Here is a 56,433-nt window from a genome sequence, read left to right as displayed (position 1 = left end):
GTAGTACCGATTTAGTGATGACTGTCGAATAAGTGTCTTTTTTCCATCAAAGGTAAACCCAAGGTATTGGAAGGGTTTGTCACTGACTAGGCCATCTCGCTGGAGTTCGAACGTGCTAATCTCTGTTTTTGCGTCGCTAAGCGAGAGGCCGATTTTGCGAAGTTCGGTTTCTACAAATTGTATATGCTTCTGAGGATCTGAGCCCTTAGGTAGAATCACCGCCATGTCATCTGAATACCGCCGATAAAGGGCTCCACAAGCCGAAAAGTGGTCGTGCAGTTTGCTATCAAACGAAAGCATGGAAATGTTGGCGTATAATCCCGACAACGGTGTTCCTTGCGGAATACCAAATCGCGCCGAATTCCTTTTTATTAGGCTATCCCCTTTTTTCCTTATTAACGAACGAAATTGATAGGCGTCACAAATTCGACCTGCTGGACGCTTCTTTCCTGCGAGCCGTACCTCGATGTCATCGGCTTCAACCCACTCAAATTGGGTCATTCTCTTGTATATCTTGAAATCGGCAGCCGATAGGGGTGTTCTTTGTGTTACGAAATTGAGCGAATTTCGAAGGACATCGTGTCGAATATTGTCAAAAAAACCGCTAATATCCAATGCAATGGCGATGACATCGCCATTACGACGAATTTCGTCGAATAAGAGTTTGGCCTGAGTGATATTGTTGCCTACTCCCTTGCGATAAGCGAGGACGGTCGGGGAAAGTCCTTGCGACACTAAGGAGGCTTCGTACTTTTCTGAGAGCCAAGATGCGTATCGTTCTAATAAAGCCGCATCTTGATGCGAGCAGAATCTAATTTCTCGGATTTTCTCTTTAAACGAGACAGATCCCGATTTTTTGTCGCGCTTAACGCGACGCTCAACTTTCTTGAATGAAAGTAAGGGCCAAAAGGAATTGCGTAGAATTGCGTCTTCTGTCAGCCGAATTCCACTTCGATCCGCCTCACTCACAGGTCGGTCAAAATGGCGATAACTGCGTTCTTGTGAAATGAAGTCGTCCGACGACGGGTCAAAATCCTCGTCTTCGGGTGCGTACCCGGGGGCAAAGGATACCGTGCGTCCCATTTCCCCCGGGTTACTTACCTGACTTCCGGTCTAGCCGGTACGTTGCTTACCTAGTGTGGTATGATGGCATCTTAGATGCTGGTATCACCACAGCCTTGTCAGGAGTAGAAACCGAATTGACGATCAACGTCTCAACGATCATCCGCGCGGCGCGAAAGTTCGCGCTTGCGGTCCTTAACGCAGCTCCCCCAAGCAAGACGCTTAGGGCATCCCTTGCTTAGCATCTGTCGGGAATAATGCAAGTTACCTTTGGCAGTTAGTTTTTGTTAACGACATTATTCCGCCGCTAAAGGTTTCTTCTTCCCCAACAACGGCGCCAGATACCGCCCCGTAAAGCTCCGCGGTTCCTTCACCACCTCCTCGGGCGTGCCGGCGGCGACGATCTCGCCGCCCTTCACGCCGCCTTCCGGCCCGAGGTCGACGATCCAGTCGGCGGTCTTGATGACGTCGAGGTTGTGCTCGATCACCACCACAGTGTTGCCCTGCTCTACAAGCGCGTGAAGCACCTCCAGCAGCTTGCGGACGTCCTCGAAATGCAGGCCGGTGGTCGGCTCGTCGAGGATATACAGCGTGTTGCCGGTGGCGCGGCGGCTGAGTTCCTTGGCGAGCTTGACGCGCTGCGCCTCGCCGCCCGACAGCGTCGTCGCCTGTTGCCCGACCTTGACGTAGCCGAGCCCGACCTCGACCAGCATCGCCATCTTGTCGCGGATTGGCGGCACGTTGGCGAAGAAGCTCGCGGCGTCCTCGACGGTCATGTCGAGCACGTCGGCGATGCTGTGCCCCTTGTGCTTCACCTCCAGCGTCTCGCGATTGTAGCGCGCGCCGTGGCAGACGTCGCAGGTGACGTAGACGTCGGGGAGGAAGTGCATCTCGATCTTGAGCACGCCGTCGCCCTGGCACGCCTCGCACCGTCCACCCTTGACGTTGAAGCTGAAGCGCCCGGGCTTGTAGCCGCGCGCCTGCGATTCCGGCAGCCCGGCGAACCAGTCGCGGATCTGCGTGAACGCGCCGGTGTAGGTGGCGGGGTTGGAGCGCGGGGTGCGGCCGATCGGCGACTGGTCGATGTCGATGACCTTGTCGAGATGCTGGAGCCCGGTGATCTTGTCGTGCTTGCCCGCGAGGATGCGCGCGCCGTTGAGCGTGCGCGCCGCGGCGGCATAGAGCGTGTCGATCGTGAAGCTCGACTTGCCCGATCCCGACACGCCGGTGATGCAGGTGAAGGTGCCGAGCGGGATCGACGCGGTGACGCCGGTCAGATTGTTGGCGGTGGCGTTGTGGACGGTGAGCTTCTTGCCCGAGCCCTTGCGGCGCTTGTCGGGCAGCGGGACTTGTCGTGTGCCGTTGAGATAGTCGGCGGTGACCGAGGTCTTGCTCTTGAGCAATTGCTTGACGGTGCCCTGCGCGACGATCTGTCCGCCGTGGACGCCCGCGCCCGGCCCCATGTCGATCACATAATCGGCCATGCGGATCGCATCCTCGTCATGCTCGACGACGATCACGGTGTTGCCGAGATCGCGCAGCCGCCGCAGCGTGGCGAGCAGCATGTCGTTGTCGCGCTGGTGCAGGCCGATCGAGGGCTCGTCGAGGACGTAGAGCACGCCCGACAGCCCGCTGCCGATCTGGCTGGCGAGGCGGATGCGCTGGCTCTCGCCGCCCGACAGCGTGCCGCTGGTGCGGTCGAGGTTGAGATAGTCGAGCCCGACGTTGTTGAGGAAGCCGAGCCGCTCGATGATCTCCTTCAGGATTCGCTCGGCGATGGCGCGCTGCTGGTCGCCGAGGTGGTTGGGGAGATCGGTGAAGAAGGCGAGCGCGTCGACCACGCTCATGCGGGTGGCGTGGCTGATGTCCTCGCCGGCGATCTTGACCGCCAGCGCCTCGGGCTTGAGCCGCGCGCCCTTGCAGACTTCGCACGGCTGGCTCGACTGATATTTGGACAGCTCCTCCTTCATCCACGCGCTCTCGGTCTGGAGCAGGCGGCGGTTGAGGTTGCCGATCACGCCCTCGAACGGCTTCTTGACGTCGTAGCTCTTCTTGCCGTCGATGAAGGTGAGCGTGACCGCCTTGCCCTCGGTGCCGTAGAGGATCTTGTCGGCGATCTCGGGGTGCAGCTCGCTCCACGGGGTGTCGAGCGAGAAGCCGAACTCGCGCGCGAGGCTGGCCATCACCTGCATGTAATACGGCGAGGGCGGGTTGGATTTCGCCCAGGGGACGACCGCGCCCTTCTTGATCGACAGTTCGTGGTTGGGGACGACCAGGTCCTCGTCGAACACCAGTTTCTCGCCGAGCCCGTCGCAGGCCGGGCACGCGCCCTGCGGGGCGTTGAACGAGAAGAGCCGCGGTTCGATCTCGGCGATCGTGAAGCCGCTGACCGGGCAGGCGAACTTTTCGGAGAAGACGATGCGGCCCGGCGGGGCGTGGTCGCCGAGCACGACACTTTCGGGGGTGCGCGGCTCGACCGGGTCGGCGGGGTCGATGTACGCGAGCCCGTCGGCGAGCTTGAGCGCGGTCTCGAAACTGTCGGCGAGGCGGGTGGCGGCGTTCTCATTGACCGCGAGGCGATCGACCACCACCTCGATATCGTGCTTGTACTTCTTGTCGAGCGCGGGGGCCTCGTCGATCTCGTGGATCGTGCCGTCGATGCGGACGCGGGTGAAGCCCGCCTTCTGCCACTCGGCGAGTTCCTTGCGATATTCGCCCTTGCGCCCGCGCACGACGGGCGCGAGCAGGTAGAGCCGCGTGCCCTCGGGCAGCGCCATCACACGGTCGACCATCTGGCTGACGGTCTGCGCCGCGATCGGCAGGCCGGTGACGGGGGAATAGGGGATTCCGACGCGCGCCCAGAGCAGGCGCATGTAGTCGTAGATCTCGGTGACGGTGGCCACCGTCGAGCGCGGGTTGCGGCTGGTGGTCTTCTGCTCGATCGAGATCGCGGGGGACAGGCCCTCGATATGGTCGACGTCGGGCTTCTGCATCAACTCAAGGAACTGGCGGGCATAGGCCGACAGCGATTCGACGTAGCGGCGCTGCCCCTCGGCATAGATGGTGTCGAACGCGAGACTCGACTTGCCCGAGCCCGACAGGCCGGTGATCACCGTCAGCGTATCGCGCGGAATATCGACGCTCACGTCCTTGAGGTTGTGCTCGCGCGCGCCGCGGACGGAGATCGTCGTCAATGCCATAGGGGAGTTTGTTCCATATCTGTTCGGCCGCGTCCAGCCCGGCGGCGAGCGCGCGATGTGGGGCGGGTGCCGCACTGCGGCAAGACGCACGGCCAGCGCGACGGTTGCGACGCGGCTGCGGTGTCTTATATGCCTGTCACAGTGTGGAGGCGCGACGCGATGGCGAAGAAGAAGAAGGGCAAGCTGCCCAAGGAAGTGCTGGGGGTCAAAGTGCCCAAGGAACTGCGCAAGGCCGGCGAGAAGCTGATCGAGCAGGTGCAGGGCCCGGCCGGCAAGCAGGCGCTGGCCGCGGTGGTCGGCGCGGTGGCGACCGCGGCGCTGACGCGCGAGGCGGCGAAGGCGGCGGAGCGGGCTGCGCAACCCGATGCGGCAAAGCCCGAGGCGGCGCGCACCGAGCCCGGTGAGGCGTTTGCGCGCGCGGCGGAGCTGCTGGTCGGCAAGATCTTCGCGCCGCGTCCCTGACGCGCAACCATTGCGGGGATGATGGACTGAGGCGGCGATGACCCAGGACGACGACAAGCGCGCCGCCGCCGAGGCGGCGGTGGCCGAGGTGCAGCCCGACATGCTGGTCGGGCTCGGCACGGGTTCGACGGTGCGCTTCGCGATCGAGGCGCTCGGGCGGCGCGTCGCGGAGGGGCTGCGGATGACCGCGGTCGCGACGAGCGTCGACAGCGCCGAACGGGCAACTGCGCTGGGGATCGTGGTGCGCGACTTCGCGGAGGTCGCGCGCGTCGACCTGACGATCGACGGCGCGGACGAGATCGACGACCGGCTGTGGGCGATCAAGGGCGCGGGCGGGGCGATGCTGCGCGAGAAGATCGTCGCGGCGGCCTCGACGCGGATGGTGGTGATCGCCGATGCCTCGAAGCGGGTTTCTGCGATCGGCGCGGCCAAGCTGCCGATCGAGGTGCTGCCGTTCGCGCGTGGCTATGTCGCCGATCGGCTGGCGATGCTCGACGCGGCGGTGACGGTGCGCGACGGCGTGACCGACAACGGCAACCTCGTGCTCGACGCGCGGTTCATCGCCTTTCCCGACGCGCCCTCGCTGGCGGCGGCGCTGGATGCCACCCCCGGCGTGCTCGGGCACGGGTTGTTCCTCGACGAGGTGGATGCGACCTATGTCGCGGATCGCGGCATCGTTACGCGGCTGGAACGCGTCGACGTCAGCCGTTAAGGGGAACGGACTCGGCAACCGGCGTCACGCCGGTGCGTTCGACCCCGTGACTCCCGACATGAGGATTGCATGACCGACACCGCCAGCTCGACCGCCGGTATCCACGAGGACGGCAGCCCGGAGCGGCTGCAGATCGATACGATCCGCACGCTGTCGATGGATGCCGTGCAGAAGGCCAATTCGGGCCACCCCGGCACGCCGATGGCGCTCGCGCCGGTGGGCTGGACGATCTGGACGAAGTTCCTCCGCTACGACCCGGCGCATGCCGACTGGCCGAACCGCGACCGCTTCGTGCTGTCGGTCGGCCATGCCTCGATGCTGCTATATTCGCTGCTGTACCTCGCCGGGGTCGAGGAAATCGACGCCGACGGTCAAAAGAGTGGCAAGCCGGCGATGTCGCTGGACGACATCAAGCAGTTTCGTCAGCTTTCGTCCAAGACGCCGGGTCACCCCGAATATCGCCACACCACCGGCGTCGAGACGACGACCGGGCCGCTGGGCGCGGGCTGCGGCAATTCGGTGGGCATGGCGATCGCCGAGCGCTGGCTGGCGGCGCGCTACAACCGTCCGGGCTTCGCGCTGTTCGACCACGACGTCTACGTGCTGTGCGGCGACGGCGACATGATGGAGGGCGTGTCGTCGGAGGCGGCGTCGCTCGCCGGGCATCTGAAGCTCAGCAACCTATGCTGGATCTACGACAGCAACCAGATTTCGATCGAGGGCGATACCGATCTGGCGTTCGACGAGGACGTCGGCGCGCGTTTCCATGCCTATGGCTGGAACGTCATCCACGTTGATGATGCCAACGATATCAAGGCGTTGACCGAATCGCTTGACTCGTTCCGCGAGGAAACCGAAGCGCCAACGCTGATCGTCGTGAAGTCGGTGATCGGCTGGGGTTCCCCGCGCGCCGGCAGCGAGAAGGCGCATGGCGAGCCGCTGGGTGCCGAGAATATCGCCAAGACCAAGGAAGCCTATGGCTGGCCGGCCGAGGATTTCTTCGTGCCCGACGGCGTGAAGGACGCGTTCGGCAAGGCGGTGAAGGACCGCGGCGGCAAGGCGCGCGACGAATGGGTCGCCTTGTTCGACAAGTATCGCAGCGAACACGCTGATCTGGCGGCGGAACTCGACCTGTTGCTCAAGGACGAGCTGCCCGAGGGCTGGGACAGCGAGATTCCGACGTTCGACGCCGACGAAAAGGGCGTCGCGAGCCGCGACGCGGGCGGCAAGGTGCTGAACGCGATCGTCAAGAAGGTGCCGTGGCTGCTCGGCGGTTCGGCCGACCTGTCGCCGTCGACCAAGACCGACATCAAGGGCGCGCCGTCGTTCGAGGCCGACAATTACGGCGGCACGAACCTCCACTTCGGCGTGCGCGAGCATGGCATGGGGGCGGTGGTGAACGGCATGGCGCTGTCGCACCTGCGCGCCTACGGCTCCACCTTCCTCGTCTTCCTCGATTACATGCGTGCGCCGGTGCGGCTGTCGGCGATCATGGAGATCGGCGCGGTGTGGGTGTTCACGCACGACTCGATCGGCGTCGGCGAAGACGGGCCGACGCATCAGCCGATTGAGCATCTGGCGACGCTGCGCGCGATCCCGGGGATCGACACGCTGCGCCCGGGTGACGCCAATGAGGTTGCCGCGGCATGGCGCGCGGTGATGAAGGATGCCAGCACCCCGGCGGCGCTGATCCTGTCGCGGCAGGCGCTGCCGACGCTCGACCGGAGCAAATATGCGAGCGCTGACGGCGTCGAGAAGGGCGCCTATGTGCTGGCAGGTGGCGACGAGACGCCGGACGTGATCCTGATCGCGACGGGTTCGGAAGTGTCGCTGGCGGTGCAGGCTTATGAGAAGCTGGTCGCCGAGGGCGTGAAGGCGCGCGTCGTGTCGATGCCGAGCTGGTATCGCTACGAGCTGCAGGATGCGGCGTACAAGGAAAGCGTGCTGCCTAAGGCGGTGAAGGCGCGGGTCGCGATCGAGATGGCCGGGTCGCTCGGCTGGGATCGCTATGTCGGGTACGAAGGGCGGCAGATCACGATGTCGACCTTCGGTGCGTCGGCCCCGCTCGCCAAGCTGGCGGACAAGTTCGGCTTCACGGTCGACAATGTCGTGAAGGTGGCGAAGGAAGCGATGGCGTAATCGTCGCGGTGACGCCGGCCGATCACTATATCGGCTGGCGACGCCGTTCGTGGTGAGAGACATGGGCCCCTGCCTGCGCAGGGGCGACGGACGTGGAGAGAGCAGATGAGCAAGCTACAGGACCTCAGCAACGCCGGCACCGCGGTGTGGCTGGACTTCGTCGACCGCAAGTTCCTCGAGCAGGGCGGCTTGCAGAAGCTGGTCGACGAGGACGGGCTGACCGGGGTCACCTCCAACCCGACGATCTTCGAGAAAGCGATGGGCGCGGGTGACGCCTATGACTCGGGTTTCGCCGAGTTCGACAAGGCGAACCCCGGCGCGGAGCCGATGGCGCGCTATGAAGCGCAGGCGGTGAAGGACATCCAGGCGGCGTGCGACACGCTGCGCCCGGTCTATGACCGGCTCGACGCGAAGGACGGTTACGTCAGCCTCGAAGTGTCGCCGTATCTGGCGCTCAAGGGTCCCGAGACCGCCGAGGAGGCCGAGCGGCTGTGGCAGGCGGTCGACCGCCCGAACCTGATGATCAAGATTCCCGGCACTGACGACGGCGTGCGCGCGATCCGCGACACGATCGCGAAGGGGATCAACGTCAACGTCACGCTGCTGTTCGGGGTCGAGGCGTATAAGAAGGTCGCGCTCGCCTATGTCGAGGGGCTGGAAGAACGCGTGTCGAAGGACATGTCCGTCGACCGGATCGCCAGCGTCGCCAGCTTCTTCGTCAGCCGGATCGACAGCAAGATCGACGATGCGATCGATGCCGGCGTCGGTGGCGAGGAGGCCAAGGCGCTGAAGGGCAAGGTCGCGATCGCCAACGCCAAGCTGGCCTATGCCTGGTATCAGGAGTTCATCGCATCGGACCGCTGGCAGAAGCTGGCGGCCAAAGGCGCGCAGCCGCAGCGGCTGCTGTGGGCGTCGACGGGCACCAAGAACCCCGACTATCCCGATACCTTGTATGTCGACCAGCTGATCGGGCCGGAGACGGTCAACACGATGCCGCCGAAGACCATGGACGCGTTCCGCGATCACGGGACGGTCGCGCAGACCTTGACGCAGGGCGTCGACGAAGCGCGGCAGGTGATCGAGGAGCAGGCGCGGCTGGGGCTCGATCTGGACGGCGTGACGAAGACGCTGGTCGAGGAGGGCGTGGCGAGCTTCTCCAAGTCGTTCGACGATTTGTTGAAGGTGATTGGCGAGAAGCAGCCGGCAAACGCCTGATTTTGCTAACCGAAGGGGCGGGGGCTGGTGACGGCCTCCGTCTTTCTGCCACCCGTTCGCCCCACCTACATCGTTCGTGCCGAGGAGCCATCCAGCATCGCCGAGATGGCGTCTTGAGGCACGGTTGTTGCGCGTGTCCTTCGAGACGGAGCTTCGACAGGCTCAGCCGCTCCTCAGGACGAACGGATGGGTGGGCGTACGAGAGCGCTACGCCAGGAACGGCGCGGCGATCTCGGGGGTAATGCGCAGCAATCGCCCGCTTGCCCGGTCGAGCAGCGCCCAGGTGGTCACGCCCTCGACGCGCAGCTTGCCGTCGCTGCCGAAGAAGCGGAAGTGGCGGTCGAAGCGCGCGCCGCGCGGTGGGTCCGGCACCCAGGTTTCGCCCGTCACCGTCTCGCCTTCCACCACATTGCCGCGATAATCGATGACGTGGCGGGTGATCATCCAGACATAGGCCGCCTGATGTTCCGCAGGCGCGATCGCCGCCCAATGCGCGACCGACAAGTCCTGGATCCAGCGCACCCAGACGGCATTGTTGACGTGGCCGAGCTCGTCGATGTCGGCGGGCTGCGCAGTAAAGGTCCGGGTGAAGCTCATGCGTGATGCGCCTTGTACCAGCGCCAGCCGGCGAACGCGATTCCCGTGGCGATCAGCGCGCCGACCATCCACCACAGACGTCGGTCGGCGACGATCCGGCCGAGCAATTGCTCGAAGCCGTGCCCGAAGAGAAAGCCGATTCCCGTGAACAGCACCGCCCAGCACGCCGCCGACACGCCGTTGACGAGCGCGAAGCGCCGCGCCGAGACGTGGGTCGAGCCGATCGCGATCGGGCTGACGGTGCGCAGGCCATAGAGGAAGCGGAAGGCGAAGATGAACGCGGTCGGATGGCGCTCGAATGCGGCGACGGCACGCGCGAAGGCGGGCTTGGCGCGGGCGGCGGCGATCCATTTGTGGTCGCGGAAATGGCGGCCGGCGTAGAACCACGCCTGATCCGCGGTGTACGAGCCGAGCCCGGCGGCGAGCATCGCGAACGGCAGCGAGAGCAGTCCCTTGTGCGCGAGGATGCCGCCGGCCACCACCGCGGCCTCGCCCTCCAGCGCCGCGCCCGCGAAGAGCGCGGCGAGGCCATAGCGCGCGACGATCGCCTCGATCGTCATGCGGGTCGGCGGCTCGCTGCCGGATGTACGACGTCGCGGCGCACGAGGGTCACCCCTCCACCCCTAATTGCCAGAGCACGAAGGCGTGTTCCTCGGCGGCCTCGCGCAGGCTCTCGAACCGGCCCGACTTGCCGCCGTGCCCGGCGCCCATGTTGGTCTTGAGCAGCAGGACGTTGGTATCGGTTTTGGTGGCGCGCAGCTTGGCGGCCCATTTGGCGGGCTCCCAATAGGTCACGCGCGGATCGTTGAGGCCGCCCGAGATAAGCATCGGGGGATAATCTTGCGCCGTTACATTGTCGTAGGGCGAGTAGCTGCGGATCAGCTCGAACGCCGCCACGTCCTCGATCGGGTTGCCCCATTCGGGCCATTCGCCCGGCGTGAGCGGCAGCGTCTCGTCGAGCATCGTGTTGAGCACGTCGACGAACGGCACGTCGGCGATCACCGCGCCCCATAGCTGCGGATCGGAGTTGACCACCGCGCCCATCAGCTCGCCGCCAGCCGAGCGCCCGGCGATCGCGATCCGGCCTGCGCTGGTCCAGCCTTGTTCGACCAGCCCCTTCGCAACGTCGACGAAGTCATTGAATGTGTTGGTGCGCTTCTCGAGCTTGCCGTCGTGATACCATTGCTGGCCAAGGTCGTCGCCACCGCGGATGTGCGCGATCGCATAAGCGAAGCCGCGGTCGAGCAGGCTGAGGATGCCGGTCGAGAAGCCCGGCGCGATCGCGTGGCCGTAGGCGCCATAAGCGTAGAGGAACAACGGCCGCGTGCCGTCGCGGGGGAAATCGCGCGGATAGACGATCGACACCGGCACGGCGGTGCCGTCACGCACGGTGATCTTCAGCCGCTGCGTGTCGTATTTGGCTGCGTCATAGCCGCTCGGGATCTCCTGGACCTTCAGGGTCGTGAGCTGGCTGGTCGCCGTATCGTAATCGTAAACGGTGCCTGGCGTTACCATCGACTCGTAGCCGAGCCGCAGAACCGTTTGTGCGTATTCGGGATTGTCGCCGAGCCCGGCAGCGTAGCTTGCTTCCGGAAAGGGAATGCGGCGTGGGGCGGCGGCGGGATCGTAAGCGTGGATCTCGATCTGATCGAGCCCGTCCTCGCGCCCCTCGACGATGAAGAAGTCGCGGAAACATTCGACCCCGGTCATGTAGAAATGTGGCGAAGGCGCGATCCGCTCGGTCCATTCGCCGGGTGCGGTGATCGGCGCGGTCACCAGCCGCCACATCGGATCGGTGTCGTTGGTGTGGATGAACAGGGTGTCGCCGTGCGTGTCGACGTCATATTCACGTCCCGGCAGCCGCTGTGCGATCAGGATCGGTTCGGCGAACGGGTCGCTGGCGGGGAGCAGCCGGATCTCGCTGGTGACATGATCGCCGGTGCCGATGACGATCCACTTGCGGTCGCTGGTCTCGCCGACCGCGACGCGATAGCCCTCGTCATCCTCGTGATACAGCTCGACGTCTTCGGCCGGGTCGGTGCCGAGGCGGTGGACGCGCGCGTTGTCGGTGCGCCATTCCTTGTTGGCGAGCCCGTAAAGGAAGCCGCTGTCGTCGGCAGTCCAGACGATCTCGGACAACATGCCGGGGATCGTATCGGGAAGCAGTTCGCCGGTGGTCAGGTCCTTGACGTGGATCGTGAACCGCTCCGAGCCATTGTCGTCAATGGCATAGGCAAGCTTGCTCGCATCGTTCGAGACGGAGAAGGCGCCGAGGCGGAAATATTCCTTTCCCTCCGCCAGTGCAGGTTCGTCGAGCAGCAGCTCGTCAGGGCCGCCCGCGACCGGCCTGCGCCACCATTTGCGATACTGGCCGCCGGTCTCGAAGGCGGTCCAGTAGAGGTGGTCGCCGTCCTTCTGCGGAACGCTGCTTTCGTCCTCCTTGATGCGTGCCTTCATCTCTTCGTAGAGGCGGTCGACCAAGGGGCGGTGCGGCGCCATCTGCGCCTCGAAATAGGCGTTCTCTTCCTCGAGATAGGCGAGAACGTCCTTGTCGGTGACGTCGGGGTAGTTCGGGTCCTTCAGCCAGGCCCAGGGATCGTCGATCGTGATGCCGTGCATCGTGAAGCGGTGCGGGCGGGTGGCGGCGACGGGGGGCGTGGGTTCGGTCATAGGCGCTTCCTAACGCGCGATATCGCCAAACGTCACCCTCTTGTCCGCGCGCGCGGCTCGGCGCACAGCGCGCGGCATGAGCGTCGTCACCCGTTTTGCGCCATCGCCGACCGGGCGTCTGCATATGGGCCATGCCTTTTCGGCGATCCTGGCGCATGATTTCGCACGCGAGCGGGGCGGGCGGTTCCTGCTACGGATCGAGGATATCGACGGAACGCGCAGCCGGCCCGAGCATGTCGCGGCGATCGTCGCGGACCTGCGCTGGCTGGGGCTGACGTGGGACGGGGAGATCGTGTTCCAGTCGGCGCGGCTGGACGTCTATGCCGCCGCGCTTGCACGGTTGCGTGAGATGCGCCTGTTATATCGTTGTTATTGCACGCGTGCGGAGATCGCGGAGGCGCTGAGCGCGCCGCATGGGGCGGTGGCGGTCTACCCCGGAACGTGTCGCCATGTGGCGGAGCGGGATGCGCCGCATTGCTGGCGGTTGGATATGGCGGCGGCGATGGCGCGCTGCGGCGACCTGTCGTGGACCGATCATGGGGAGACGGTGGCGAACGCGGCGCTGGCGCAGGGCGATATCGTGCTGGCGCGCAAGGATGCGCCGGCGAGCTATCATCTGGCGGTGACGGTCGACGATGCCGCGCAGGGCGTGACCGACGTGGTGCGCGGGCGCGATCTTTTCGAGGCGACGCATGTGCACCGGGTGTTGCAGGCGTTATTGGGGTTGCCGGTGCCGCGGTGGTGGCATCACGCGTTGCTGGTGGGGGAGGATGGCGCGCGGTTGGCCAAGCGGCATGGCGCGCCGACGCTGGCGGTGATGCGCGAGGCGGGGGTGGACGGGCGCGAGGTGGCAGCGAAGTTGCGCGCGGGGGTGATCGGGTAGAGCGGCGTCGCCGCTGCCGCGGCAGGAGCCTATGGCTGCGGCGGCTTAGTGAACGGTGTGACACATGGGTGGGTCGATGTATGTCGGCCTTTTCCATCCACTCTACAGACATGGCCCTGCCTTCGCTTGGGCAACGGTGGCTTCGGGTCTTGCCGCGGCGGACCGGCTTCGCCTATGGGCACCGGCATCCGCATGGACCCGGTGCAACTCCGGGTGGCTATCCCGGCCGCCGATCCGCCGGGCAACCTTCACGTATCGTTCGAACTCAGCGTCCGTAGTGGGCGCCGATGCGTGTTGTGGTTTCAACAGGCTCATGACCAACATCTTTTCCCATTTCCGATCCGCGTGGTGCGCGGATGCGGGCGAGGCGCGTCGCGAGGTGCTCGCCGGTGTCGTCGTCGCGCTCGCGCTGATCCCCGAGGCGATCGGCTTTTCGATCATCGCCGGGGTCGATCCGCGCGTCGGGCTTTATGCCTCGATCGCGATCGCCATCATCATTTCGCTGCTCGGCGGGCGACCGGCGATGATCTCCGCCGCGACCGCCGCGGTCGCGGTCGTCGTGACGCCGCTGGTCCGCGAGCATGGTGTCGACTATCTGTTCGCCGCGACGATCGTGATGGGCGTTCTCCAGATCGTCGCCGGGCTGCTGCGGCTCGACCTGCTGATGCAGTTCGTCTCGCGCTCGGTCATCACCGGCTTCGTCAACGCGCTGGCGATCCTCATCTTCATGGCGCAATTGCCGCAGCTGACCGGCGTGAGCTGGCACAGCTATGCGTTTGTCGCGGGCGGGCTGGCGATCATCTACCTGCTGCCGCGCGTGACCAGGGCGGTGCCGTCGCCGCTGGTTGCCATCGTGGTGTTGACGGTGCTGGCGGTCGCGCTCGACCTGCCGGTGCGCACCGTCGGCGACATGGGGCGGCTGCCAGAGGGGCTGCCGTCGCTCGTGCTGCCGCAGGTACCGCTGACGCTGGAAACGCTGCGGATCGTCCTACCCTATTCGCTGACGATGGCGGCGGTCGGGCTGCTCGAATCGATGCTGACCGCGCAGATCGTCGACGACATGACCGACACCGAGAGCGACAAGCGTCGCGAGTGCATGGGGCAGGGCGGCGCGAACATCGCCGCCGCGCTGGTCGGCGGGATGGGCGGCTGCGCGATGATCGGGCAGTCGGTGATCAACGTCACCTCGGGCGGACGCAAGCGGCTGTCGACCTTGATCGCAGGCGCGTTCCTGCTGTTCCTGCTGGCGGTTCTCGGGCCGGTGGTCGGGCGCGTGCCAATGCCGGCGCTGGTCGCGGTGATGGTGATGGTGTCGATCGGCACCTTCAGCTGGAACGCGATCCCGAATTTGCGCCGACACCCGCCGACCTCGTCGATCGTGATGCTCGTCACCGTCGCGATCGTCGTCGCGACCCGCGATCTGGCGCAGGGTGTGGCGGCGGGGGTGCTGCTCTCAGGGATCTTTTTTGCGGGGAAAGTGCGGCGGATGTTCGCGGTCGAGCGCATCGCGGGCGATCCGGTCCGCTACCGGGTGCGCGGCGAGATCTTCTTTGCTTCGGTCGACCTGTTCACGCGCGCCTTTGCGGCGGAGGGCGGGCAGTCGGTGGTGATCGACGTGTCCGCCGCACATTTCTGGGACATCTCGGCGGTCGCGGCGCTCGACAAGATCGTCGCGCGGCTGCGGCGTGAGGGGGCGAGCGTGGAGATCGTCGGCTATAATCAGGCGAGCGCCGACCTGGTCGATCGCTTCGCGCTGCACGACAAGACCGGGTTCGAGCTGGGCGCCGTACCGCATTGACCGCAAAGAAAAGGGGCATCGGTCACCCGGACCGATGACCCTTTCGCCATCCGGCAGAATGGGTGGCTTAGGACGCCTTGGGCAGACGGATCGTCGGCCCGATCGAATCGACGACCGCACGCGCGTTGAAGGCGCGAACGTTGCCGCGATCCGGAGTGCCCTTGAACATCACGATCTCGGCCGATGCCTCGTAGCGGTCGACGGTGCGGATGTCCTGACCGCCGCCCCAGCCGCCCCACGGCCCGCCCCAGAACGGGTCCCAGGCGCGATAGCCGAAGCCGCGGCCGTAGAAGCCCCACCGCGGACCCCACAGACCGCCGCCGAACGCGCCGAACCCGGGGCCCCAGCCGCCGCCGAACCCGGGCGTCGAATAGGTGCGTGCCTGACGATCGGTGTCGCGATCGGCCATGACGAAGTAATCGTAGCCGTTCTGCAGCGTCAGCTCGGCCGAGCGGAACAGCAGATAGCGTTCCACGACATCGCGATCGGTTACGGTGTTGCCGGCGAACGTGACGCGGTAGCGATTGGGCTCGATTCGCAGGTCGCTGTAGCCGGTGCGGTAGAAGCCGCTGCCCGTGGCGGGCCGATACGCGGTTTCCGTGGCGCAGGCCGCGACCAGCGTCGTGCTGGCCGCCAGCGCCATCACCATCGCTGAGCGGCCGAACTTCTTCATCATGGCGTACTCTCCAACGCACCCGGGCGGTGCGACGAGCCGTCGCATAGCCGAGATGAGTGGAACGTGCGATGAACGAAATCGCTCCGCTGTCGGGAGTGCGGCGAGCTACGCTATGTCACGGCGATTGTCGCGCGGCGGGACGGTGCCGTAAGATCGTCGGGAGCATCGATCCGATGCGCATCGCGGGGGACGTTTCGATGAAGCTGATGGTGCCTGTCACGGTGATGATGCTGGCGATCCCCGCGCTGGCTTCGGCCAGGGAGCCGAAGCCCGTCGATCCGAACCAGCGCGTCTGCAAGGAAGTGGGCGTGACGGGCAGTCGATTTACCAAGAAGACGTGCCATACCCGCGCCGAATGGACGCAGATCGACAAGGCGAATGCGAACGAGGCCGACGAGGCGATGCGGACGCGCCGATCGGACTCGGGCTTGCCGCAGCAGGGTGGGTGAGGCGGGATCTTCGCCGGAAAGATTGTCGTGAGAGGGTTTCGCGTGCCGTGAGCCGCCGACCGCCGGCAAGCGGCACCATCATGATAAGATGAAAACAATCGTCAGCAGCTCGATTTTCGCATCATCGAAAGCGCGTGGCTTCAGCGAAAAGAGGTGGCTCCCTGAGTAGGATTCGAACCTACGGCCGCTCGATTAACAGTCGAGAGCTCTACCGCTGAGCTATCAGGGAACGTCGTTCAACGTCGTGGAGGGGGTCTATAAAGCCGGATTTCCAGTGCGCAAGACCCTTATTTCATCTTTCCGACTTATGCGACGAACTGCTCCATCGTGATGCGATCATCGAGCGCGTGCTCGGGATCGAACAGCAACGTCAGCTCGCGCGCGCGGTCCATTGCGATGTCGACCTGCGCGACGTTGCGCACCTCGCGCTGGTCGGCGACCGCGGAGACCGGGCGCTTGCCCGCGTCCAGCACGCGCAGCGACACGCGCGTCTTGTCGGGCAGGATCGCGCCGCGCCAGCGCCGCGGGCGAAACGCGCTGATCGGGGTGAGCGCCAGCATCTGCGAGCCGAGCGGCAGGATCGGCCCGTGTGCCGAGAGGTTGTAGGCGGTCGAGCCGGCGGGCGTGGCGACCAGGATGCCGTCGCACGACAGCTCGTCGAGCACGATGCGGTCGTTGATCCGCACCTCCAGCTTGGCGGTCTGCCTTGTCTCGCGCAGCAGCGACACCTCGTTGATCGCGGGCAGGGTGTGGAGGCTGCCGTCGAAGCCGGTCGCGGTCGCGGTCAGCGGCGTCACCTTGAACGCGCGCGCGCGCTCGATCCGGCCGTCGAGATCGTGGCGGCGCCACTCGTTCATCAAGAAGCCGACGGTGCCGAGATTCATCCCGAACACCGGGACGATCGCGCGCCGCCGTTCCAGCAGCAGGTGCAGCGTCTGGAGCATGAAGCCGTCGCCGCCGAGCGCCACGACCAGATCGGCCTCCTCCAGCGGGCACCAGTCCCACGCATCGGCGAGTTCGGCGCGCGCGGCCTGCGCGGGGGCGGTGGGCGAGGCGACCAGCGCCCGCCGGGGATAGGTCGTCATCCGCCGGTGACGCTCATATGCCGTGCGACCGCCGGGCCTTCGTCGCGGCCGATGCGAAAATCGTGGCGGCGCGGCTTGGTGGTCAGCGCATCCTCGATCGCGGCGTCGAGTGCGGCGACGCCGCCGTCGCGCAGCGCCGCGCGCAGGTCGCGATGATCGTCGTGGCCGAGGCAGGTGTACAGCCGGCCCTCGGTGGTCAGCCGCACGCGGTTGCACCCGTCGCAGAAATTCTGCGTGAGGGGCGAGATCAGCCCCAGCCGCGTCGCGCCGCCGTCGACGCGCCAATAGCGCGCCGGACCGCCGGTCTGTGCCGCGTCGCGCTCCAGCGCGAAGTGCGTGTCCAGCCGCTCCTTCACCACGGTCAGCGGCAGGAAGCGGTCGGTGCGATCCTCATCGACCGCGCCGAGCGGCATCGTCTCGATCAGCGTGAGGTCGTGCCCCTCGGCGACGCACCAGCCGAGCATCGTCGCAATCTCGTCCTCGTTCACGCCCTTCAGCGCGACCATGTTGATCTTGATCGCCAGTCCGGCGTCGCGCGCGGCGGCGATGCCGTCCAGAACCTGCGCCACGTCGCCGTGGCGGGTGATGTGACGGAAGCGTTCGGGATCGCGGCTGTCGAGGCTAACGTTCAGTCGCCGCAGCCCGGCGTCGCGGAGCGCCGCGGCATGGTCGCGCAGCCGCGTGCCGTTGGTGGTCATCGTCAGCTCGTCGAGCGCCCCGCCGACGTGCCGGCCGAGCCGCTGCACCAGTTGCAGCACGTCGCGCCGCACCAGCGGCTCGCCGCCCGACAGCCGCACCTTGCGCACCCCGCGGGCGACGAAGCGCTCGGCGATGATCGCCAATTCCTCGAGCGTCGCAATTTTTTCGCGCGGCAGGAACGTCATGTGTTCCGCCATGCAATAGCGACAGCGCAGGTCGCAGCGATCGGTCACCGACACGCGCAAGTATCGGATGGTGCGGCCGAAGCCGTCGATGAGCGGCGCGGCCGTGCTGCTGGTTTCGATCATTGCCGTCACAACGCGCGAAGCTATTGAGTCGTTCACTGCCCGGCAAGATCGGATTGCCGCGTCGCGCGCCACCGCTTACGAGCGGCAATATGGAGCGTCAGACACGAACCATGCAACGCGCCGCCGGGCGCCGCCGGGGTGAGCGGACCGCCAGCGAGCAACAGGTGCAGCTTGCCTCGTCGGCGGATCACGGCGTCACCGCGATCACCGCCGCGCCGACCAGTTTCGAGATCGTCAACGCCGCATACGGGCGGACGACGGGCGACCAGCTGGTGGAGGCGATCGACGAGCGGCTGAGCGAGGCGCTGGCGGATTATCGCAGCGCCGCGGTTCGCAGCGGGGCGACTTTCACGATCGTCGTTGCGGGCGACGCACAGGTCGGCGATGCCGCGGTCGATGCGGTCGAGCGCGCGCTGGAGCAGCCGTTTACGATCGGCAACGAGACGATTCATCTGGGCGCGCGGATCGGCGTGGCGCGGCAGGTGGATCACGAAGAGCTCGACCATCTGCTGCGCCGCGCGGCCGAGGCGCTGGCGCATGCCCGCGCCAGCGAAGGCGTGACGACGCGCGTGGCGACCGAGGGCAGCGGGGTGCCGATCGCCGCGCTCGCCGCCGACCTGCACCGCGCGATGGAGCGACAGGAGATCGATGTCCGCTTCCAGCCGCAGGTGCATCTGATCGAGGGGCGGATCGTCGGCGTCGAGGCGCTGGCGCGCTGGCATCATCCCCGGCTGGGCGAGCTGGGCGCGGAAACGCTGCTCGCCGCCGCCGATCGTGCCGGGCTGGGGGTGGCGCTGTCCGATCACGTCCAGGCGCTGGCGCTGCGCCGCGCCGCCGACTGGCCCGATGCGCTGTCGGGATTGCGGATCGCGGTGAACGTCACCGCCACCGATCTGTCGCGCACGCCGTTCGTCAGCCGTTTCCTGGCGCGCGTGCACGAGGCGGGGATCGCGCCGGGGCGCGTCACCGCCGAGGTGACCGAGGGCGCGATGATCGACAACCTTCGCGCCGCGGGCGTCGCGCTGGCGGCGTTGCGCGCCGCCGGCTGCCGCGTGGCGCTCGACGATTTCGGCACCGGCTATTCCAGCCTGTCCTATGTCGCGACGCTGCCGCTCGATTACATCAAGATCGACCGCAGCCTGACCACCGCGGCGGTCAGCGACGCCAGGAACCGGGTGGTGTTGCAGGGCGTGCTGGGCATCGCCGAGGGTCTGGGGCTGGAGACGATCGCCGAGGGGGTGGAAACCGAGGCGCAGCGGCAATTGCTCGCGGCGCGCGGCTGCACCTTCTATCAGGGGTTCCTGTGTGCCGGGCCGCTGGACGATGCCGCGCTGGTCGATCTGGTGCGGTCGGGGCAGGTGAAGGGGGGCAAGAAGAAATGACGATCGTTCCGGCGCTGATCGCGGTGGCGGCCGCCACCGCCACCCCGCAGGCGGCGATCGACACCGCGATGGCGGACAGCGCCGCGGGCTGGAACGCCGGCGACCTGGCGCGCTCCACCGCCATCTACGCCCCCGACGCAGTGTACGTGGCGGGCGACAAGGTGGTGCGCGGCAAGCCGGCGATCGCCGAACGCTATGCCAAGAGCTTCGCCAATGGCGGCAATACGCGCGGACGGCTGAGCTTCCAGCCGCTGGCGTGGCGCACGTTGAGCGCGGTCCATGTGCTGCACGTCGCGCGCTGGACGCTGACGCCGGCGAGCGGCGCGCCGCAGACCGGGCTGACGACCCTGTTGTTCGAGCGCCGCAAGGACGGCTGGAAGATCATTTCCGACCACAGCAGCTAAGCGGTATCCCGGCAGGGCCCGCCATTGCTCCGCCAAGCGCGCAACGACGCGCCTCAGCCCGCCGCCTTCGCCAACCCCTTCGACAATTGCAGCGCGCCGTGCAGCCGCGCCTTCGGATCCGCCCAGACGCGGGTCAGCGCCAGCTTGCTGTCGGGGCGCAGCTTCGCGATCCCGCCCAGCTTGTCGACATAGGCGAGCAGCCCCGCGACGTTCGGCGGCTTGTCGTCGTGGAACGCGACCAGCGCGCCCTTCGGCCCGACGTCGAGCTTGGACACGCACGCCTTCTTGGCGTTGAGCTTGATCTCCATGATCTTGACGAGATTGTCGGTCGCCTCGGGCAAGGGGCCGAAACGGTCAATCATCTCGGCGGCGAAGGCATCGAGCCCCTGTACCTCGTCGACCTCGTTGAGGCGGCGGTAGAGGCCCATCCGCAGATCGAGGTCGGGGACGTACTCCTCGGGGATCAGGATCGGCGCGTCGACGCTGATCTGGGGTGAGAAGTCGCGCTGGCGCTCGCGCAGCCCGCCGGCCTTGGCCTCAAGGATCGCCTCCTCCAGCATCGACTGGTAGAGTTCGTAGCCGACTTCCTTGATATGCCCCGATTGCTCGTCGCCGAGCAGATTGCCTGCGCCGCGAATGTCGAGGTCGTGGCTGGCAAGCTGGAACCCCGCGCCCAGCGTATCGAGATCGCTCAGCACCTTGAGGCGCTTTTCCGCCGCCTCGGTCATCTGCCGCTCGGGCGGGGCGACCATATAGGCGTAGGCGCGCGTCTTCGACCGCCCGACCCGCCCGCGGAGCTGATAAAGCTGCGCGAGGCCGAAGCGGTCGGCGCGGTTGACGATCATCGTGTTGGCGGATGGAATGTCGATCCCGCTCTCGATGATCGACGTCGACACCAGCACCTCGAACTTCTTGTCGTAGAACGCCGACATGCGCTCCTCGACCTCGGTCGGCGCCATCTGGCCGTGCGCGATGACGTAGCGGATCTCAGGCACCTCGCGGCGGAGGTACTCCTCGATATCGGGCAGGTCGGCGATGCGCGGGGTGACGAGGAAGCTTTGCCCGCCGCGATAATGTTCGCGCAGCAACGCCTCGCGCAGCACCACCGGATCCCACGGCATCACATAGGTGCGCACCGCGAGGCGATCGACCGGCGGCGTCTGGATCACCGACAGTTCGCGCAGGCCGCCCATCGCCATCTGCAACGTGCGCGGGATCGGCGTCGCGGTGAGCGTCAGCATGTGCACGTCGGCACGCAGCGTCTTCAGCCGCTCCTTGTGCGTCACGCCGAAGCGCTGTTCCTCGTCGACGATCACGAGGCCCAGCCGCTTAAAGTCGACGTTCTTGGCGAGCAAAGCGTGGGTGCCGATGACGATGTCGATCGTGCCGGCCGCGATGCCGTCCTTCACCTTCTTCGCCTCGCTGGCGGTCACCAGTCGTGAGAGGCGACCAATTTCGACCGGAAAGCCGTCGAAGCGGGCACAGAAATTCTGGTAATGCTGGCGGGCAAGCAGCGTCGTCGGGCAGACGACCGCGACCTGCATCCCGGCCATCGCCGCGACGAAGGCGGCGCGCAGCGCGACCTCGGTCTTGCCGAACCCGACGTCGCCGACGATCAGCCGGTCCATTGGCTTGCCGGCGGCCAGATCGTCAAGGACGTCGCTGATTGCGCGGTCCTGATCGTCGGTTTCCTCATACGGGAAACGATCGACGAACGCCGGATAGCCGCTCGCGTCCGGTTCGGCGACCTCGCCCGGGCGCAACGCGCGCTCGGCGGCGACCGCGATCAAGGTGCCGGCGATCTCGCGGATCCGCTCCTTCATCTTCGACTTGCGGCGCTGCCACGCCTCGCCGCCGAGCCGGTCGAGGCTCGCGCCTTCCTCCGACGAGCCGTAGCGCGAGAGGACCTCGAGATTCTCGACCGGAATGTAGAGCTTGTCGCCGCCGGCATATTCGAGCGCGACGCAATCGTGCGGTGCCTTGGCGACCGGCACCTGCGTCAGCCCGACGTAGCGGCCGATGCCGTGATCGGTGTGGACGACCAGATCGCCCGGCGAGAGCGTCGCCAGTTCGGCAAGGAACGCGTCGGCGGACTTGCGGCGCTTGGCGCGGCGGATCAGGCGATCGCCGAGCATGTCCTGCTCGGTGAGCACCGCGACGTCGGGGGCGGTGAAGCCGTGATCGAGCGGGAGAACGATCAGGCTTACTCCCCTCCCTGCAAGGGAGGGGTTGGGGGAGGGTGGCGTGTTCGTGGTGCGGCTGGATTTGGTGTCGGGGCGCGGTGTCTCCGGGCCTCCACCCACCCCCGGCCCCTCCCTTGCAGGGAGGGGAGCGGCCTGGCCCAGCGCCTCCTGCCACGTATCGACCAATCGCGCATCCGTCAGCCCATGATCCTCCAGCAACGCCTTCAGCCGGTCGCGTGCGCCGACCGAATAGCTGGCGAGGATCGGCTTGCGCCTGTCCTTCTTCAGCCGCGCGACGTGCGCGACGACCGCTTCGTAGACATTGGCCTGATTGGCGCGCTCGGGTCCGAAGTCGCGCGGGCCGTCGACCTGGAAGTCGAGCACCGTCGACGATTCCGGTTCGTGGAACGGCGTGACCAGATGCGCGGGCATCCCGGCGACTTCGGCGCGCCATTCCTCCTCGTCGAGATAGAGCGTCTTGGCGGGCAGCGCGCGATAGCTGCCCGGCTCGGCGGCCTCGGCGCGTTTCCGGTTCTCGTAATAATCGGCGATCGCGTCGAGCCGCCCCTCGACCGCTGCCGGGGTGCCGGCGTCGCGGACGACCACGGCGTCATCGCCGAGGTGATCCCAGAGCGTCGCGAGCTTTTCCTCGAACAGCGGCAGCCAATGCTCCATGCCCGCCAGCCGCCGGCCTTCGCTGACCGCCTGATACAGCGGATCGCCGGTCGCGGTCGCGCCGAATTTCTCGCGATAGCGGGTGCGGAAACGCTTGACGCTGTCGTCGTCGAGCAGCGCCTCGGACGCGGGGAGCAGCACGAAGCCGTCGAGCCGTCCGGTGGTGCGCTGGTCGCCGGGGTCGAAGGTGCGGACGCTCTCGATCTCGTCGCCGAAGAAATCAAGGCGCAGCGCCTGTTCCTCGCCGCTCGGGAACAGATCGACGATACCGCCGCGCACCGCATATTCGCCGGCATCGTGGACGGTATCGGTGCGGACATAGCCGTTGGCCTGCAACAAGGCGCCGAGCGCGTCCCGGTCGATCCGCGCGCCGGGCTTGAGTTCGGCGACCAGCTGGCGGATGCGGAACGGGGTCAGCGTGCGCTGTGTCAGCGCGTTGACGGTGGTGAGCACGAGTTGCGGCGCGGCCGGCTTCTGCTGCAACCGGTGCAGCGCGCCGATCCGCTCCGCCATGACGCGCAACGTCGGCGAGGCGCGGTCGTAGGGGAGGCAATCCCAGGCCGGGATCTGCACGACCTCCAGCTCGGGCGCGAAGAACGGCGCGGTCGCGGCGATGCTGCGCATCTGCGCCTCGTCGGCGGCGACGAACACCGCGCGGCGCGGCGCGGCGCGCGCAAGGTCGGCAAGCAGCGAGGGGAGGAAGCCGCCGGGCACGCCCGAGAGGGTGAGGGGGACGGTGGCTTTGAGGATTTTCGAGAGGTCGGGCATTCTATCTCCCCCCTCCCTTTCAAGGGAGGGGCAGGGGGTGGGTGTCGTCTGGTTGGTACGGTAGGGGCGAGGTTAAGGCGGCCGTATCGTCATGCCTCGACCCACCCCAACCCCTCCCTTGAAAGGGAGGGGCTAGGTAGCGTCACATCCCGGTATCGAGCACCGTGACGAAATCGATCCGCCGCATCGTCTGCATCATCTCGCCCTCCCATTCGGGTGGGCAGGGCAGCGAGCCGATCGCCCAGCCCATGATGTCGACGTCCTGCTCCTCCAGCAGCCGCTCGAACCAGTCGAGCTGTTCCGCATTCCATGTCGCGCCATGCGCGTCGAAGAAGCCGCCGATCATCAGATCGGCCTCGCGCGTGCCGCGGTGCCAGGCGCGGAAGCGCAGGCGTTTCAGGCGGATGTCGTGATCCATCACAGGTCCAATGCAAAACGACCGGCGGGCGCTGGCGGCGGCCGTCGGGGCAGGGTATCGCCTCCAAATAGCCATGCGACCCGATATCCTCAATCCGTTGTTCGCCGAGGTGGAGGCGTTGAAGGGCGTCGGGCCCGCGCTCGCCAAGCCGCTCGACCGGTTGGCGATCGCGCGCGTGGTCGACCTGTTGTTCCACCTCCCCTCGGGCTGGGTCGATCGCTGGCCGCGCGACGAGCTGATGCAGAGCGACGTCGGGCGGACGATCGCGATCACGCTGACCCCGACCGATTATCGCACCAGCAGCAGCCCGCGCGCGCCGACGCGGGTCGTGGCGCGCGACACGCACGGCAACACGGTGGTGCTGGTGTTCTTCGGCGGCGGCTCCGGGCGGGTGCGCAAGTTGCTGCCGCTCAACGAGCCACGTCGCGTGTCGGGGCGGCTCGATCAATACGGGCAGGATTTGCAGATCGTCCACCCGGAGGTGGGCGGCGAGGACGATGAGTTCCGCGAGCGTGAGGCGATCTATCCGCTGACCGAAGGCATGACCTCGCGCCGCCTCGGCGCGCTGGTCGAGCAGGCGCTGGCGCGTGCCCCCGACCTGCCCGAATGGATCGAGCCGAGCCTGAAGGCGCAACGCGACTGGCCCGCGTGGCGCGCGGCGATGACGCGGCTCCATGCCGATCCCGCCGATGCAGTGGCGCGCGCGCGGCTCGCCTATGACGAGGTGTTCGCCAACCAGCTCGCGCTGTCGATCGTGCGCGCGGATACGCGCAAGCGGCGCGGGCGCGCGTTGCAGGGCGACGGGCGGCTGCGCGATCTGTTGCGGCTGCCGTATCAGCTCACCGGCGCACAGGCGCGCAGCGTCCGCGAGATCGAGGGTGACCTAGCGCAGAGCGCGCCGATGCTGCGGCTGCTGCAAGGCGATGTCGGCTCGGGCAAGACCTTGGTCGCGGCGATGGCCTTGCTGATCGCGGTCGAGGCCGGCGCGCAGGCGGCGATGCTCGCCCCGACCGAGATCCTCGCGCGCCAGCATTATGAGACGCTGCGGCGGACGCTCGCCGGGCTGCCGGTCGAGATCGCGGTGCTGACCGGGCGCGACAAGGGCCGCGCGCGCGAGGCGACGCTGATGGGGCTGGCGGACGGGTCGATCCACATTCTGGTCGGTACCCACGCGATCTTCCAGGAGGCGGTCAGCTACCGCGACCTTGGGCTGGTAGTGGTCGACGAGCAGCATCGCTTCGGGGTGGCCGAGCGGATGCTGTTGCAGGCCAAGGGCCGCACCCCGCCACACCTGCTGGCGATGACCGCGACACCGATCCCGCGCACGCTGACGCTCGCGCTGCACGGCGAGATGGACCAGAGCCGGCTCGACGAGATGCCGCCCGGTCGCGAGCCGATCGAGACGCGGGTGTTGTCCGAGGAACGTGTCGACGAAGTCGTCAACGCGCTCGGCCGGCATCTGTCGGAGGGGAAGCAGGCCTATTGGGTCTGCCCGCTGGTCGAGGAAAGCGAGACGAGCGACCTGCAAGCCGCCGAGGCGCGCGCCGCGGCGCTCGCCAGCCGCTTCGGGGATCGTGTCGGACTGGTGCACGGGCGGATGAAGGGCGTCGAGAAGGACGCGGTGATGGCGCGCTTCTCGGCGGGCGAGATCGGCGTGCTGGTCGCCACGACGGTGATCGAGGTCGGGGTCGATGTGCCCAATGCCACGCTGATCGTAATCGAACATGCCGATCGCTTCGGGCTGGCGCAGTTGCACCAGTTGCGTGGCCGCGTGGGGCGCGGCGGCGGGCGATCGGTGTGCCTGCTGCTACGCGGCGGGTCGCTGAGCGAGACGGCGCGCGCGCGGCTGGCGTTGATGCGCGAGACCAACGACGGCTTTCGGATCGCTGAAGAGGATTTGCGGCTGCGCGGCGCGGGCGAGCTGCTGGGAACCCGGCAGTCGGGCGAGGCGATGTTCCGGCTCGCGACGCCGGAGCTGCTGTCGGAGTTGCTGCCCGCGGCGACCGACGATGCGCGGTTGCTGATCGACCGCGATGGCGGGCTGCACGGCGAGCGTGGGCAGGCCGCGCGAATTGCGCTGTACCTGTTCGAGCGCGATGCCGGCGTGGCGTTGCTGCGGTCGGGGTGATGGGACGATTTTGCGGTTTGTTCGTCGACCACCGGTCGCCCTTAGCTTGTCGAAGGGCGTGTGATTGGGCACGTGCTTCGACAAGCTCAGCACGCACGGGGTGAACGATTTGGCAGCCGTCATTGCGAGCGGAGCGAAGCAATCCAGTGTTCCGCGCGCTGCCCTGGATTGCTTCGCTGCGCTCGCAATGACGATGATGGGGAGTATAGCATCTTGGCCGGCCTGATACCGATCATCATCGTCGTGCTCGCGGGGCTGGGCCTCGCGATCCAGCCGCCGACCAATGCCGCATTGGCGCGGGCGTCGGGGTCGGTCTGGCTGGCGGCGCTGGTGTCGTTCACGGTCGGCACCGCGGCGCTGCTCGTCGTCTGGGCGTTCGATCGCACGCCGCTGTCGGCGCTGAAGGGGGCGCCGTGGTGGTCTTGGCTGGGTGGCCTCTACGGCGCGGCGTTCGTCGCGGCGCTCGCTTTCGCCGCGCCGCGGCTGGGGATTGCGGCGGCGCTCAGCATCGCGATCGCGAGCCAGTTGATCGCAGCGCTGACGCTCGACCATTTCGGCCTGCTGCACCTGCCGCAGCAACCCGTGACGGTGACCAAGCTCGCGGGCATCGCGCTGGTGCTGATCGGGGTGGTGGTGTTCCGCAAAGGGTGACCGCGCCGTTTCGTTCGTCTTTGCGAGCGTGGCGACGCAATGACGGTTAGCGCATCGCTGCCAGGACGAACTGGTACAAGGCCGGTGGTACTTCCTGCGCCAGCTTGAAGCCGATCCGTCCGCCGAGCGCCCAGCGCACCTCGGCGGTGAAGCTGCCCGCCACGGGGAGCGTGACCGTCACCACATCACCGACCTCGAAAGCCTCGTCGCTGCGTGCCATGAAGCCGTTCGGAGAGACGTTGACGATCGTCACCAGCCGCGGGTCGCCGCCGGCGACGGTCAGCCGGGTGCGATGCAGCGTCTCGTCGCGCGGTTCGACGCGGTCTTCATACGCTATCGTCGCCGATCGTACGGCCATGTCGTCCTCCTACGCTAACCCCGCCTTATCGCCCGGCTGGGGTTAACGTGGAGTGAGCAAAGACGTTAAGCGGGGTTCACCATCCCATGATGCTTCTTGCCCGCGGAAATGCGCACCGGCGCGTCTCCGATTGTCACCACTGCGGCTTCGTCGGCCACCTTCTCGCCGTCGATCCGCGCGCCGCCGCCCTTGATGAGCCGCCGCGCCTCTCCCTTCGACGCGGCGAAGCCGAGCGCGACCAGCACGTCGACCAGCGGGGTTGCACCCGAAGCGGTCATCGACGGCAGCCCCGCGCCGCTCGCGCCTTCCTCGAAGGTCTTGCGCGCGGTTTCGGCGGCATCCTCCGCGGCGGCGCGGCCGCGGCACATCGCGGTCGCCTCGTTGGCGAGCACCTTCTTGGCCTCGTTGATCTCGGCGCCGTCCAGCGCCTCCAGCCGCGCGATCTCGTCGAGCGGCAGGTCGGTGAACAGCCGCAGGAAGCGCCCGACGTCACGGTCGTCAGTGTTGCGCCAGAATTGCCAGTAATCGAAATGCGGTAGCTGGTCCTCGTGCAGCCACACCGCGCCCGCCACGGTCTTGCCCATCTTCTCGCCCGAGGCGGTGGTGAGCAGCGGGGTGGTGACGCCGAACACCTCGGTCCCGTCCATCCGCCGCGCCAGTTCGACGCCGTTGACGATATTCCCCCATTGGTCGCTGCCGCCCATCTGCAGCCGCACGCCCTCGCGCCGCGCCAGCTCGCGGAAGTCGTAGCCTTGCAGGATCATGTAGTTGAATTCGAGGAACGACAAGGATTGCTCGCGCTCGAGCCGCAGCTTGACCGAATCGAAGCTCAGCATCCGGTTGACGCTGAAATGCTGCCCGACTTCGCGCAGGAACGGAATGTATTCGAGCTTGTCGAGCCATTCGGCATTGTCGAGCATCACCGCATCGCTTGGGCCGTCGCCGAAGGTCAGGAAGCGGTCGAAGATGCGCTTGATGCCCGCGACATTGGCGGCGATCACCTCGTCGCTGTTCAGCTTGCGCGCCTCGTCCTTGAAGCTCGGGTCGCCGATCTTGCCGGTGCCGCCGCCCATCAGCACGACCGGCTTGTGCCCGGCCTGTTGCAGCCGGCGCAGCAGCATGATCTGCACCAGGCTGCCGACGTGCAGCGACGGCGCGGTCGGGTCGAAGCCGATATAGCCGGGCACGACCTGCCTGGCGGCCAGCGCGTCGAGCGCGGCGGCGTCGGTCATCTGGTGGATGTAACCGCGCGCGGTCAGCGTGCGGAGCAGGTCGGACTGATATTCGGTCATGATGTGCGCGTCGTTACACACAGGTCAGCGGCGCGGCAATTGCGTGACCGGATCGACCGGCGTGCGCCCGCGGCGCAGCTCGAAATGCAGCTCGGGCTGGTCGGCGAAGCCGGTCGCGCCGCTCAGCGCGATCACCTGCCCGCGCGTCACCGCCTGTCCGCGCCGCACCAGCAATTTGCCGGCATGGCCATAGATGGAGGTCCAATTGTCGCCGTGTTTGACGATGACGAGCCCGCCCAGCGCGGCAATCCCGTCGCCGGCATAGGCGACCGTCCCCGCCGCCGCGGCCTTCACCTCGGTGCCGGAGGGCACCGCAATCTCGATCCCGTCGAAACGCTCGCCGCTGCGCCCGGTGCCGAAGCGGCGGACGATCCGGCCGGTCAGCGGCCAGACGAAGCGGCCCGGCGAGGCGCTGGGCGGCGCGACGGGGACGGTGGCGGCGGGCACCTTGGTCGTGCCCTTGACGGGACGCACCGGCGCGCGTCCGCTCGCGACCGCCGGTTCGCCGCCGGTCAGGATCGTGTCGACGTCGAGCGTGAAGGCCGCCGCGCGTTCGGCCGCGGAGGCGGACTGCGCGGGGATCAGCACGCGCTGCCCGGTCACCAGCACGAACGGCTCGCGCAGGTCGTTGGCGGCGACCACCTGGCTCCACGGCACGCCATACGCGCGCGCGATGCCGATGCCGGTCTGCCCCGGATCGACGCGGTGATAGCGTCCGCCAGGAATCACCAGCCGCTGTCCGGCGCGCAGGGCGTAGGGCGGCGTCAGGTTGTTGCGGCGTGCGATGGCGGCGATCGACGCGCCGGTCCGCTCGGCGATCGCGCTTAACGTGTCGCCAGGGCGGACCACGACATCCTGTGTGCGGACCAGCCGCGCGTCGGGCGTGACGGGTGCCGCTTCCCATGCCGGGCGTGGTGCGGCGAGTTGCTCAACGGGGGAACGGCGGGGCGGGCGGGAGGGACGGACCGGGTGCGGCGCCTCGACCGTCGGCTCCTGCTCGGGTTCAGGAAGCGGCTCGGCAGGCAGATCGGCGGCGGGCACCGGCGCCGCGGATGGCGGAGCGAAGCGGGGATCGGCGGCGGGAATGCACCCCGCCAGCATCAGCAGCAGCGCCGCCGACCTCGCCGCTCGCCGCGTCAAGCCGCGCTACACCCCGGCGAAGGCGTCGCCGAGCGCCGCGAGTGAGCCGTGCAGCGTCAGGTCGAGCTGGAGCGGCGTCACCGTGATCCACCCCTGCGTGATCGTCGTCAGGTCGCTGCCGTCGTCGTCGGCGGGCACGGCCCGCCCCATCGACAGCCAGTGATAATCGAACCCGCGCGGATCGGTGCGGCGATCGAAGCGAACGCGCCCGTAGTCGCGCAGGCCCTGCGGCACGACGCGCACGCCCTTTACCGCGCCCGCCTCGGGCTCGGGGAAGTTGATGTTCACCACCGATCGCGGCGCCCAGTCGTAGTCGAGCAGCGGCCGCAGCACGCGCGCGCCCCATTCCTCGGCGGCAGTGAACGACACATCGTCGCCGGGTTCGCGTCGGCCGTAGCGCTGGCTGAGCGCGACCGAGCGGACGCCGGCCAGCGCGCCCTCCATCGCCGCCGAAACCGTGCCCGAATACATCACGTCCTCGGCGATGTTGCCGCCGCGGTTGACGCCGGACAGGATCAGGTCGGGCGGCGTATCGCGCAGCAGCTCGGCCAGCGCGTACATCACCGCATCGGTGGGCGTGCCTCCGACCGCGAAACGCTTTTCTCCGAACTGCTTGACGCGGAGCGGCCGGGTCAGCGTCAGCGAGCGCCCGGTGCCGGACTGTTCGGACGCCGGGGCGCAGACCCACACGTCGTCGGAAAGCTGCGCGGCGATCCGCTCCAGCACCGCCAGCCCCGGCGCGTGATAGCCGTCGTCGTTGGAGAGCAGGATCCGCATCAGTGCGCCCCCAGCACGTCGAGATTGTCGAGGTACGGCCGCAGCACCTCGGGTACCGTCACCGTGCCGTCCTCGCGCTGGTAATTCTCCAGCACCGCCACCAGCGTCCGCCCGACCGCCAGCCCCGAGCCGTTGAGCGTGTGAACGAACCGCGTCGTCTTCCCGCCCTCCGGCCGGTAACGTGCGTTCATCCGCCGCGCCTGAAAGTCGGTGCAGGTCGAGCAGCTCGAAATCTCGCGATAGCGCTGCTGCCCGGGCAGCCACACCTCAAGGTCATAGGTGCGCGCCGCGGTGAACCCCATGTCGCCCGTGCACAATTTCATCCGGCGATAGGCGAGCCCCAGCGCGTCGAGCATCCCTTCCGCGCACGCGGTCATCCGCTCATGCTCGTCCTCGCTCGCCTCGGGCGCGACGATCGACACCATCTCGACCTTGTCGAACTGGTGCTGGCGGATATAGCCGCGCGTGTCGCGCCCCGCCGCGCCCGCCTCGGAGCGGAAGCACGGCGTCAGCGCCGCGAAGCGCAGCGGCAGCACGTCGTGCGCGAGGATTTTCTCGCGCACGATATTGGTCAGCGACACCTCGGCGGTCGGGATCAGCCAGCGGCCGTCGGTAGTGCGGAACAGATCCTCGGCGAACTTGGGCAATTGCCCGGTCCCGAACACCGCCTCGTCGCGCACCATAAGCGGCGGGGCGACTTCCTCATAGCCGTGCGCGCGCGTCAGCCGGTCGAGCATGAACTGCCCCAGCGCGCGTTGCAGCCGCGCTGCATCGCCGCGCACCAGGGTGAAGCGCGCGCCCGCAATCGCCGCACCGGTCTCGAAGTCGAGCCCCAGCGCCGGGCCGATCGCGTCATGCTCGCGCGGGGCGAAGGCGAAATCGGGGCGCTGCCCGCGTTCGTGGACGAGCTGGTTGTCGTCCTCGTCCACACCCTCGGGCACGTCGGCGGCAGGCACGTTGGGCAGGGCAGCGAGCGCGGCGTCGAGCGCATTGCCCGTCTCCGCCTCTTCGGCCTCAAGCTGCGGCAGCCGTTCCTTGAGCGTCGCCACCTCCGCCATCAGTGCGGCGGCGGTTTCGTCGTCCTTCTTCGCCTTCGCCGCGCCGATCGCCTTCGACGCCTCGTTGCGGCGCGCCTGCGCGGTCTGCGCCTCGGTCGCGGCCTCGCGGCGGCGGCGGTCGAGCGACACCAACGTCTCGGCGCTGGCGGGCAGGCCACGCTTGGCCATCGCGGCATCGAAAGCGGCGGGATCGTCGCGGATCAGGCGGATGTCGTGCATGGCCGCGCTATGACCCCGCGCCCGCCGCGAGGCAACCCGCGCCGCACGCGCGGCGTTCTTCGCCTGTGACGCAACGGGCAGAAGGAGAAACGTCCATGCAGGTCCCCCACAATTCGGTCGTCCTGGTCGCCGATGGCCGCAAGCTGCTGTTCCTGCGCAACGAAGGCGATACCGACTATCCGAACCTGCAGGTCGAGCATGCCGAGGAGCGCGCGAACCCCGCCACGCGCGATCAGGCGACCGATGCCGCCGGCGGCGCCTCGTCGACGCAGAGCGGGGCAGGAGCACCCAATGCCGCGCAGGGCGGCTCCGGTCATGCCCAGGGCGGCGGCGCGCAATTTGCGCCCTCGCGCGGCAGCTTCGAGCAGACCGACTTCCACCAGCTTGAGGAGGATCGCTTCGCCGCCGAAGCCGCCGACCTGCTGAAGCGCCGCGCGCTGTCGAACGACTTCGAATCGCTGATCGTAATCGCGCCGCCGCGCACGCTGGGCGAGCTACGCAAACATTACCACAAGGAGGTGAGCGCGCGGCTGACCGGCGAGTTGGACAAGGACCTGACCGGCCATCCGATCCCGGATATCGAAAAGGCGCTGCTCTCGGCCTGATCGTCATCGTCGGCGGGCGCCTCCCGCCCGCCGACGGTAAGTGTTCAGCGTTGCGACATATCGTATCGATTACGACCATCCTGTTCGCTTGTGGAGGACCGGTCAGACGATTATAGGCGCGCCCAAAGGGGCGTGCAGTGATGCTGACGACATCCTTCACGTGGGCGGGAGAAGGTCATGGCGACAGTGATGAGTCAGGTCGAAGACGCGTTTGACGAGCCGGAGGCGCTCTCCAGCCCGATGCCGGACGGTTACCGCCCCACCGCGGACGAACCGTTCATGAACCCGCGCCAACAGGCGTATTTCCGCCACAAGCTGCTCGCGTGGAAGGATGCGATCCGTCGCGAGGCGCAGGGTACGCTGTCGCAGCTACAGGTCGACTCGCTGCGCGAGGCCGATCTCAACGATCGCGCATCAAGCGAGGCGGACTGGTCGCTGGAACTGCGCACCCGAGATCGGCAGCGCAAGCTGATCTCCAAGATCGACGCCGCGCTGCGCCGCATCGACGATGGCGAATATGGCTATTGCGAGGTCACCGGCGAGCCGATCAGCCTGGGCCGGTTGGAAGCCCGTCCGATCGCGACGATGACGGTCGAGGCGCAGGAGCGGCATGAGCGCGCGGAGAAGGTGTCACGCGACGATTGACGCCGATCTTAACCTTTCATCAATGATTTTGACGCAACCGTCCGGCTCAAACGAGCGGGCGGGTTACATGGGGCAGTCGAGATACAGCTTGGTTGACGACCATAAGGCGGCAGGCCAGCCCGACGAGCGTGGGCGTGGCGAGATTCATCTGTCGGCACGGATGCGTGTCCATGCCGAGGATGCGGGGTTCCTCGTGCGCATCCGCAACGTTTCGGCGGGCGGGCTGATGGCCGAACTGCCGCATCCGCTGCCGCCCGACTGCGCGGTGGAGATCAAGCTGAGCGGGCTCGGCTGGGTCGCCGGGCGTGTCGTCTGGCAGACCGAGGGCCGGACGGGGATCGCGTTCGACCATCCGATCGATGTCGCGGTCGTTCAGGATGCCAGCGGTACCGCGCATTAGGGTCGCGCGCTTCGTGCCCCGCTGTACACGGCCGCCGTCCCGGATGTGATCTGGGACGCGCCTGTTTTTATCGTGACAGGATCGCTTTTCTGGACGACGGCGCGAAGATCAGCGCCCGCCGGCCTCCAGCAGCCGCCGCGGCGCGGTCAGTTCCCAGCTTCGCGCGATACGATCCTCGACCAACGTCCAGTCGATATCGTCGTCGAGCGTGATCGACACCTCGCCCGAAGCGTCGCGCACCCGCACCACCGGAGGCGCCTCGGCCGACACGGTCGCGAATGGCTTCCCGTCGACGTAGAAAACAGCGCTGCCGTCGATCGCGCGCTCCTCCGCTTCTGGCAGCAACAGCGCAATGGCGCGGACCTGTTCCAATACGGTCATGAGCGAACGAACTCCTTCAGCACGGCCGGATACAGCCGATGTTCCTCGATCAGCACGCGCGCCGCGAGGCTTTCGGGCGTTTCGTCGGGATGGATCGGCACCTCGGCGCGGCCCAGCACGTCGCCGCCGTCCAGCTCCTCGGTCACGACATGCACCGAGCATCCGCCCGCCGCGTCGCCCGCGGCGATCGCGCGCGCATGGGTGTCGAGCCCCTTGTACTTCGGCAGCAGCGAGGGGTGGATGTTGATGATCCGCCCACGCCAGCGCGCGACGAAGGCGTCCGACAACAGCCGCATATAGCCGGCCAGCGCGATCCACTCCGCGCCGGCATCGCGCAGCGCGGCGTCGAGCGCCTCCTCGTAAGCGGCCTTGCCGATCCCCTTCGGGGAAAGCGCGAAGGTTTCCAGTCCCTCCGCACGCGCCCAGGCCAGCCCGGCCGCCTCGGGCCGATCGGAGGCGACCAGCACGATGCGATAGGCGTCGCCCTGTTCGCCGGCCAGCGCCTGCATGTTCGATCCGCGGCCCGAGATCAGCACCGCGACCCTGGCGGGAGACGCGCTCATTGGTGGTGCGTCGCCGTCCAGTCGGCGCGCGCGCTCCACGTTTCGGTGCTGCCCGTGACGGTGCAGCCGCGCGACCCGGCCTCGATCCGCCCGATCGTATGGACCGTCTCGCCCGCCGCCCGCAGTGCCTCGGCCACGGCGTCGGCCTGATCGGCGGCGACGACCACCGCCATGCCGATCCCGCAGTTGAAGGTGCGCGCCATTTCCTCGGGCTCGATCGCGCCCTGCGCCTGCAGGAACGCCATCAGCCGCGGCTGCTCCCATGCATCGGCGTCAATATGGGCGTGCGCCTCTGGCGGCAGCACGCGCGGGATGTTCTCGAGCAACCCGCCGCCGGTGATATGCGCCAGCCCCTTGATCTTGTGCGCGCGCAGCAGCGGCAACAGGCTGGCGACATAGATGCGCGTCGGCGCCATCAGGATATCGATCAGCAACCGGTCCGAATCGAACAAAGCGGGGCGATCGAGCTTCCACCCCTTGTCCGCGGCCAGCCGCCGGACCAGCGAGAAGCCGTTCGAATGCACGCCCGACGAAGCGAGCCCGAGGATCACGTCGCCCGCGCCGATCGCCGCGCCGGTCAGCACGTCGCCGCGCTCGACCGCGCCGACGCAGAAGCCGGCGAGGTCGTAATCGCCGGGAGCATACATGCCCGGCATCTCGGCGGTCTCGCCGCCGATCAACGCGCAGCCGGCGATCCGGCAGCCTTCCGCAATCGAGGCGACGACGCTTTCCGCCACCGCATTGTCGAGCTGGCCGGTCGCGTAATAATCGAGGAAGAACAACGGCTCGGCACCCTGCACGACCAGATCGTTGGCGCACATCGCGACCAGATCGATCCCGACGCCGGCATGGCGATCCCATTCGATCGCCAGCTTCAGCTTGGTGCCGACGCCGTCGTTGGCCGCCACCAGCAGCGGATCGGTGAACCCGGCTGCCTTGAGATCGAAGAAGCCCCCGAACCCGCCGAGGTCGGCGTCGGCGCCGGGGCGGCGGGTGGCGCGGGCCAGCGGCGCGATCGCGCGGACCAGCGCGTTGCCGGCCGCGATCGACACGCCGGCGCTCTCGTAGGTGTAGGCTTCGTTGCTCATGCGAACCGCGCCTAGCCATATCGCGCTTGGATTTCCACGTCTGCTTCGCCAAAAGACGTGCCGATGCGCCATCGCCTTCCGATCATGCTGGTCCTGACCGCCCTTGCCGCCGCGCTCGGCGCGCGTGGCGTGCTGGCGCAGATCGAGGGAGGCGATCGCGGCGTCGCGGCGGTCGACAGTTCGAACGACTTCGAGGTGGCGGGCGTCCGCGTCGACGTATCGGGCCCGAATGCCGATGCCGCGCGGCTGGCGGGCTGGCGCGAGGCGCAGCGCAAGGCCTATACCTTGCTGTCGCAGCGAATGGGCGCGGGCGCGGGGACGCTGCCCGACGGAACGCTCGACTCGATCGTGTCGAGCATCGTCGTCGAGAACGAGCAGATCGGCCCGAACCGCTATATCGCGCGACTGGGCGTGCTGTTCGATCGCGCGCGCACCGCCGGGCTGCTCGGCGTTTCCGCAGCGGTCTCGCGATCGTCGCCGTTTCTGGTCGTGCCGGTGCAATGGTCAACCGGCGTCGGCACGGTCTTCGAACAGCGCACGCTCTGGCAGGAGGCGTGGGCGCGGTTCCGCACCGGCAGCAGCGCGATCGACTATGTGCGCCCGACCGGCACCGGCCCCGATTCGTTGTTGCTGAACGTCGGCCAGACGCAGCGACCCGATCGCGGCTGGTGGCGGTCGCTGATCGATCAATATGGTGCCAGCGACGTGCTGATGCCGACCGTGCAACTGTACCGGCAATGGCCCGGCGGCCCCGTGATCGGTGTGTTCGAGGCACGTTACGGTCCCGATCACCGGATCTTGCAGCGCTTCTCGCTCCGCGTCGGCAGCAGCGCGGGCATTCCGGCGCTGCTGGACGAAGGCGTCAGGCGGCTCGACGGCGTCTATCAGCGCGCGCTGCGCGAGGGATATCTGGGCCTCGATCCGGGGCTCAACCCGATCATGCCGGTGATCGAGACGCCGGTCGAGGAAGCGTCCGACCTGCTCGCCGACGATCCGGCGCTGATCTCGACGAGCCTGGCCCTTACCATTCAATATGATACGCCGGATGCCGGTGCCGTGAACACGGCGGAATCGGCGCTGCGCAATGTGCCGGGCGTCGCGAGCGCCGCGACGACCAGCCTGGCGCTCGGCGGTGTCTCCTCGATGAACGTCAGCTATGCCGGCACGCCCGAGGCGCTGCGCGCCGCGCTGGAGGCGCGGGGCTGGCAAGTCATCGGCAACGGAACCACCTTGCGCATTCGCCGCGCCGCGCCAACGCCGAGCCCCAGTCCCCGTGCGGGGGCGGCGACATGAACCAGATCGCACTGCCGCTCGGTTGGCCAGCGGAGCAACAGGGCGAGTTTCTGGTGGTCGAATCGAACGCGCGCGCGGTGCGGTTGCTCGAACATTGGGCGACGTGGCCGGTGCGCACCGCGGTGCTCGCCGGGCCGCCCAAGTCGGGCCGATCGTTGCTCGGGCGGATTTTCGCTGCACGGTCCGGCGGATCGGTGATCGACGATGCCGGAACGGTGGCGGAAGAGGAGCTGTTCCACGCCTGGAACCGCGCGCAAGAGGAGCGGCGACCGCTGCTGCTGATCGCTTCCGCACTGCCTCCGGACTGGCCGGTTGCGTTGCCCGATCTGCGTTCGCGGCTCGCCGCCAGTCCGGCGGCCGCGATCGGCGCGCCGGAGGACACCTTGATCGCAGCGCTGTTCGAGCGCGGCTTTGCGCGGCGCCATCTGGACGCGCGCCCCGATCTGATCACCTGGTTGACGGCGCGGACCGAGCGCAGTCACACCGCCGTCATGGACACGATCGATAGGCTCGATCGTGCCGCGCTGGCAGGGCGCCGCCGGCTGACGATCCCGTTGGCACGCGAAACCCTGGATCTGGACAAGTCGGCAAAGAACCGGAGCGACCGCCCATCATGACACGGCCCGTGAGTATTGCGCGCAAGGACGCCGAAGCCGCGCTTCACCTGGACGATCCGTTCGTCGAGCGGGATGGCGAGCGCTATTTCAATCGCGAGCAATCATGGCTCGCTTTCAATCGGCGTGTGCTGGAGGAGGCATGCAATCCGGCGCATCCGCTGCTGGAAAGGCTCCGCTTTCTTGCGATTTCCGGTGGAAATCTCGACGAGTTCTTCATGGTCCGCGTCGCCGGACTGAAGGGGCAGCAGCTTCAGGACGTCGAGGCACGCTCGGCCGACGGCCTGACACCCGGTCAGCAATTGGCGGCGATCGTCGAGCAGGCCGATGCCTTGATGGCGAGCCAGCAGGCGGTGTGGGGCGACATCCGCCGGGAAATGGACGCGGCGGGCATCACGGTGCTGGGCAGCCGGTCGCTCGACACGCTGGATGCCGAGCAGCGCGCGTGGCTCGACACCTATTTTCAGGAGCAACTGTTTCCGGTCATCACCCCGCAGGCGCTCGACCCCGCGCATCCGTTCCCGTTCATGCCCAACAAGGGGATGGCGGTGATGTTCGATCTGGTGCGCAGGTCGGACTCGGAGCCGATCCGGGAATTGGTGATGCTGCCCGCCGCGATGCCCCGCTTCGTGCGGCTGCCGGGCAGTGAGCGAGCTTCGTACGTTGCAGTAGAGTCTATCCTCAAGCGCTTCTCTCCCATGCTTTTTCCCGGTTATGACGTGCTGGGCGCGGCGGAATTTCGCGTGCTGCGCGACAGCGACATCGAGATCGAGGAAGAGGCGGAAGATCTGGTCCGCTACTTCGCCAATGCCATCAAGCGCCGCCGCCGCGGGCGAGTGATCCGGTTGGAGCTTGAAACCGGGATGCCCGACGGGCTGGCGCAGGTGTTGCGTGAGGAGCTTGGCGGCAGCGACACGATCGTGACCGAGACGGGAACGTTCCTGGGCATCGGCGATTTGTCGCTTTTGGCAGACGAGGATCGGCCGGACCTGAAGTTCGTCCCATTTACGCCGCGGTTTCCCGAACGAATTCGGGAGTTTGGCGGCGATTGCTTCGCGGCGATCCGAAGCAAGGACATCGTCGTCCACCACCCGTACGAGACGTTCGACGTGGTGCTGGCGTTCCTCAAGCAAGCGGCGAACGATCCCGACGTGGTCGCGATCAAACAGACGTTGTACCGCGCGGGCAAGCAATCGGCGGTGATCAGCGCGCTGATCGCCGCGGCGGAGGCGGGCAAATCGGTGACGGCGGTCGTCGAGTTGAAGGCACGCTTCGACGAAGAGCAGAATTTGCAGTGGGCCAGCGCGCTGGAGCGGGCCGGGGTGCAGGTCGTCTACGGCTTCATCGACTGGAAGACCCATGCCAAGGTGGCGATGGTGGTGCGGCGCGAGAACGGCAAGTTCCGCACCTACTGCCATTTCGGCACCGGGAATTATCATCCGATCACCGCCAAAATCTATACCGATCTCAGCTTCTTCACCGCCGATCCTCGCATCGGGCGCGATGCGGCGCGAATGTTCAACTACATCACCGGCTATGTCGAGCCGGCGGACATGGAGCTGGTGGTGCTCAGCCCGCGCTCGCTGCGCGAGCGGCTGCTGATGCGGATCGACGCCGAGATCGCGCATGTCCGCGCCGGGCGTGCGGGATCGATCTGGGCCAAGATGAATTCACTGGTCGATCCGATCATCATCGAGAAGCTCTACGAGGCGAGCTGCGCCGGGGTGGAGATCGACCTGATCGTGCGGGGAATCTGCTGCCTACGCCCGAAGGTGCCGGGCATGTCGGAGAACATCCGCGTGAAGTCGGTGGTGGGGCGCTTCCTCGAACACAGCCGCATCGCGGCGTTCGGCAACGGCGCGCCGCTGCCCAACGATGGCGCGGTGGTCTACATTTCGTCGGCCGACTGGATGCCGCGCAATTTCGATCGCCGCGTCGAATATCTGCTGCCGCTCGAAAACGAGACGGTGCACGATCAGGTGTTGGATCAGGTGATGGTCGCCAATCTGATCGACAACGAGCAAAGCTGGGAGCTGGAGGCCGATGGCAGCTACGTCCGCGATACGCCGGGCGAGAAGCCGTTCAACCTGCACCGGTATTTCATGGTCAACCCGTCGCTGTCGGGACGCGGCGCCGCGCTCGACGGTGACGAGGTGCCGGTGCTGTCGCTGAGGCGCAAGCGTTGAGGTGGCCCAAGCGCGTGGTCGACGCGCCGGATGCCGTTCCCGCCGAAGAACCGCGCACCGCGATCATCGACATCGGCTCCAATTCGATCCGGCTCGTGGTCTATCAGGGCCCGCCGCGCCTTCCGGCGATCCTGTTCAACGAAAAGGTGCTGGCCGGGCTGGGGCGTAGCCTCGCCGAGAGCGGATCGATCGACGAACAGGCGATGGCGCTGGCGCAGACCGCGCTGCGGCGTTTTGCCGCGCTGGCGCGTGAAATGGATGTCGCGGTGCTCCGCACGGTGGCGACCGCGGCGGTGCGCGATGCCAGCAATGGCGCCGATCTGATTGCGGTGGCCGAGGCGGCGGGGCTCGAGGTCGAGATCCTGCCCGGCGAGAAGGAAGCCGAGGCGGCGGGCTACGGTGTCCTATCGGGCATCCCCGAGGCCGATGGCATCGTCGGCGATCTGGGCGGCGGCAGCCTCGAACTGGTGCGTGTGCGGCGCGGCAAGCTGCTGGGGCGGGCGTCTTTCCCGCTCGGCGTGCTGCGCATCGCGGCACTGCGCGAGCAAGGTCGGCTCGATCGCCAGGTTCGCGCCTTGCTTGAGGAAAGCGACTGGCTGGGGGCGGGCAAGGGATTGCCCTTCTACCTCGTCGGCGGATCGTGGCGCGCGCTGGCGCGGCTCGACATGGAAGCGACTCGCTATCCGCTGCCGGTGATCCACCAATATGCGATGTCGGGCGAGACGGTGACACGCCTGCGCCGCACGCTTGCGCATGTCGGCAAGGCCCGGCTGAAGAACGTGCCCGGCCTGTCGTCGGGACGCATCCCGACGCTGTCCGATGCCGCGGCGTTGTTGGCGGCGATGCTGAAGCATCTGCGCAGCAGCGGGACGATCGTCTCCGCCTATGGGCTGCGCGAGGGCTTGCTCTACGAACGATTGTCGTCGTCGGAGCGTGCGGCCGATCCGCTGATCATCGCCGCGCGTGACGAGGGGCGACGCAGCGGGCGGTTCCCCGAACATGGCGATCTGCTCGATCGCTGGATCGCGCCGTTGTTCGGCGACGATCCGGTCGAGGACGCGCGACTGCGGATTGCGGCGTGTCACCTTGCTGATGTCGGATGGCGCGCCAATCCGGATTTCCGTGCCGAGCGCGGCATGGAGGTCGCGCTGCACGGCAATTGGGTGGCGATTGATGCGCGCGGCCGTGCGATGGTGGCGCAGGCGCTGTGGACAGCGCTGGGCGGCGCGACCAACAGCCCCGAACCGCTCGCCGCGCTCGCGGGCGAGGCCGGGCTGCGGCGCGCGGTGCAATGGGGGCTGGCGATCCGGCTGGGCCAGCGGCTGAGTGGTGGCCTCGCCGCACCGCTGACGCGGGCGGCGGTCAGCGCCGCGGGCGGGGTGCTGCGGCTCGAACCGGGCGATCCGGCGCTGTATGGCGAGACGGTCCAGAAGCGTCACCGGGCGTTGGCGGCGATGATGGGGATGCAGGCCGAGCTGGCCTGAGGCGCGGGCCGAGGCACGCGAGGCGTCAGAAGAAGGGGTGATACACGCGGAGGCGCAGAGGACGCGGAGGTGCACCGCATGGGGTATCATCACCCTGTCATTCAGATCGGGCGAGGATGAGCTCCCAATGCGGCAAGCGCATCATCCCTGCGTCCTCCGCGCCTCCGCGTGAAAAGCTTTGGCGCCTTCGCCGCCCCACAGGGCTGAAAGCCGGTCGCCCTTGGGCCCGACCGGAAAGTACCGCCGGGACGTAGCGCGGCCTGCGTCATCAGCCTGCCTCGTCGAGACGTTCATCACGTTACGCTTAACGCTCTGAAATACGCGGCGAACATGACCGATCGCTCATGTTCCGGACAGGCAATCGCGAATGCGCGCCGGGCAGAAGCGCGGTATGAGCGATCAGCCCTTCTCCGACCGCTTCGGCCGTGCCGCCGTCGAGCGTGAACGGTCGCGGTCGGCGCTCGATGAGCGGGTATGCCGGCTGATCTGCCCGATGGCGGCGGCGATGGTGGGAGTCTGCCTCACCGGGATCGGGCTGCTGCATGTCGGTATCGCCTCGGGCCGGCGGGCGAGCTTCGCGGACGATCTGCTGGCCGTCGACGCACTGATCTTCCTTATCGCGATGCTGGCCTCCTATCTCGCGGTGCGCACCCCGGCGGCGCGGCGGCGCGCCTGGCTGCACCGGCTGGAGCAAGTGGCCGACGCGACGTTCATCGTCGCGATGCTGCTGCTCACCGCCGCCTGTTTCGTGATCACTTATGCCGTGAGTGCCTGACCATGCCGACGAACCGACGCAACTGGCTGGCGATCGTGGCGGGTGCGGTCACCGGCGCGGCGCTGCTGGTGGCCGGGTTCGTCGGCTATCTCGGCTATTTCGGCGGCCCGATCCTTCGCGCCGAACCGGCCACCGCGCCGGTCGCGATGCGCGGCACGCGGGTGCTGTTCCTGTCGGGCGATATGGGGATCAACGCCGGCATGGGGCCGCGGCTGATCGCGGCGCTGAACAGGGACGGCTTACCCGTTCTGGCGTTCAATTCGCTGACCGCGTTCGGCACCCGACGGACGCCCGACGAGGCGGCGGCGATCGTCGCCGCGGCGGTCGCGCACGCGGAGCAGATGCCGGGAACGTCGCGTGTCGTGCTGGTGGGGCAGTCGTTCGGCGCCGACATGCTGCAATTCGCCGGCGCACGCCTGCCGCGCGCGCTGCGGCCGAAGGTCAGGCAGATCATCCTGTTGGTGCCGGGTAACACGTTGCTGTTCAAGGCAAGTCCCGGCGGCGTGCTGGACGGACGGCCCGATGCGCCGGCCGGTCCGAGCGCGCGGCGGCTCGACTGGACCCCGGTTACCTGCATCCAGGGCGTGGCGGAGACGGTCAGCCTGTGCCCGTTGCTGCATGACCAGAACGTCCGGCAGGTGGCGCTGCCCGGCGGGCATTTCCTGAATTATGACGTGCCGCTGATCGCGCGGACGCTGCGCGACGCGATCGCAAACGGTCGCTGAGCCGTCATCTTCATTACGGATAATTCAGCCGTCGTCGACGTGCCGGCAATCCACCACGGCTTAGGGTCGGCCGATCACAGGGGATCAGATATGTTCGCTTCTCGCTTCGCCGCGGCCATCGCCGCTTTGACGATGGCCGTGGCCATTCCCGCCGCGGCGCAATCGCAAGCGCCCACGCCGACCGCGACGATCTACGGCACATGGATGAACCCTTATAAGAGCGTGGCGGTGCGCACCGGCCCGTGCGGCGAGCGGCTATGCGGCTGGATCGTTTGGGCGAACCAGGAGGCGCAGAACGATGCGCGCGACGGCGGCACGCCGAAGCTGATCGGCACCGCGTTGCTGGAAAATTATCGCGTGCAGAAGCCGGGGAGTTGGGCTGGCACGGTGTTCGTGCCGGACATGAACCGACGCTTCTATTCGATCATCCAGCAGGTCGGGCCGGACGAAATGAAGGTGAAGGGCTGCATCCTCGGCGGGCTGCTGTGCAAATCGCAGCTATGGCACCGGATTTCGGACGTTCCTCATGCTTGAGATGAAGGGGTGGCTGGCGCGGCATCGGACCGCGCTGTCGCTCGTCATGGTGCTAGTGCTGATCGGGCTCGGCTTTGCCGCGATGCAGCAGTTGACGCGTGAACTGCACTTTTCTCATGTGCGCACCGCGCTGCATGCCTTGACGCCGTGGCAGATCGCGGCGTCGCTGCTCTTCACCGCACTCAGCTATCTGACGCTGACCGGTTACGACGTGCTGGCGTTGCGGATCATCGGGCGGCCGCTGCCGTGGCGGGTGGCGGCGCTGGGGTCGTTCACCAGCTATACGCTCAGCCACAATCTTGGGCTGTCGCTGCTCACCGGCGGGTCGGCGCGTTACCGGATCTACACTGCGGCCGGCCTCGACGGGCCGGACGTGGCGCGCGTGATCGGGATCGCCAGCGCGACCTTCTGGAGCGGCGTCGTCACGGTCGCGTCGGTGGCGTTGCTGGCGCGAAGCGGGCCGATCGAGCTAGCCGGGTTCACGATCCCCGCCGTGGTGTCGCACGGGATCGCCGCGACGGTGCTGGTGTTGATCGCCGCGGTCGTCATGCTGTGCGGCAACGCGCGCGGACCGCTGCGGCTCTGGCGGCTGAGCGTGCCGCTACCGAGTTTCGGGCAGGTGCTGGCGCAGATCGGGCTGGCGGTGCTCGATACCAGCACCGCCGCGGCGGCGCTGTTCGTGCTGGTGCAGGGTGCCGATCCATCATTGCTGCCCGCGTTCATCCTTGCTTATGCGCTGGGGATCGTCGCGGCGGTGCTGGCGCACGTCCCCGGCGGGATCGGCGTGTTCGAGGCGGTGGTGCTGGCGGTGCTCCCCGGTGATCGTTCGGTCGCGTTCGCGGCGCTGATCGCCTATCGCGTGATCTATTATCTGCTGCCGCTTGCGGTGGCGGTCGCGATCCTGGCGTGGCGCGAGGGACTGCGGCGGCGGCATCTGCTCGACCATCCGTTCTCGTCGCGCCTGCTGCGCGACGGGCGGGCGGTGGCCAACGGGATCGCGCCGCTTGCGCTGTCCGCCGCAACCTTCATGGGCGGGGCGATGCTGCTGCTGTCCGGATCGCTGCCGTCGCTCCATGCGCGGATGGGCGCGCTCGCGTCGATCGTCCCGCTGCCGTTCATCGAGGCGAGCCACATCGCGGCCAGCCTGGTCGGCACCGGGCTGCTGCTGCTCGCGCCGGGGCTCTATCGGCGGCTGGATGGCGCGTTCGTCGCGATACGCGCGCTGTTGCTGGCGGGCGCGGCCTTCTCGCTGGCGAAGGGCATCGATTACGAGGAGGCGATCGCCTGCCTGACGCTGGCGGCGATGCTGCAATGGACGCGCGGGGCCTTCTATCGCCGTACCGCGCTGACGCAGATCCGCTGGTCGGCGGGGTGGCTGTCGGCGGTGCTGGTGGTGCTGGCGGCGGCGGTGTGGATCGGGCTGTTCGCCTATCGCCGCGTCCCTTACGAGGATGGCCTGTGGTGGCAGTTCGCGCTGAAGGGCGATGCGCCGCGGTTCCTGCGGGGCACGCTGGCGGCGACGGTGGCGCTGCTGGTCGCGCTGGTATGGCGATGGATGTCGCCGCCGCAGGCGCCCGAGCCGCGCGCCGTTGCGCCGGAAGCGTTGACCCGCGTGATCGCGCGCGCCGATCGAACCGACGCGATGCTAGCGATGATCGACGACAAGCGGCTGCTGTTTTCCGAATCCGGCGATGCGATGCTGATGTACCAGGTGCGCGGCGCGAGCTGGATCGTGATGGGCGATCCGGTCGGCACGCGCGACGACTGGCCCGAATTGCTCTGGCGCATTCGCGACAAGGCCGATCAGGCGCAGGGACGGCTGATGCTGTACCAGGTGACCGGGCCGGTGCTGGAGCTGGCGATCGGCATGGGGCTCCACGTCATCAAATATGGCGAGGAAGCGATCATCGACCTGCCCGAGTTCACGCTTGATACGCCGCGGCTGCGCTCGGTGCGCAAGGCGGAACGGGCGGCAGCGCGGCGCGGGCTGACGTTCCGGATCGTGCCCGCGGCGGCGGTGCCGGTGGTGCTGGACGAGCTGGAGGCGATCTCCGCGGAATGGATGGCGAGCAAGGGGCATGCCGAGAAGAGCTTCAGCCTCGGCCATTTCAGCCGGGACTATATGCAACGCTTCGACCTCGCGCTGGTGATGGAGGGCGAGCGGATCGCCGCCTTCGCCAATCTCTGGTTGACCGAGAACCATGCCGAGGCGTCGGTCGATCTGATGCGGCACCGCGACGACGCGCCGCACGGCACGATGGACTTCCTGTTCGTCAACATCCTGCAATGGGCGAAGGATCGTGGTTATCAGCGCTTCTCGCTGGGGATCGCGCCGCTATCGGGGATTTCGGGGCGGCGGCTGGCGCCCGCCTGGGCGCGCGCGGCGTCGCTGGTGTTCCATCACGGCGAGCGCTTCTACGGCTTTCGCGGCCTGCGCAGCTACAAGGAGAAGTTCGCGCCGCGCTGGGAGCCGCGCTATATCGCCGGGCCTAAGGGGATCGCGATGATCCGCACGCTTCGCGACCTGTCGCGGCTGATCGGACACGCGCCCGCCGGGTCGTAAGCGACCACGGCGAACGCGCGTCGAGCGAATTAGCTCTTCGGCGCGGTCAGATGCGCGCTGAGGAACTTGTTCATCTCGAACATGCTGGCCGACTTCTTGCCGAAGATCTTCTCCAGCTTGTCGTCGGCGTTGATCTGGCGACGGTCCTTGGCGTCCTGCAGATCGTGCTTCTTGATATATTCCCACACCTTGCTGACGACCTCGCTGCGCGGCAGGTCTTTCTTGCCGACGATCTCGGCCAGGTCCGCCGACGGGGTGACGGGAGCGGTGATGCCGCCACGTGCGCCGCCCGCGGGCTTGCCGGTCGCCTTGACCTTCTTTTCCGCAGCCTTGGTCTCGTCCTTGCCGCGCTTCTCCGCAGACTTTGCCATGCTAAGCTCCCTTCCTGAACTGCTCTTGGATGGCGCAACACCCGGGTGCGGCGCAAGTTCATCCTGGTGGCGCCTTATCAGTGGTTTTGCCCCCGCGCACAAGGAAGCACGCGACAGAAGGTCGCAAAGGCACCCCCGGCCATCGCCGGGGCGCTATCCGGCGGCCAACTCCGCCCAGATCGGCAGGTGATCGGAGGCGACGCGTGCGGCGGCGGACTGGTGAACCCCGCAGCGGGCGATGCGCAGCTCGGGCGACACCATGATCCGGTCGAGCCGCGCGATCGGGCGTCGCGCATGGAAGCTGGGCCCCGTCTCGGCGAAGCGGAACGCCGCACCGAAGTCGCGCAGGCAGCCCGAGGCGCGGGTCCATTCGTTCAGATCGCCCATCATCACCGTCGGCATCGTCCGCGCGCTGGCGCCGACATGCGCGAGGATCGCCGCGGCCTGTCGCCGCCGCCATAGCCCCGACAGATCGAGGTGCATCCCGATGATGCGAACGCTCGTGCCGCCGATCGCGACCTCCGCCAGCACCGCGCCGCGCGGCTCGAGCGCGGGCAGATGCAGTTGTTCGCAATCGAGGATGCGCGCCGCCTTGCGCACCAGGATCGCATTGCCGTGCCAGCCCATGCTGGTGGCGCGCATGCCGAGCCCGACCGGTTGCCAGTCGCTATGCTCCTCCAGCAGATGCGGGGTGAGCACCGCGGCGCGCTGTCCGAAGCGGCGGTCGGCTTCCTGAAGCGCGACGATGTCGGCGTCGACTTCGCGCAGCACCTGCAGGACACGCTCCGGGCTGCGGCGACGATCGGTGCCGATCGCCTTGCGGATATTATAGCTGGCGACTTTCAAGGTCATTGCCCCGGCGCAACGAGCGAGCGACGCACGGGTTGCAGCGCGCGATGGACAGCCAGCGACGCCAGTAGACCTGCACCGCAGAATCCAGCAGATGTAGCGGCCAAGCATCGACGGCGATCCGAGTCGAAGTCACCCGTATATCTTAAGTTGTTACTTTCGTAGGAAAAAATTGATGCTGAGGTCGACATTGCGCGTGTGGTGGGTGGCGATTATCAACGCGATTGCTTCGACTCTGCCCGATGATCCCTTCACTTCTCGGCTTCGCGCACATCTTTATCGTCTGATTTCCTGTCGGTCGGGAAGGGCGCCGACGATTAAGGGTGGCTGCCGTGTCAATGGCTATGGATTGCGGATCGGTCATCGCGTTTTCATCAATCGAAGCTGCTATTTCGACCTCAGCGCACCGGTCGTGCTCGGTGACAATGTGGTCGTCGGGCATCACACGCGGTTCGTCACTGCCGACCATGAGGTCGGCACCCGGGAACGGCGTGCGGGGTCGGTCAAGGCCGCGCCGATCGTCGTCGAGGAAGGCGCGTGGATCGGCTGTCAGTGCGTGATCATGCCCGACGTGACGATCGGGCGGGGCAGCGTGGTGGCGGCGGGCGCGCTGGTGCGTGAGAGCGTGCCGCCCAACGTCATGGTGGCGGGCGTGCCGGCGAGGGTGAAGACCCTCGACCTCGATGCTGCCCTGGCGGCGGAATAACGGCGGTGCCGGTTGCAGGAATCGAACCCGCGACCTTCGGTTTACAAAACCGCTGCTCTACCAGCTGAGCTAAACCGGCCCGCCGTTACGCGGCCCTCCATGCGTCAGGTGACGCCGAAGGTCCAGCCCTCCGTCGCGGCGACCGCGTCCGTCATCGCGGCGGGATGCCACAGGTCGGGGTCGCCGACGACGTGACGTAGCCAGGCAGCGGTCATCAGCGCGTCGGTCGCGTGATCGGTGTAGGTGGCGAGCGGTGCATGCGGGCCGCTGCCGAGCGCGGCGAGCGCAGTATCGAGCGCGGCGGCGTCGCGGATCTTGCTGAGGCCACGACGCAGTCCGGTTGCGCGCGCGGCGATGGCGGTGTAGATTTCGACGACCAACGCGCCGCGGGTAGCGACGGGGTCGAACGGCCAGACCGCGACCCGCCTGTCGAGATGGTGCAGCAGGCGCATCCCGGCGAAGCTCGCCTTGGCGACCTGCGCCGCACCGATCGCGTCATAGACGGTGGAAGGCTTGGTGGTGCCGTCGCCGCGTTGCTCGCAGACGCGCCAGTGGAGGAAGTCGCGTTTAATCCCGTCGGCGGCGCCGAGATAGAAGTGCCGGCCGCGTCGCGCCTCGAGGAACGAGGCGGCACCGAGATCGTCATCGGCCGACCGTGAATCGACATAGGCCCATAATGCGCGGGCGTCCCGCGTCGCCGTTTCGCCGGGCAGGTGCGCGCCGCGGGCGACGAACGGCGCGGAGAAGCTGAAATCGAAGCCGACCAGCAGTGGTTCGTCGCGCCGCTCCAGCAACCAGTCGAGCACCGCGGCGCGCGACCATGCGCTGGCGTCGCCGGGCGGCGCGATGAGGACCGGTGCGTCGCTGCCAATCGCACAACAGGCGACCGCTATCCCCTTGTGACGACGGCCCTTCGCGCCGGACCAGTCGATCGCGGCGAAGTGCGTGAACCGGTCAGGGGCGGGGGCCAAAGGCCGCCTGCGCTTTTCGCGTCGTCCGGTCCCACCAGGCGCGGGCGATCACCGCGCGGATGCGCTCGGGGTCGTCGCTGCCATAGCGGACCAGCAACCCCGGCCAGTTCGCATAATGCGGCGTCTGCCAGAAGGTGTCGGGATCGCTGTCCATCAACACCGTCTTTTCGTCGTGCGTCGCGGCGACGTGAAAACTGCCGGGTTCGTGGCCGGTCGAACAGATCAGCTTGCCGCGCACCTTCATCGCTGGCTGTCCCCACGACGTCGATGCCTCGACGCCGGGCAGCGTCGCGGCGAACGCCGCGACATCGTCCCACTCGCGGAAGGTCACGGCGCGGCGATCACGTCGGCGGCGAAGCGCGCGACGTCGAAGCGCGCGCTGCCGGGGTCCTCGCCGCGCCGGACGATGACGAGGCGGTGCGCCGGGACGACCATGACATACTGGCCGCGATTGCCCTGCGCCGAGTAGCTGCCGGCGGGAAGCCCCTGTGCGGGGCCGAACAGCCAGATTGATGCGCCATAGCCTTCGCTGCGGTCGGGCTGCGGCCCCTTGGGCGTCGTCATGTAACGCATCCAGCCGGCGGGGAGCAGGCGGCGACCCTGCCACACGCCATCCTGTAGCCAGAATTGCCCGAGCCGGGCGAGATCGCGCGCGGTGGTCCACATATCGCTGGAGGCGATGTAATTGTCCCGCCAGTCGCTCTGCGCGACGGTGTGGCGCATCCCGAGCGCGGTGAAGAGCCGTTGCGGCAGCGCGCGATAGCGGACGTCGCCCAACGAAGCGCGCAACGAGCGCGCGGCCAGCATGATGTCGTTGTTGGCGTAACGGAAGCGCTCGCCGGGGCGCGAGGACAGCGGCCACCCGGTCGCCTGTTCGCCGACGGTCGTCCCGCCGAAATAGATCGCGTCGGTGCGGTTGCCGGCGGTATCGCTATGCAGCCCGGACGACATCCGCAGCAAGTGATCGAGCGTGATCCGGGCGCGCGGATCGATGCCATAGGCGCTTTGCCATTCGCGGATGTTGGCGGGTCGGCGCGGATCGACGCCGCTCATGCCGACGAGCGTACCGGTGATGCTCTTGGCGACCGACCAGGTACGGTTGGCGACGAACGGGCCGAAGCCGTCGCGATAGCGCTCCGCCACGACCCGCCCGTCGCGGAGCACGACGACCCCCAGCGTGTCGGTGCCATGGCCGTATGTCGTCCCGGCAAAGGCATGTTCGATGACGCGCTCCAGCGCCGCGGATGGGCGGGGCGCAACGCCGGCGTCCCCCATCGGCCACGGGCGCGGGTCGGCCCCGGCGGGCGGGGGCGGGGCGCTGCGCGCGGCGGGAAGCGCGGCGGCGCCGATCGGGGCGAGCGTGCAGCCGCGGCCTGCCTGCCAGCTGGCGTAGCGCGGCGGCAGCGCGCGGTCGAACGTCACCGCGACGATGCCGCGGCGTCGATCGACCCGCGCATTGAGCGTGGGCACGATCTCCTCATATTCGGGATAGATGCCCTTCAGCTCGACCGCCTCGATCTGCCGCTCGCTGCGCCCGGCGTTGAAGATGCCGCCGCACAGGAATGCCGCCTTATAGCCGGCGGCGACCGCGCGGACCCAATTGGCGCGATCGTCGGCGCGCACCGACTGCGGCGATTGCGCAACCGACGGGGCGGACAGGAGAATCAGGGCGGGCAGCAGAAGGACGCGACGCATGCCGACGTTCATCCCATCCCGGCCGGCGCGCGGCAATGCGCGAGTTGCGCCAACGTCGCCCCGGCGATGCGGCCGGGGCGACGCGCCGATCATTGCGCCGGGGCGGCGACGCGGCCGGTGCGCTCCAGCTTGCCCCAGCCGACCACCATCCCGCGCACCGCCGAGGAAATCGCGCGGATCACGACACCGTACATGATCTGGCGATAGACCAGCCGCTGCGCGATCAGCAGGAACGCCGGATAGCGCTCCTTCCGGCCATCGAGGCGATAGGCGATCCAGCCGCACAGCACCTCGACGATGGTGAAGATCAGCCAGTAAAGCCCCATCTTGCTGATGTCGCCGCTGGTCTGCGCCCAGCCGTGCTGATGGACGCGCAGCGCGGTGCCGACGATCGACAGGATCAGCGTCAGGTCGATCAGCGGCGAGATCGCGGCGAACAGGATCTGGAACAGCCACGCCTGCGGCAGTCCGACCAGCGCCAGCCCCGACGGCTTGCGCTTGCGCAGGATCGAGCGGTGCTTCCACAGGCATTGCAGCGTGCCGAACGCCCAGCGATAGCGCTGCTTGGCGAGCGCGCGGAACGTCTCGGGTGCCTCGGTCCACGCCACCGCGCGCGGATCGTAGGTGACGCGCCACCCCGCGCGCTGGATCGCAATCGTCAGGTCCTGATCCTCGGCCAGCGTATCCTCCGGGTAGCCGCCGACCGCGTCGAGTGCGGCGCGCCGCCACGCGCCGACCGCGCCGGGGACCACCGTCATCGCATCGAACCCGGCGAGCGCACGGCGTTCGAGATTCTGCGCGGTGATATATTCGACCGCCTGCCAGCGGGTGACGAGGTTCACGCGGTTGCCGACGCGCGCGTCGCCCGCCACTGCGCCGATGCGGGGATCGGCGAACCAGCGGACCAGGCGGGTGATCGTCTCCGCCTCGAACTGCGTATCGGCGTCGAGCGCGATCACCACCTCGCCGTCCGCCTGGAGCAGCGCGCGGTTGAGCGCCGCCGCCTTGCCGCCGTTCTGGAGCGTCAGCAACGTCACGCGCGGATCGTCGGCGAAGGCGGCGCTGACCGCGGCGCTGGTGCCGTCCTTCGACCCGTCGTCGGCGACGATCACCTGCAGGTCGGGATAGTCGCTGGACAGCACGCGCGCCACCGAACTGGCGATCACCCGCTCCTCGTTATACGCCGGGATGATGACTGAGACGGTCGGGCGATAGACCGGCGGGTCGGCGCGACGGCGGCGGCTCTGGATCCAGGCGAGCACGGCCATCAACACCGCACGCGCCATGCCGAGCCCGATCGCCAGATACGACAGCCAGCCGATCGCCGCGACGATCGCCGCCAGCACCACGAACACCGCGACGTCGGTCCGCACCGCGAGCAGATCGCGCCCGACGACCTTCGGCATCGCCTGCGCCTGATTGAGTCCGGCAAGTTGCGAGACGGTGACGAAGCGATAGCCCTCGCCCTTCAGCGTGGCAATGATGCGGGGCAGGGCGGCCACCGTCTCGGACCGGTCGCCACCGCCATCATGGAGCAGCACGATGTTGCCCGAGTTGGTGGGGGTGGCGTTATGGACCTGATCGAGCACCTGCTCGACGACCGTGTCGGTGCCGGGGCGTGCCCAGTCGTCGGGATCGACGTGCAGCCCGGTGACCGTATAGCCCAGGTTCTGCGCGATCAGCGCCGGCCCCAGTTCGTCGGTCGTCGTCGGTTCGGCGTCGCCGAAATAGGGCGCGCGGAACAGCGTCATCCGCCGCCCGGTATACGCCTCGACCAGCCGCTGGGTCGTGTTGATCTCCAGCCGCGCCTGTCGGTCCGAAACCGCGGCGAGGTTGGGGTGGCTATAGGTGTGATTGCCGATCTCGCCGCCGTCCGCGATGATGCGGTTGAGGAGGCCGGGCTCCTCCAACGCGTTCTGGCCGATGACGAAGAAGGTACCGGGGACGTTCGCCTGCTCCAACTCCTTCAGGATCTTTGGTGTCCACGTCGGGTCCGGGCCGTCGTCGAAGGTGAGCGCGAGCAGCTTGGGGTTCTGCGCGCCGGTCCGGCGGACGACGAAGGGCGTCGGCAGCGCCGCATAATGTTCGTCGGTGATGATGCCATTGCGGGCATGCGTCACCTGTCGCACGCCGGGGGTCGGCGTGGCGGTGATGCGCAGGATCTCGCCGCTGCCCTCGACATCGGCGTTGAGCAAGGCGCGCGGCGCGGACAGGTCGGGGGTGCCGCCGGTGCGCCAGGCGGCAAGGTCCGCCCAGAAGCCGGGGTCCTCGCTGCCCAGCCGCCACAAGGCCACGTCGTCGATGCCAAGATGCTTGAGCGCGACCAGCTCGTTCCAGCTGGTGGCGGCGTCGAGCATCCAGATCGTGTGGCGCTGCCCGTCCTCGTCATAGGCGAAGCCGGCGTTGCCCGATGTCCGGTCGAAGGTGATCGGCGCCTGGCTGTCGTGCGCGGCCAGCCACGAATCCTCGATCGACAGCGCATCGGTGTCGTCGCCGTGCCAGTCGTAGCCGTAGCTGCCGAGCGCGACGACCAGCTTGTCGCGGCCGACGGTGCGGATCGCCTGCGCGACCTGATCGACGAACCACGACTGGCCGGCGATCGGGCCGGGCGTGCCGCCTTCCCAATGCTGGTCGTACGCCATGAAGATCAGCCGGTCCGACACGCGCGCCAGCGCGGCGAGCGGCCAGGCATCGTCCTCGGCCGGCACCGTGACCGCCAATTGCGCGCCTTTCGGCATCGCGGCGCGCACCGCGCGCAAAAAGCGCTGGTAATCTCCCATCGATTGCGCCGGCAAGGTCTCGAAATCCATGACCAGACCGGCCCGATGCGTCACCGTGACGTACCGGCCCAGCTTGCGCGCGATGTCGGCCGAGGCGCGCGGATCGCGGAGCAAGGCGGCGGCGCCGGCGCCGTCCCAGTCGCTGTCGCCGAAATTCTGCACCATTGGCAACACCTTGGGCGCATGCTTCATCGCCGCGATCATGCGGTCGAACGCCGGATCGGGGTCCAGCTGCACCGTGTGCGACGGTCCGAACACGCTGATCGTGGCCGGCACCACCCAATCGAGACTAGCACTATGCCGCCGCAACGACGCGATGCTCGCGTCGTCGCCGGGCACGTAGAAGCCGATCGACAGCGGCGAATGCGGGTCGGCCGCGGCGGGGCGGTGCGGGAGCCAGCCAGCGATGCCGCGACCGAGCGACTTCTCGATCCGTAGCGCGGCGGCACGCGGCTGAGGTAGCGGAAGTGCGAGATCGCGGCCGCGCGGCACGCGGATCAGGGTGAGCGCGAAGATCGCGGAGCTGATCACGATCATCACCAGCAACGCCGCAAGCACGCGCTTCGACATGCGGCTGCGACGACCGGTGGGATCGAAGAAGATGGGTTGTGCCACGGCTCAGCGACCTTTCCGAGCCACGGCGACGACGGTCATCACGATCACGTATCAACTCCCGACGGGCAGAACGCCCGAACATCGCGGCTATAGGCGACGATCAATGGAGATAGCGTGATGACGAGATTACGTTTCGGTCATCCGCGATCATGACCGATCGGTCATAAACGGCTCATCTTGCGTCGAGTGGCAGCAGGTTAGCAATGAATTCGGAGGTTCATGCCATGTCGACCATGCCGCCACGGCCACAGCGCGCGCGCGACCCCTTTCCGACCGGTGCCGACCCCGACGTGCGTGCGATCGGGTTGCTCGCGCTGCTCGTGATCCTGGCCGCGTTGATCGGCGGGCTCGCCTGGTCGCGGACGCTTGGGCTGACCGGCGGCAATGCGCGCGGCAGCGAGCGGATCGGTGCGACGTTCGCGCCGCTCGGCGGTCAGTCGGTGGTGGTCGACAGCGTGCGCGTCAGCGGCGCCGCGCGACGCGGCGGCCTGCTGGTCGGCGATGTGATCGAGACGGTCGACGATCGTCCGATCTCTACCGTCGAGGCAGCGGACCACGCTTTCCTCGGCCAAAGCCTCGACATTCGTGTCCGCCGCGGCAAGAGAGAGGTCGACGTGCATCTGGATGCAGACGGAGGAGACGGGCGTGGCCAACAAGGTCCTGTTGATCGAGGATGACGATGCCACTGCCGATTTCGTCACTCGCGGACTGACCGAAGAAGGCTTCGTCGTCGACCGCGCCGCCAACGGGCGCGACGGGCTGTTCCATGCCACCGACGGCAGTTACGATTGCATCGTGCTGGACCGAATGCTGCCCGGGATCGACGGCATGGGCGTGCTGGGTGCGGTGCGCGCGGCGGGGATCGAGACGCCGGTCATCGTGCTGTCCGCGCTGGGTGCGGCGGATGACCGCATCCACGGGCTGACCAACGGCGCCGACGATTATCTGACCAAGCCGTTCGCGTTCGTCGAACTGCTGGCGCGGATCCGGCTGCTGATCCGGCGCGGCGGCGCGGCAAAAGCGGTCGAGACGGTGCTGCGATGCGGCGACCTTGAGATGGATCTGCTTGCCCGGCGGACGAAGCGCGCGGGTAAGGCGGTCGACCTGCAACCCCGAGAATTTCGGTTGCTCGAATTCATGCTGCGCCACGTCGATCAGGTGGTGACGCGCACGATGTTGCTGGAGGGGGTGTGGGACTACCATTTTGACCCCGGCACGAACGTGATCGACGTCCACCTCAGCCGCTTGCGCAAGAAGGTGGATGAGGGGTTCGATCGCCCGCTGCTGCATACGGTGCGCGGCGCGGGCTATCGCCTCGGGCTTGACCCCTAGGTGTTGCGTTCCGCCACCTTCCGGTTCGCGGCGCTGGTTTTCCTGTTGCAGCTCGTCAGCGCAGCCGCGCTGATCGTGACGATCGGCACCGCGGTGCGGCGACAGCTGCGGGCCGATGCGCAGCGGACGGTGGCGGTGCTACGTGACGATTTGCGCGCCAGCTATGCCGCCGGAGGCGCGGAGGGGGTGCGCGGAGAGGTGGCGCTGCGCACCCACGGGCTGGTGACCCCGGGGACCGTGCTCCTGCTGATCGGCCGCGACGGCAGCTGGCTAGGTGGCAACCTCGATGCCTGGCCGCCCAGCGTGATGCGCGATGGCCATGCGACCGAAGTGACGCTGTATCGCACCGGGCTCAACACCGCCGAGCCGATGCATGTCGAGGCGGTGCGATTGCCAGGGGGCGAGCGGTTGCTGGTCGGCACGATCGTCGCGGGCGAGGCGCGCGCGATGCGGATGCTGGAGCAGGTGAGCGGCGTTGCGTTGCCGCTGGCGCTGATCTTCGCGGCGCTGGCGGCGTGGATCGCGGCGCGGACGATCGTCGCGCGGCTGGAGGAGCCGCTGGCGGCCCTGAACGCAGTGGCGGCGGGCGACCTTGGCGCGCGCGTGCCGGCAGACGGATCGCGCGATGCACTGGCGACCTTGGGCGTGGCGATCAACGGCGCGTTGGAGCGCGTCGAGACACTAATGGGCGAATTGCGCATGGCCACCGACGGGCTGGCGCACGATCTCAAGTCGCCACTTACCCGTATGCGCGTCGTGCTGGAGCGCGCGGCGGCGCAGGTGCGGGAGCCGTCGGCGGTCGAGTTGCTCGAGCGCGCGTTGGCGGAAGCCGATCGTTTGTTCGCGCTGGTGCAGACCGCGCTCAGCATTACCCGCGCCGAGGCGGGAATTGGCCGCGAGCATTTCGTGGCGATCGATCTCGCAGCCGAGTTGGAGGGGCTCGCCGAGATGTATGCGCCGCTCGCCGAGGATCAGGAGCGTACGCTGTCGGTGGAGACCGACAGTCCGTGCGTGGCGCGGGTACACCGCGAATTGCTGGCGCAGGCGCTCGGCAACATCATCGACAATTCGCTGAAGTACGGCGCGGGCCCCATCACGCTCGCCCTGCGCAAGATAGACGACGCGGTCGAGCTGGCGGTCGCGGATCGCGGTTCGGGGATCCCGGCGGGGCGGCACGAGGATGCGCTCCGCCGCTTCGGTCGGCTTGATGAGGCGCGGCAGGGGGGCGGGGCGGGGCTCGGCTTGTCGCTGGCGGCGGCGGTGGCGCGGCTGCATGGCGGCGCGCTGGCACTCGGCGACGCTCGACCGGGCCTGGTCGTGACGATCACACTACCGCTGGACTGAGGGAGCGGGTTCCTGACCGCGGCGTTTTCGGGACGACGATCGTGAGAGAGCGACTTTGCCGGTAAAGCTCGCCGTGCAGCAGAAGCCGACGGTGCCGCTCTTAGCGTCAAGCGTGGCGAGCAACCCCAATCGAAACTGACGGGTGCGTCACGCAACATGGAAAGTTCGATAACAGAGACACGACCGATGGAATTGGCCGCGTCGCTGAGAAAGGGGGAGCCAAGCAAAAAAGCGGTGACAGGGCCGCCTACAAAGCCCGGCAAGCGGCCTCGTTCCACTTTTTTGCAAAAATCTGCAAAAAGGGGCTTTACGCGTCCAATCGGCTTCCCTAGATGGGTGTCACCGCAGCGGCGAACTGGTTCTTCCGGTTCGGGATCGCGGCGGTGATCGCAACCACGGGCACTGGCCTCAGCTACCGAAAGGTAGGATGAGGGTGGTGCCGGTTTTTGCCGCTCTTTGACATTGTAGGTAAGATGAAGGGACATGTGGGCGGCGGCTCTGCGGGT

General features: G+C 67.6%; 50 protein-coding genes, 2 tRNA genes, 1 pseudogene and 1 other annotated feature (1 of these 54 only partly in view). Of the genes and pseudogenes, 27 read left to right on the top strand and 26 right to left on the bottom strand.

Annotated features, from left to right (window positions below; all coding sequences use genetic code 11):
- Both drt2 and uvrA read right to left on the bottom strand, forming a co-directional pair.
- Window positions 1-1,083: the 5' portion of an antiviral reverse transcriptase Drt2 gene (gene drt2, locus AADI75_RS05885; protein WP_341208111.1), read on the bottom strand. 246 nt of this gene lie to the left of the window's left edge; 1,083 of the gene's 1,329 nt are visible here — the first part of the coding sequence; its start codon is at window positions 1,081-1,083; its stop codon lies off the left edge, out of view.
- 275 nt (window positions 1,084-1,358) lie between these two features.
- Complete coding sequence (uvrA, locus tag AADI75_RS05880) at window positions 1,359-4,262, bottom strand: excinuclease ABC subunit UvrA (protein WP_341208110.1); 2,904 nt, start codon at window positions 4,260-4,262, stop codon at window positions 1,359-1,361.
- Between the two features lie 159 nt (window positions 4,263-4,421).
- Here uvrA and AADI75_RS05875 point away from each other — a divergent pair, with 159 nt between their 5' ends.
- The 4 genes from AADI75_RS05875 to tal all read left to right on the top strand — a co-directional run bounded on the left by AADI75_RS05875 (window position 4,422) and on the right by tal (window position 8,790).
- A complete protein-coding gene (locus AADI75_RS05875) occupies window positions 4,422-4,724 on the top strand; it encodes a hypothetical protein (RefSeq protein ID WP_341208109.1) in 303 nt (100 codons plus the stop codon).
- Window positions 4,725-4,761: 37 nt separating this feature from the next.
- On the top strand, window positions 4,762-5,436 hold the full coding sequence (rpiA, locus tag AADI75_RS05870) for a ribose-5-phosphate isomerase RpiA (RefSeq protein WP_341208108.1): 675 nt from the start codon (window positions 4,762-4,764) through the stop codon (window positions 5,434-5,436).
- Window positions 5,437-5,505: 69 nt separating this feature from the next.
- Entirely contained in the window at window positions 5,506-7,575 is a 2,070-nt protein-coding gene (gene tkt, locus AADI75_RS05865; protein ID WP_341208107.1) for a transketolase, read from the top strand.
- A 105-nt stretch (window positions 7,576-7,680) separates the two neighbouring features.
- Window positions 7,681-8,790 carry a transaldolase gene (tal, locus tag AADI75_RS05860; RefSeq protein ID WP_341208106.1) on the top strand — a complete coding sequence of 370 codons (1,110 nt, stop codon included), beginning with the start codon at window positions 7,681-7,683 and terminating at the stop codon, window positions 8,788-8,790.
- Between the two features lie 207 nt (window positions 8,791-8,997).
- Here tal and AADI75_RS05855 read toward each other — a convergent pair whose 3' ends face one another.
- From AADI75_RS05855 to AADI75_RS05845, 3 genes are read right to left on the bottom strand one after another with little or no spacing between them, the layout of a single operon-like run.
- The gene (locus tag AADI75_RS05855; protein WP_341208105.1) at window positions 8,998-9,387 is read right to left on the bottom strand and encodes an acyl-CoA thioesterase; all 390 of its coding nucleotides are present in this window, start codon (window positions 9,385-9,387) and stop codon (window positions 8,998-9,000) included.
- Window positions 9,384-9,947, bottom strand: a complete 564-nt coding sequence (locus AADI75_RS05850; protein ID WP_341208104.1) for a DedA family protein — start codon at window positions 9,945-9,947, stop codon at window positions 9,384-9,386. The genes AADI75_RS05855 and AADI75_RS05850 overlap by 4 nt, the downstream gene beginning before the upstream one ends.
- A gap of 49 nt (window positions 9,948-9,996) precedes the next feature.
- A complete protein-coding gene (locus AADI75_RS05845) occupies window positions 9,997-12,057 on the bottom strand; it encodes a S9 family peptidase (protein WP_341208103.1) in 2,061 nt (686 codons plus the stop codon).
- A gap of 76 nt (window positions 12,058-12,133) precedes the next feature.
- On the opposite strand from AADI75_RS05845, the gene gluQRS reads away from it, so the two are divergent.
- Window positions 12,134-12,940: a tRNA glutamyl-Q(34) synthetase GluQRS gene (gene gluQRS / locus AADI75_RS05840; protein WP_341208102.1), complete on the top strand. Its 807-nt coding sequence runs from the start codon at window positions 12,134-12,136 to the stop codon at window positions 12,938-12,940.
- Window positions 12,941-13,131: 191 nt separating this feature from the next.
- Window positions 13,132-13,187 (top strand) — a sequence feature (sul1 is cis-regulatory element that is thought to sense ions involved in sulfur or methionine metabolism; They are found in Alphaproteobacteria).
- 66 nt (window positions 13,188-13,253) lie between these two features.
- Window positions 13,254-14,738, top strand: coding sequence for a SulP family inorganic anion transporter (locus AADI75_RS05835; RefSeq protein WP_341208101.1), 1,485 nt, complete (start codon window positions 13,254-13,256; stop codon window positions 14,736-14,738).
- A 67-nt stretch (window positions 14,739-14,805) separates the two neighbouring features.
- On the opposite strand, the gene AADI75_RS05830 is transcribed toward AADI75_RS05835, so the two are convergent.
- The gene (locus AADI75_RS05830; RefSeq protein WP_341208100.1) at window positions 14,806-15,414 is read right to left on the bottom strand and encodes a hypothetical protein; all 609 of its coding nucleotides are present in this window, start codon (window positions 15,412-15,414) and stop codon (window positions 14,806-14,808) included.
- A gap of 197 nt (window positions 15,415-15,611) precedes the next feature.
- Here AADI75_RS05830 and AADI75_RS05825 point away from each other — a divergent pair, with 197 nt between their 5' ends.
- Window positions 15,612-15,863 (top strand): hypothetical protein, encoded by a 252-nt coding sequence (locus AADI75_RS05825; RefSeq protein ID WP_341208099.1) that lies wholly within the window; start codon window positions 15,612-15,614, stop codon window positions 15,861-15,863.
- A 154-nt stretch (window positions 15,864-16,017) separates the two neighbouring features.
- Here the strand turns inward: AADI75_RS05825 and AADI75_RS05820 are convergent.
- The 3 genes from AADI75_RS05820 to moaA all read right to left on the bottom strand — a co-directional run bounded on the left by AADI75_RS05820 (window position 16,018) and on the right by moaA (window position 17,955).
- Window positions 16,018-16,092 (bottom strand) — tRNA-Asn (locus AADI75_RS05820).
- A 76-nt stretch (window positions 16,093-16,168) separates the two neighbouring features.
- Entirely contained in the window at window positions 16,169-16,948 is a 780-nt protein-coding gene (locus tag AADI75_RS05815) for an NAD kinase (RefSeq protein ID WP_028965696.1), read from the bottom strand.
- Window positions 16,945-17,955, bottom strand: a complete 1,011-nt coding sequence (gene moaA, locus AADI75_RS05810; protein WP_341208098.1) for a GTP 3',8-cyclase MoaA — start codon at window positions 17,953-17,955, stop codon at window positions 16,945-16,947. Before moaA ends, AADI75_RS05815 begins: the two co-directional genes overlap by 4 nt.
- Before the next feature lie 110 nt (window positions 17,956-18,065).
- On the opposite strand from moaA, the gene AADI75_RS05805 reads away from it, so the two are divergent.
- Window positions 18,066-19,337, top strand: a complete 1,272-nt coding sequence (locus AADI75_RS05805; protein WP_341208097.1) for a GGDEF domain-containing phosphodiesterase — start codon at window positions 18,066-18,068, stop codon at window positions 19,335-19,337.
- Complete coding sequence (locus tag AADI75_RS05800) at window positions 19,334-19,741, top strand: SgcJ/EcaC family oxidoreductase (RefSeq protein WP_341208096.1); 408 nt, start codon at window positions 19,334-19,336, stop codon at window positions 19,739-19,741. The genes AADI75_RS05805 and AADI75_RS05800 overlap by 4 nt, the downstream gene beginning before the upstream one ends.
- Before the next feature lie 53 nt (window positions 19,742-19,794).
- On the opposite strand, the gene mfd is transcribed toward AADI75_RS05800, so the two are convergent.
- Both mfd and AADI75_RS05790 read right to left on the bottom strand, forming a co-directional pair.
- Window positions 19,795-23,367 (bottom strand): transcription-repair coupling factor, encoded by a 3,573-nt coding sequence (mfd, locus tag AADI75_RS05795; protein ID WP_341208095.1) that lies wholly within the window; start codon window positions 23,365-23,367, stop codon window positions 19,795-19,797.
- A gap of 142 nt (window positions 23,368-23,509) precedes the next feature.
- Window positions 23,510-23,785, bottom strand: coding sequence for a succinate dehydrogenase assembly factor 2 (locus AADI75_RS05790; protein WP_341208094.1), 276 nt, complete (start codon window positions 23,783-23,785; stop codon window positions 23,510-23,512).
- 73 nt (window positions 23,786-23,858) lie between these two features.
- Here AADI75_RS05790 and recG point away from each other — a divergent pair, with 73 nt between their 5' ends.
- Both recG and AADI75_RS05780 read left to right on the top strand, forming a co-directional pair.
- A complete protein-coding gene (gene recG / locus AADI75_RS05785; RefSeq protein ID WP_341208093.1) occupies window positions 23,859-25,913 on the top strand; it encodes an ATP-dependent DNA helicase RecG in 2,055 nt (684 codons plus the stop codon).
- 213 nt (window positions 25,914-26,126) lie between these two features.
- Window positions 26,127-26,564 (top strand): DMT family transporter, encoded by a 438-nt coding sequence (locus AADI75_RS05780; RefSeq protein WP_341208092.1) that lies wholly within the window; start codon window positions 26,127-26,129, stop codon window positions 26,562-26,564.
- A gap of 46 nt (window positions 26,565-26,610) precedes the next feature.
- On the opposite strand, the gene AADI75_RS05775 is transcribed toward AADI75_RS05780, so the two are convergent.
- The 5 genes from AADI75_RS05775 to serS form a co-directional block, all read right to left on the bottom strand.
- Window positions 26,611-26,922 carry a PilZ domain-containing protein gene (locus AADI75_RS05775; protein WP_341208091.1) on the bottom strand — a complete coding sequence of 104 codons (312 nt, stop codon included), beginning with the start codon at window positions 26,920-26,922 and terminating at the stop codon, window positions 26,611-26,613.
- A gap of 65 nt (window positions 26,923-26,987) precedes the next feature.
- A complete protein-coding gene (tyrS, locus tag AADI75_RS05770) occupies window positions 26,988-28,214 on the bottom strand; it encodes a tyrosine--tRNA ligase (protein ID WP_341208090.1) in 1,227 nt (408 codons plus the stop codon).
- Between the two features lie 24 nt (window positions 28,215-28,238).
- Window positions 28,239-29,354, bottom strand: coding sequence for a M23 family metallopeptidase (locus tag AADI75_RS05765; RefSeq protein ID WP_341208089.1), 1,116 nt, complete (start codon window positions 29,352-29,354; stop codon window positions 28,239-28,241).
- A gap of 6 nt (window positions 29,355-29,360) precedes the next feature.
- Window positions 29,361-30,131, bottom strand: coding sequence for a 5'/3'-nucleotidase SurE (surE, locus tag AADI75_RS05760; protein ID WP_341208088.1), 771 nt, complete (start codon window positions 30,129-30,131; stop codon window positions 29,361-29,363).
- On the bottom strand, window positions 30,131-31,408 hold the full coding sequence (gene serS / locus AADI75_RS05755; RefSeq protein ID WP_341208087.1) for a serine--tRNA ligase: 1,278 nt from the start codon (window positions 31,406-31,408) through the stop codon (window positions 30,131-30,133). The genes surE and serS overlap by 1 nt, the downstream gene beginning before the upstream one ends.
- A 95-nt stretch (window positions 31,409-31,503) precedes the next feature.
- On the opposite strand from serS, the gene AADI75_RS05750 reads away from it, so the two are divergent.
- The 3 genes from AADI75_RS05750 to AADI75_RS05740 all read left to right on the top strand — a co-directional run bounded on the left by AADI75_RS05750 (window position 31,504) and on the right by AADI75_RS05740 (window position 33,058).
- Window positions 31,504-32,013 carry a host attachment family protein gene (locus tag AADI75_RS05750; RefSeq protein WP_341208086.1) on the top strand — a complete coding sequence of 170 codons (510 nt, stop codon included), beginning with the start codon at window positions 31,504-31,506 and terminating at the stop codon, window positions 32,011-32,013.
- 177 nt (window positions 32,014-32,190) lie between these two features.
- Entirely contained in the window at window positions 32,191-32,658 is a 468-nt protein-coding gene (dksA, locus tag AADI75_RS05745; protein ID WP_341208085.1) for an RNA polymerase-binding protein DksA, read from the top strand.
- An 88-nt stretch (window positions 32,659-32,746) separates the two neighbouring features.
- Window positions 32,747-33,058 (top strand): PilZ domain-containing protein, encoded by a 312-nt coding sequence (locus tag AADI75_RS05740; RefSeq protein WP_341208084.1) that lies wholly within the window; start codon window positions 32,747-32,749, stop codon window positions 33,056-33,058.
- A 108-nt stretch (window positions 33,059-33,166) separates the two neighbouring features.
- Here AADI75_RS05740 and AADI75_RS05735 read toward each other — a convergent pair whose 3' ends face one another.
- From AADI75_RS05735 to purM, 3 genes are read right to left on the bottom strand one after another with little or no spacing between them, the layout of a single operon-like run.
- Window positions 33,167-33,439, bottom strand: a complete 273-nt coding sequence (locus AADI75_RS05735; RefSeq protein ID WP_341208083.1) for an MmcQ/YjbR family DNA-binding protein — start codon at window positions 33,437-33,439, stop codon at window positions 33,167-33,169.
- A complete protein-coding gene (purN, locus tag AADI75_RS05730; protein WP_341208082.1) occupies window positions 33,436-34,002 on the bottom strand; it encodes a phosphoribosylglycinamide formyltransferase in 567 nt (188 codons plus the stop codon). The genes AADI75_RS05735 and purN overlap by 4 nt, the downstream gene beginning before the upstream one ends.
- Window positions 33,999-35,090, bottom strand: coding sequence for a phosphoribosylformylglycinamidine cyclo-ligase (gene purM / locus AADI75_RS05725; protein ID WP_341208081.1), 1,092 nt, complete (start codon window positions 35,088-35,090; stop codon window positions 33,999-34,001). Before purM ends, purN begins: the two co-directional genes overlap by 4 nt.
- A 63-nt stretch (window positions 35,091-35,153) precedes the next feature.
- On the opposite strand from purM, the gene AADI75_RS05720 reads away from it, so the two are divergent.
- The 8 genes from AADI75_RS05720 to mprF all read left to right on the top strand — a co-directional run bounded on the left by AADI75_RS05720 (window position 35,154) and on the right by mprF (window position 45,264).
- Entirely contained in the window at window positions 35,154-36,383 is a 1,230-nt protein-coding gene (locus tag AADI75_RS05720; RefSeq protein WP_341208080.1) for a heavy-metal-associated domain-containing protein, read from the top strand.
- Window positions 36,380-37,000, top strand: a complete 621-nt coding sequence (locus tag AADI75_RS05715) for a chromosomal replication initiator DnaA (protein WP_341208079.1) — start codon at window positions 36,380-36,382, stop codon at window positions 36,998-37,000. Before AADI75_RS05720 ends, AADI75_RS05715 begins: the two co-directional genes overlap by 4 nt.
- On the top strand, window positions 36,997-39,183 hold the full coding sequence (locus AADI75_RS05710; protein WP_341208078.1) for an RNA degradosome polyphosphate kinase: 2,187 nt from the start codon (window positions 36,997-36,999) through the stop codon (window positions 39,181-39,183). Before AADI75_RS05715 ends, AADI75_RS05710 begins: the two co-directional genes overlap by 4 nt.
- Complete coding sequence (locus AADI75_RS05705) at window positions 39,180-40,667, top strand: Ppx/GppA family phosphatase (protein WP_341208077.1); 1,488 nt, start codon at window positions 39,180-39,182, stop codon at window positions 40,665-40,667. Before AADI75_RS05710 ends, AADI75_RS05705 begins: the two co-directional genes overlap by 4 nt.
- A gap of 367 nt (window positions 40,668-41,034) precedes the next feature.
- On the top strand, window positions 41,035-41,442 hold the full coding sequence (locus tag AADI75_RS05700) for a hypothetical protein (protein WP_341208076.1): 408 nt from the start codon (window positions 41,035-41,037) through the stop codon (window positions 41,440-41,442).
- 2 nt (window positions 41,443-41,444) lie between these two features.
- Window positions 41,445-42,167, top strand: a complete 723-nt coding sequence (locus tag AADI75_RS05695) for an AcvB/VirJ family lysyl-phosphatidylglycerol hydrolase (protein ID WP_341208075.1) — start codon at window positions 41,445-41,447, stop codon at window positions 42,165-42,167.
- Window positions 42,168-42,257: 90 nt separating this feature from the next.
- Window positions 42,258-42,701: a DUF2147 domain-containing protein gene (locus AADI75_RS05690; RefSeq protein WP_341208074.1), complete on the top strand. Its 444-nt coding sequence runs from the start codon at window positions 42,258-42,260 to the stop codon at window positions 42,699-42,701.
- The gene (gene mprF / locus AADI75_RS05685; protein WP_341208073.1) at window positions 42,694-45,264 is read left to right on the top strand and encodes a bifunctional lysylphosphatidylglycerol flippase/synthetase MprF; all 2,571 of its coding nucleotides are present in this window, start codon (window positions 42,694-42,696) and stop codon (window positions 45,262-45,264) included. The genes AADI75_RS05690 and mprF overlap by 8 nt, the downstream gene beginning before the upstream one ends.
- Before the next feature lie 29 nt (window positions 45,265-45,293).
- Here mprF and AADI75_RS05680 read toward each other — a convergent pair whose 3' ends face one another.
- Together AADI75_RS05680 and AADI75_RS05675 are read right to left on the bottom strand one after the other, a co-directional pair.
- Entirely contained in the window at window positions 45,294-45,635 is a 342-nt protein-coding gene (locus AADI75_RS05680) for an SWIB/MDM2 domain-containing protein (protein WP_341208072.1), read from the bottom strand.
- Window positions 45,636-45,788: 153 nt separating this feature from the next.
- The gene (locus tag AADI75_RS05675; RefSeq protein ID WP_341208071.1) at window positions 45,789-46,487 is read right to left on the bottom strand and encodes an endonuclease/exonuclease/phosphatase family protein; all 699 of its coding nucleotides are present in this window, start codon (window positions 46,485-46,487) and stop codon (window positions 45,789-45,791) included.
- Between the two features lie 202 nt (window positions 46,488-46,689).
- Between AADI75_RS05675 and AADI75_RS05670 the strand changes: the two genes are divergently transcribed.
- The gene (locus tag AADI75_RS05670) at window positions 46,690-47,190 is read left to right on the top strand and encodes a DapH/DapD/GlmU-related protein (protein ID WP_341208070.1); all 501 of its coding nucleotides are present in this window, start codon (window positions 46,690-46,692) and stop codon (window positions 47,188-47,190) included.
- 6 nt (window positions 47,191-47,196) lie between these two features.
- On the opposite strand, the gene AADI75_RS05665 is transcribed toward AADI75_RS05670, so the two are convergent.
- The 5 genes from AADI75_RS05665 to AADI75_RS05645 all read right to left on the bottom strand — a co-directional run bounded on the left by AADI75_RS05665 (window position 47,197) and on the right by AADI75_RS05645 (window position 53,251).
- Window positions 47,197-47,269, bottom strand: a tRNA-Thr gene (locus tag AADI75_RS05665).
- Window positions 47,270-47,294: 25 nt separating this feature from the next.
- Window positions 47,295-48,161 carry a hypothetical protein gene (locus AADI75_RS05660; RefSeq protein WP_341208069.1) on the bottom strand — a complete coding sequence of 289 codons (867 nt, stop codon included), beginning with the start codon at window positions 48,159-48,161 and terminating at the stop codon, window positions 47,295-47,297.
- Window positions 48,145-48,492 carry an MmcQ/YjbR family DNA-binding protein gene (locus AADI75_RS05655; protein WP_341208068.1) on the bottom strand — a complete coding sequence of 116 codons (348 nt, stop codon included), beginning with the start codon at window positions 48,490-48,492 and terminating at the stop codon, window positions 48,145-48,147. Before AADI75_RS05655 ends, AADI75_RS05660 begins: the two co-directional genes overlap by 17 nt.
- Window positions 48,489-49,856, bottom strand: a complete 1,368-nt coding sequence (locus AADI75_RS05650) for a serine hydrolase (RefSeq protein WP_341208067.1) — start codon at window positions 49,854-49,856, stop codon at window positions 48,489-48,491. Before AADI75_RS05650 ends, AADI75_RS05655 begins: the two co-directional genes overlap by 4 nt.
- Window positions 49,857-49,945: 89 nt before the next feature.
- On the bottom strand, window positions 49,946-53,251 hold the full coding sequence (locus tag AADI75_RS05645; RefSeq protein WP_341208066.1) for a glycosyltransferase: 3,306 nt from the start codon (window positions 53,249-53,251) through the stop codon (window positions 49,946-49,948).
- A gap of 224 nt (window positions 53,252-53,475) precedes the next feature.
- Here AADI75_RS05645 and AADI75_RS05640 point away from each other — a divergent pair, with 224 nt between their 5' ends.
- From AADI75_RS05640 to AADI75_RS05625, 4 genes and pseudogenes are all read left to right on the top strand, one after another.
- Window positions 53,476-53,928, top strand: a complete 453-nt coding sequence (locus AADI75_RS05640; protein ID WP_341208065.1) for a PDZ domain-containing protein — start codon at window positions 53,476-53,478, stop codon at window positions 53,926-53,928.
- Window positions 53,897-54,583, top strand: a complete 687-nt coding sequence (locus AADI75_RS05635; protein WP_341208064.1) for a response regulator transcription factor — start codon at window positions 53,897-53,899, stop codon at window positions 54,581-54,583. Before AADI75_RS05640 ends, AADI75_RS05635 begins: the two co-directional genes overlap by 32 nt.
- Window positions 54,584-55,927 (top strand): HAMP domain-containing sensor histidine kinase, encoded by a 1,344-nt coding sequence (locus AADI75_RS05630; protein ID WP_341208063.1) that lies wholly within the window; start codon window positions 54,584-54,586, stop codon window positions 55,925-55,927.
- A 93-nt stretch (window positions 55,928-56,020) separates the two neighbouring features.
- Window positions 56,021-56,314, top strand: a pseudogene (locus tag AADI75_RS05625) (DUF3008 family protein); the annotation flags it as partial.
- Window positions 56,315-56,433: the final 119 nt, after the last annotated feature.

The organism is uncultured Sphingomonas sp. (assembly GCF_964021865.1).
GTDB lineage: Bacteria > Pseudomonadota > Alphaproteobacteria > Sphingomonadales > Sphingomonadaceae > Sphingomonas.
Note: the sequence above shows the minus strand (reverse complement) of the source record. Positions and strands in the feature narration are given on the sequence as shown.

Excerpts from the sequence above, each read along its gene's own strand:
- uvrA (WP_341208110.1), bottom strand. The coding sequence starts at position 4,262 with ATGGCATTGACGACGATCTCCGTCCGCGGCGCGCGCGAGCACAACCTC.
- AADI75_RS05875 (WP_341208109.1), top strand. The coding sequence starts at position 4,422 with ATGGCGAAGAAGAAGAAGGGCAAGCTGCCCAAGGAAGTGCTGGGGGTC.
- rpiA (WP_341208108.1), top strand. The coding sequence starts at position 4,762 with ATGACCCAGGACGACGACAAGCGCGCCGCCGCCGAGGCGGCGGTGGCC.
- tkt (WP_341208107.1), top strand. The coding sequence starts at position 5,506 with ATGACCGACACCGCCAGCTCGACCGCCGGTATCCACGAGGACGGCAGC.
- tal (WP_341208106.1), top strand. The coding sequence starts at position 7,681 with ATGAGCAAGCTACAGGACCTCAGCAACGCCGGCACCGCGGTGTGGCTG.
- AADI75_RS05855 (WP_341208105.1), bottom strand. The coding sequence starts at position 9,387 with ATGAGCTTCACCCGGACCTTTACTGCGCAGCCCGCCGACATCGACGAG.
- AADI75_RS05850 (WP_341208104.1), bottom strand. The coding sequence starts at position 9,947 with ATGACGATCGAGGCGATCGTCGCGCGCTATGGCCTCGCCGCGCTCTTC.
- AADI75_RS05845 (WP_341208103.1), bottom strand. The coding sequence starts at position 12,057 with ATGACCGAACCCACGCCCCCCGTCGCCGCCACCCGCCCGCACCGCTTC.
- gluQRS (WP_341208102.1), top strand. The coding sequence starts at position 12,134 with ATGAGCGTCGTCACCCGTTTTGCGCCATCGCCGACCGGGCGTCTGCAT.
- AADI75_RS05835 (WP_341208101.1), top strand. The coding sequence starts at position 13,254 with ATGACCAACATCTTTTCCCATTTCCGATCCGCGTGGTGCGCGGATGCG.
- AADI75_RS05830 (WP_341208100.1), bottom strand. The coding sequence starts at position 15,414 with ATGATGAAGAAGTTCGGCCGCTCAGCGATGGTGATGGCGCTGGCGGCC.
- AADI75_RS05825 (WP_341208099.1), top strand. The coding sequence starts at position 15,612 with ATGAAGCTGATGGTGCCTGTCACGGTGATGATGCTGGCGATCCCCGCG.
- AADI75_RS05815 (WP_028965696.1), bottom strand. The coding sequence starts at position 16,948 with ATGACGACCTATCCCCGGCGGGCGCTGGTCGCCTCGCCCACCGCCCCC.
- moaA (WP_341208098.1), bottom strand. The coding sequence starts at position 17,955 with ATGATCGAAACCAGCAGCACGGCCGCGCCGCTCATCGACGGCTTCGGC.
- AADI75_RS05805 (WP_341208097.1), top strand. The coding sequence starts at position 18,066 with ATGCAACGCGCCGCCGGGCGCCGCCGGGGTGAGCGGACCGCCAGCGAG.
- AADI75_RS05800 (WP_341208096.1), top strand. The coding sequence starts at position 19,334 with ATGACGATCGTTCCGGCGCTGATCGCGGTGGCGGCCGCCACCGCCACC.
- mfd (WP_341208095.1), bottom strand. The coding sequence starts at position 23,367 with ATGCCCGACCTCTCGAAAATCCTCAAAGCCACCGTCCCCCTCACCCTC.
- AADI75_RS05790 (WP_341208094.1), bottom strand. The coding sequence starts at position 23,785 with ATGGATCACGACATCCGCCTGAAACGCCTGCGCTTCCGCGCCTGGCAC.
- recG (WP_341208093.1), top strand. The coding sequence starts at position 23,859 with ATGCGACCCGATATCCTCAATCCGTTGTTCGCCGAGGTGGAGGCGTTG.
- AADI75_RS05775 (WP_341208091.1), bottom strand. The coding sequence starts at position 26,922 with ATGGCCGTACGATCGGCGACGATAGCGTATGAAGACCGCGTCGAACCG.
- tyrS (WP_341208090.1), bottom strand. The coding sequence starts at position 28,214 with ATGACCGAATATCAGTCCGACCTGCTCCGCACGCTGACCGCGCGCGGT.
- surE (WP_341208088.1), bottom strand. The coding sequence starts at position 30,131 with ATGCGGATCCTGCTCTCCAACGACGACGGCTATCACGCGCCGGGGCTG.
- serS (WP_341208087.1), bottom strand. The coding sequence starts at position 31,408 with ATGCACGACATCCGCCTGATCCGCGACGATCCCGCCGCTTTCGATGCC.
- AADI75_RS05750 (WP_341208086.1), top strand. The coding sequence starts at position 31,504 with ATGCAGGTCCCCCACAATTCGGTCGTCCTGGTCGCCGATGGCCGCAAG.
- dksA (WP_341208085.1), top strand. The coding sequence starts at position 32,191 with ATGGCGACAGTGATGAGTCAGGTCGAAGACGCGTTTGACGAGCCGGAG.
- AADI75_RS05735 (WP_341208083.1), bottom strand. The coding sequence starts at position 33,439 with ATGACCGTATTGGAACAGGTCCGCGCCATTGCGCTGTTGCTGCCAGAA.
- purN (WP_341208082.1), bottom strand. The coding sequence starts at position 34,002 with ATGAGCGCGTCTCCCGCCAGGGTCGCGGTGCTGATCTCGGGCCGCGGA.
- purM (WP_341208081.1), bottom strand. The coding sequence starts at position 35,090 with ATGAGCAACGAAGCCTACACCTACGAGAGCGCCGGCGTGTCGATCGCG.
- AADI75_RS05720 (WP_341208080.1), top strand. The coding sequence starts at position 35,154 with ATGCGCCATCGCCTTCCGATCATGCTGGTCCTGACCGCCCTTGCCGCC.
- AADI75_RS05715 (WP_341208079.1), top strand. The coding sequence starts at position 36,380 with ATGAACCAGATCGCACTGCCGCTCGGTTGGCCAGCGGAGCAACAGGGC.
- AADI75_RS05710 (WP_341208078.1), top strand. The coding sequence starts at position 36,997 with ATGACACGGCCCGTGAGTATTGCGCGCAAGGACGCCGAAGCCGCGCTT.
- AADI75_RS05700 (WP_341208076.1), top strand. The coding sequence starts at position 41,035 with ATGCGCGCCGGGCAGAAGCGCGGTATGAGCGATCAGCCCTTCTCCGAC.
- AADI75_RS05695 (WP_341208075.1), top strand. The coding sequence starts at position 41,445 with ATGCCGACGAACCGACGCAACTGGCTGGCGATCGTGGCGGGTGCGGTC.
- AADI75_RS05690 (WP_341208074.1), top strand. The coding sequence starts at position 42,258 with ATGTTCGCTTCTCGCTTCGCCGCGGCCATCGCCGCTTTGACGATGGCC.
- mprF (WP_341208073.1), top strand. The coding sequence starts at position 42,694 with ATGCTTGAGATGAAGGGGTGGCTGGCGCGGCATCGGACCGCGCTGTCG.
- AADI75_RS05680 (WP_341208072.1), bottom strand. The coding sequence starts at position 45,635 with ATGGCAAAGTCTGCGGAGAAGCGCGGCAAGGACGAGACCAAGGCTGCG.
- AADI75_RS05675 (WP_341208071.1), bottom strand. The coding sequence starts at position 46,487 with ATGACCTTGAAAGTCGCCAGCTATAATATCCGCAAGGCGATCGGCACC.
- AADI75_RS05650 (WP_341208067.1), bottom strand. The coding sequence starts at position 49,856 with ATGCGTCGCGTCCTTCTGCTGCCCGCCCTGATTCTCCTGTCCGCCCCG.
- AADI75_RS05640 (WP_341208065.1), top strand. The coding sequence starts at position 53,476 with ATGTCGACCATGCCGCCACGGCCACAGCGCGCGCGCGACCCCTTTCCG.